The sequence below is a fragment of the Ruminococcus sp. AM26-12LB genome (genome assembly GCF_003480785.1).
Lineage (GTDB): Bacteria > Bacillota > Clostridia > Lachnospirales > Lachnospiraceae > Blautia_A > Blautia_A fusiformis.
In genome coordinates, this window is the sequence record NZ_QUJX01000013.1 from 4371 (window position 1) to 62041 (window position 57671).

At 45.9% G+C, this 57671-nt stretch carries 53 protein-coding genes and 1 pseudogene (1 of these 54 only partly in view); 9 read left to right on the top strand and 45 right to left on the bottom strand.

The features are described from left to right. The 11 genes and pseudogenes from DW694_RS17460 to tgt all read right to left on the bottom strand — a co-directional run. Positions 1 to 67: pseudogene (locus tag DW694_RS17460) on the bottom strand (pentapeptide repeat-containing protein); the annotation flags it as partial. Between the two features lie 517 nt (positions 68 to 584). After that, on the bottom strand, positions 585 to 1748 hold the full coding sequence (locus DW694_RS10735; RefSeq protein WP_021651414.1) for a phosphoglycerate dehydrogenase: 1164 nt from the start codon (positions 1746 to 1748) through the stop codon (positions 585 to 587). After that, positions 1748 to 2830, bottom strand: coding sequence for a 3-phosphoserine/phosphohydroxythreonine transaminase (gene serC, locus DW694_RS10740; RefSeq protein ID WP_015527147.1), 1083 nt, complete (start codon positions 2828 to 2830; stop codon positions 1748 to 1750). Before serC ends, DW694_RS10735 begins: the two co-directional genes overlap by 1 nt. Beyond that, positions 2823 to 4505 carry a biosynthetic-type acetolactate synthase large subunit gene (ilvB, locus tag DW694_RS10745; protein WP_015527148.1) on the bottom strand — a complete coding sequence of 561 codons (1683 nt, stop codon included), beginning with the start codon at positions 4503 to 4505 and terminating at the stop codon, positions 2823 to 2825. Before ilvB ends, serC begins: the two co-directional genes overlap by 8 nt. A gap of 15 nt (positions 4506 to 4520) precedes the next feature. Beyond that, complete coding sequence (gene ilvD / locus DW694_RS10750) at positions 4521 to 6194, bottom strand: dihydroxy-acid dehydratase (RefSeq protein WP_021651413.1); 1674 nt, start codon at positions 6192 to 6194, stop codon at positions 4521 to 4523. A gap of 119 nt (positions 6195 to 6313) precedes the next feature. Continuing rightward, positions 6314 to 7399, bottom strand: coding sequence for a 3-isopropylmalate dehydrogenase (gene leuB, locus DW694_RS10755; protein ID WP_022426085.1), 1086 nt, complete (start codon positions 7397 to 7399; stop codon positions 6314 to 6316). A 266-nt stretch (positions 7400 to 7665) separates the two neighbouring features. Beyond that, a complete protein-coding gene (locus tag DW694_RS10760) occupies positions 7666 to 8466 on the bottom strand; it encodes a TPM domain-containing protein (RefSeq protein ID WP_021651410.1) in 801 nt (266 codons plus the stop codon). A 13-nt stretch (positions 8467 to 8479) separates the two neighbouring features. Further along, positions 8480 to 9565 (bottom strand): hypothetical protein, encoded by a 1086-nt coding sequence (locus DW694_RS10765; RefSeq protein WP_022426084.1) that lies wholly within the window; start codon positions 9563 to 9565, stop codon positions 8480 to 8482. Positions 9566 to 9649: 84 nt separating this feature from the next. Continuing rightward, entirely contained in the window at positions 9650 to 11005 is a 1356-nt protein-coding gene (locus DW694_RS10770) for an SPFH domain-containing protein (protein WP_118752982.1), read from the bottom strand. Positions 11006 to 11756: 751 nt separating this feature from the next. Next, positions 11757 to 12071: a preprotein translocase subunit YajC gene (gene yajC, locus DW694_RS10780; protein WP_015527154.1), complete on the bottom strand. Its 315-nt coding sequence runs from the start codon at positions 12069 to 12071 to the stop codon at positions 11757 to 11759. Between the two features lie 157 nt (positions 12072 to 12228). Continuing rightward, positions 12229 to 13380: a tRNA guanosine(34) transglycosylase Tgt gene (gene tgt, locus DW694_RS10785; RefSeq protein ID WP_118752983.1), complete on the bottom strand. Its 1152-nt coding sequence runs from the start codon at positions 13378 to 13380 to the stop codon at positions 12229 to 12231. Positions 13381 to 13681: 301 nt separating this feature from the next. On the opposite strand from tgt, the gene DW694_RS10790 reads away from it, so the two are divergent. Then, positions 13682 to 17923 carry a 2-hydroxyacyl-CoA dehydratase gene (locus DW694_RS10790; protein WP_118752984.1) on the top strand — a complete coding sequence of 1414 codons (4242 nt, stop codon included), beginning with the start codon at positions 13682 to 13684 and terminating at the stop codon, positions 17921 to 17923. A gap of 135 nt (positions 17924 to 18058) precedes the next feature. Here DW694_RS10790 and DW694_RS10795 read toward each other — a convergent pair whose 3' ends face one another. Genes DW694_RS10795 through DW694_RS10805 form a run of 3 tightly spaced genes read right to left on the bottom strand, consistent with a single transcriptional unit; the run spans position 18059 to position 19209 of the window. Next, positions 18059 to 18682: a manganese catalase family protein gene (locus tag DW694_RS10795; protein ID WP_118752985.1), complete on the bottom strand. Its 624-nt coding sequence runs from the start codon at positions 18680 to 18682 to the stop codon at positions 18059 to 18061. A gap of 3 nt (positions 18683 to 18685) precedes the next feature. Beyond that, positions 18686 to 18967 (bottom strand): spore coat protein CotJB, encoded by a 282-nt coding sequence (locus DW694_RS10800; protein ID WP_330577175.1) that lies wholly within the window; start codon positions 18965 to 18967, stop codon positions 18686 to 18688. Further along, on the bottom strand, positions 18964 to 19209 hold the full coding sequence (locus DW694_RS10805) for a spore coat associated protein CotJA (RefSeq protein ID WP_015527159.1): 246 nt from the start codon (positions 19207 to 19209) through the stop codon (positions 18964 to 18966). The genes DW694_RS10800 and DW694_RS10805 overlap by 4 nt, the downstream gene beginning before the upstream one ends. Before the next feature lie 244 nt (positions 19210 to 19453). On the opposite strand from DW694_RS10805, the gene trkA reads away from it, so the two are divergent. Then, positions 19454 to 20812 (top strand): Trk system potassium transporter TrkA, encoded by a 1359-nt coding sequence (trkA, locus tag DW694_RS10810; protein ID WP_015527160.1) that lies wholly within the window; start codon positions 19454 to 19456, stop codon positions 20810 to 20812. A gap of 12 nt (positions 20813 to 20824) precedes the next feature. Next, positions 20825 to 22264, top strand: a complete 1440-nt coding sequence (locus DW694_RS10815) for a TrkH family potassium uptake protein (protein WP_021651380.1) — start codon at positions 20825 to 20827, stop codon at positions 22262 to 22264. 182 nt (positions 22265 to 22446) lie between these two features. Here DW694_RS10815 and DW694_RS10820 read toward each other — a convergent pair whose 3' ends face one another. After that, positions 22447 to 23382 carry a radical SAM protein gene (locus tag DW694_RS10820; RefSeq protein WP_044961497.1) on the bottom strand — a complete coding sequence of 312 codons (936 nt, stop codon included), beginning with the start codon at positions 23380 to 23382 and terminating at the stop codon, positions 22447 to 22449. A 236-nt stretch (positions 23383 to 23618) separates the two neighbouring features. Between DW694_RS10820 and DW694_RS10825 the strand changes: the two genes are divergently transcribed. Together DW694_RS10825 and DW694_RS10830 are read left to right on the top strand one after the other, a co-directional pair. After that, complete coding sequence (locus DW694_RS10825) at positions 23619 to 24320, top strand: response regulator transcription factor (protein WP_118369013.1); 702 nt, start codon at positions 23619 to 23621, stop codon at positions 24318 to 24320. Positions 24321 to 24362: 42 nt separating this feature from the next. Beyond that, entirely contained in the window at positions 24363 to 27047 is a 2685-nt protein-coding gene (locus DW694_RS10830) for a sensor histidine kinase (RefSeq protein ID WP_118752987.1), read from the top strand. A gap of 86 nt (positions 27048 to 27133) precedes the next feature. Here the strand turns inward: DW694_RS10830 and DW694_RS10835 are convergent, their stop codons facing one another. The 10 genes from DW694_RS10835 to DW694_RS10880 all read right to left on the bottom strand — a co-directional run bounded on the left by DW694_RS10835 (position 27134) and on the right by DW694_RS10880 (position 37842). Further along, positions 27134 to 27628 (bottom strand): dCMP deaminase family protein, encoded by a 495-nt coding sequence (locus DW694_RS10835; RefSeq protein ID WP_015527165.1) that lies wholly within the window; start codon positions 27626 to 27628, stop codon positions 27134 to 27136. 38 nt (positions 27629 to 27666) lie between these two features. After that, a complete protein-coding gene (rpiB, locus tag DW694_RS10840; protein WP_015527166.1) occupies positions 27667 to 28095 on the bottom strand; it encodes a ribose 5-phosphate isomerase B in 429 nt (142 codons plus the stop codon). Beyond that, positions 28076 to 29158 carry an L-threonylcarbamoyladenylate synthase gene (locus DW694_RS10845; RefSeq protein ID WP_118753028.1) on the bottom strand — a complete coding sequence of 361 codons (1083 nt, stop codon included), beginning with the start codon at positions 29156 to 29158 and terminating at the stop codon, positions 28076 to 28078. The genes rpiB and DW694_RS10845 overlap by 20 nt, the downstream gene beginning before the upstream one ends. Before the next feature lie 12 nt (positions 29159 to 29170). Continuing rightward, positions 29171 to 29752, bottom strand: coding sequence for an HD domain-containing protein (locus DW694_RS10850; protein WP_092068707.1), 582 nt, complete (start codon positions 29750 to 29752; stop codon positions 29171 to 29173). 136 nt (positions 29753 to 29888) lie between these two features. Next, positions 29889 to 32147 carry a DUF2298 domain-containing protein gene (locus DW694_RS10855; RefSeq protein WP_022426061.1) on the bottom strand — a complete coding sequence of 753 codons (2259 nt, stop codon included), beginning with the start codon at positions 32145 to 32147 and terminating at the stop codon, positions 29889 to 29891. Between the two features lie 18 nt (positions 32148 to 32165). After that, the gene (locus tag DW694_RS10860; RefSeq protein ID WP_118752988.1) at positions 32166 to 32876 is read right to left on the bottom strand and encodes a glycosyltransferase family 2 protein; all 711 of its coding nucleotides are present in this window, start codon (positions 32874 to 32876) and stop codon (positions 32166 to 32168) included. Then, positions 32866 to 34863 (bottom strand): hypothetical protein, encoded by a 1998-nt coding sequence (locus tag DW694_RS10865; protein WP_118752989.1) that lies wholly within the window; start codon positions 34861 to 34863, stop codon positions 32866 to 32868. The genes DW694_RS10860 and DW694_RS10865 overlap by 11 nt, the downstream gene beginning before the upstream one ends. 69 nt (positions 34864 to 34932) lie before the next feature. Then, on the bottom strand, positions 34933 to 35655 hold the full coding sequence (locus DW694_RS10870) for an N-acetylmuramoyl-L-alanine amidase (RefSeq protein WP_243121575.1): 723 nt from the start codon (positions 35653 to 35655) through the stop codon (positions 34933 to 34935). Positions 35656 to 35737: 82 nt separating this feature from the next. Further along, a complete protein-coding gene (locus DW694_RS10875) occupies positions 35738 to 37387 on the bottom strand; it encodes a glycosyl hydrolase family 18 protein (protein ID WP_118752990.1) in 1650 nt (549 codons plus the stop codon). A 185-nt stretch (positions 37388 to 37572) separates the two neighbouring features. Further along, positions 37573 to 37842 (bottom strand): hypothetical protein, encoded by a 270-nt coding sequence (locus DW694_RS10880; RefSeq protein WP_021651392.1) that lies wholly within the window; start codon positions 37840 to 37842, stop codon positions 37573 to 37575. A 360-nt stretch (positions 37843 to 38202) separates the two neighbouring features. Between DW694_RS10880 and DW694_RS10890 the strand changes: the two genes are divergently transcribed. After that, the gene (locus tag DW694_RS10890) at positions 38203 to 38970 is read left to right on the top strand and encodes an adaptor protein MecA (protein ID WP_021651393.1); all 768 of its coding nucleotides are present in this window, start codon (positions 38203 to 38205) and stop codon (positions 38968 to 38970) included. Positions 38971 to 39076: 106 nt separating this feature from the next. On the opposite strand, the gene DW694_RS10895 is transcribed toward DW694_RS10890, so the two are convergent. Beyond that, positions 39077 to 39277 carry a DUF1858 domain-containing protein gene (locus DW694_RS10895; RefSeq protein WP_015527179.1) on the bottom strand — a complete coding sequence of 67 codons (201 nt, stop codon included), beginning with the start codon at positions 39275 to 39277 and terminating at the stop codon, positions 39077 to 39079. Between the two features lie 208 nt (positions 39278 to 39485). Here DW694_RS10895 and DW694_RS10900 point away from each other — a divergent pair, with 208 nt between their 5' ends. Beyond that, positions 39486 to 39656, top strand: a complete 171-nt coding sequence (locus DW694_RS10900) for a 4Fe-4S binding protein (protein ID WP_015527180.1) — start codon at positions 39486 to 39488, stop codon at positions 39654 to 39656. Between the two features lie 46 nt (positions 39657 to 39702). Here the strand turns inward: DW694_RS10900 and DW694_RS10905 are convergent, their stop codons facing one another. The 13 genes from DW694_RS10905 to DW694_RS10965 form a co-directional block, all read right to left on the bottom strand. Beyond that, on the bottom strand, positions 39703 to 40272 hold the full coding sequence (locus tag DW694_RS10905; RefSeq protein ID WP_022426424.1) for a MerR family transcriptional regulator: 570 nt from the start codon (positions 40270 to 40272) through the stop codon (positions 39703 to 39705). 226 nt (positions 40273 to 40498) lie between these two features. After that, positions 40499 to 41827, bottom strand: coding sequence for a replicative DNA helicase (gene dnaB, locus DW694_RS10910; protein ID WP_015527183.1), 1329 nt, complete (start codon positions 41825 to 41827; stop codon positions 40499 to 40501). Between the two features lie 3 nt (positions 41828 to 41830). Then, on the bottom strand, positions 41831 to 42277 hold the full coding sequence (gene rplI / locus DW694_RS10915; protein WP_015527184.1) for a 50S ribosomal protein L9: 447 nt from the start codon (positions 42275 to 42277) through the stop codon (positions 41831 to 41833). Between the two features lie 2 nt (positions 42278 to 42279). Continuing rightward, on the bottom strand, positions 42280 to 44328 hold the full coding sequence (locus tag DW694_RS10920; RefSeq protein ID WP_022426425.1) for a DHH family phosphoesterase: 2049 nt from the start codon (positions 44326 to 44328) through the stop codon (positions 42280 to 42282). Between the two features lie 172 nt (positions 44329 to 44500). Next, positions 44501 to 44764 carry a 30S ribosomal protein S18 gene (gene rpsR, locus DW694_RS10925; RefSeq protein WP_021651398.1) on the bottom strand — a complete coding sequence of 88 codons (264 nt, stop codon included), beginning with the start codon at positions 44762 to 44764 and terminating at the stop codon, positions 44501 to 44503. A 48-nt stretch (positions 44765 to 44812) separates the two neighbouring features. Next, positions 44813 to 45271: a single-stranded DNA-binding protein gene (locus tag DW694_RS10930; RefSeq protein ID WP_015527188.1), complete on the bottom strand. Its 459-nt coding sequence runs from the start codon at positions 45269 to 45271 to the stop codon at positions 44813 to 44815. Between the two features lie 74 nt (positions 45272 to 45345). Continuing rightward, positions 45346 to 45633: a 30S ribosomal protein S6 gene (gene rpsF, locus DW694_RS10935; protein ID WP_015527189.1), complete on the bottom strand. Its 288-nt coding sequence runs from the start codon at positions 45631 to 45633 to the stop codon at positions 45346 to 45348. A gap of 115 nt (positions 45634 to 45748) precedes the next feature. Further along, entirely contained in the window at positions 45749 to 45943 is a 195-nt protein-coding gene (locus DW694_RS10940) for a DUF951 domain-containing protein (RefSeq protein ID WP_022426426.1), read from the bottom strand. A gap of 50 nt (positions 45944 to 45993) precedes the next feature. Further along, the gene (locus DW694_RS10945) at positions 45994 to 46716 is read right to left on the bottom strand and encodes an NAD-dependent protein deacylase (RefSeq protein ID WP_118752992.1); all 723 of its coding nucleotides are present in this window, start codon (positions 46714 to 46716) and stop codon (positions 45994 to 45996) included. Between the two features lie 32 nt (positions 46717 to 46748). Beyond that, positions 46749 to 47567: a class B sortase gene (gene srtB / locus DW694_RS10950; RefSeq protein WP_021651401.1), complete on the bottom strand. Its 819-nt coding sequence runs from the start codon at positions 47565 to 47567 to the stop codon at positions 46749 to 46751. Between the two features lie 177 nt (positions 47568 to 47744). After that, on the bottom strand, positions 47745 to 48617 hold the full coding sequence (locus DW694_RS10955) for a phosphoribosylaminoimidazolesuccinocarboxamide synthase (RefSeq protein WP_015527192.1): 873 nt from the start codon (positions 48615 to 48617) through the stop codon (positions 47745 to 47747). A gap of 124 nt (positions 48618 to 48741) precedes the next feature. Continuing rightward, entirely contained in the window at positions 48742 to 50262 is a 1521-nt protein-coding gene (locus DW694_RS10960) for an AAA family ATPase (RefSeq protein WP_118752993.1), read from the bottom strand. Continuing rightward, entirely contained in the window at positions 50259 to 51545 is a 1287-nt protein-coding gene (locus DW694_RS10965) for a VWA-like domain-containing protein (RefSeq protein WP_021651404.1), read from the bottom strand. The genes DW694_RS10960 and DW694_RS10965 overlap by 4 nt, the downstream gene beginning before the upstream one ends. Before the next feature lie 496 nt (positions 51546 to 52041). Between DW694_RS10965 and DW694_RS10970 the strand changes: the two genes are divergently transcribed. After that, complete coding sequence (locus DW694_RS10970; protein ID WP_084449127.1) at positions 52042 to 52572, top strand: IS630 family transposase; 531 nt, start codon at positions 52042 to 52044, stop codon at positions 52570 to 52572. A gap of 35 nt (positions 52573 to 52607) precedes the next feature. Here DW694_RS10970 and DW694_RS10975 read toward each other — a convergent pair whose 3' ends face one another. The 4 genes from DW694_RS10975 to DW694_RS10990 all read right to left on the bottom strand — a co-directional run bounded on the left by DW694_RS10975 (position 52608) and on the right by DW694_RS10990 (position 54568). Further along, entirely contained in the window at positions 52608 to 53039 is a 432-nt protein-coding gene (locus DW694_RS10975; RefSeq protein ID WP_015527195.1) for a hypothetical protein, read from the bottom strand. 157 nt (positions 53040 to 53196) lie between these two features. Next, complete coding sequence (locus DW694_RS10980) at positions 53197 to 53856, bottom strand: SdpI family protein (protein ID WP_326929022.1); 660 nt, start codon at positions 53854 to 53856, stop codon at positions 53197 to 53199. After that, entirely contained in the window at positions 53843 to 54121 is a 279-nt protein-coding gene (locus DW694_RS10985) for an autorepressor SdpR family transcription factor (protein WP_015527197.1), read from the bottom strand. The genes DW694_RS10980 and DW694_RS10985 overlap by 14 nt, the downstream gene beginning before the upstream one ends. 216 nt (positions 54122 to 54337) lie before the next feature. Next, the gene (locus DW694_RS10990; protein WP_118752995.1) at positions 54338 to 54568 is read right to left on the bottom strand and encodes an HPr family phosphocarrier protein; all 231 of its coding nucleotides are present in this window, start codon (positions 54566 to 54568) and stop codon (positions 54338 to 54340) included. Between the two features lie 157 nt (positions 54569 to 54725). Between DW694_RS10990 and DW694_RS10995 the strand changes: the two genes are divergently transcribed. Next, positions 54726 to 55952: a 6-phosphofructokinase gene (locus DW694_RS10995; protein ID WP_015527199.1), complete on the top strand. Its 1227-nt coding sequence runs from the start codon at positions 54726 to 54728 to the stop codon at positions 55950 to 55952. A gap of 147 nt (positions 55953 to 56099) precedes the next feature. Here the strand turns inward: DW694_RS10995 and DW694_RS11000 are convergent, their stop codons facing one another. Both DW694_RS11000 and DW694_RS11005 read right to left on the bottom strand, forming a co-directional pair. After that, positions 56100 to 57188 carry a class II aldolase/adducin family protein gene (locus tag DW694_RS11000; protein WP_118752996.1) on the bottom strand — a complete coding sequence of 363 codons (1089 nt, stop codon included), beginning with the start codon at positions 57186 to 57188 and terminating at the stop codon, positions 56100 to 56102. Between the two features lie 220 nt (positions 57189 to 57408). Next, on the bottom strand, positions 57409 to 57671 hold the final stretch of the coding sequence (locus DW694_RS11005; RefSeq protein ID WP_118752997.1) for a S8 family peptidase. 1549 nt of this gene lie beyond the right edge of the window; 263 of the gene's 1812 nt are visible here — the last part of the coding sequence; its start codon lies beyond the right edge, outside the window; it ends in the stop codon at positions 57409 to 57411.

Below are 57671 nucleotides of genomic sequence, written 5' to 3' on the forward strand. Positions count from 1 at the left end.
ATATATTTGCATTTGATATATTTGCATTTGATATATTTGCATTTGATATATTTGCATTTGATATATTTACATTTGATCATTTGATATATTTGAATTTGATATATTTACATTTGATCATTTGATATATTTGAATTTGATCATTTGATATATCTGCATTTGATATATTTACCGCTCAAATTCACTTCTATATTATTCCAAAAAATCCGCAGATGTGCCCCGCACATCGAGACCTACCAACGCCCTCCCACCCTCACTCTCGGCTCAACCTTCCACATCCAATACCGTCACATACCTATAACGGCCTCAAGACTTTTTCACTCTCAACAACCCCGTCAGGCCGTTCTCCTCCATCGGCTCAACCTTTCGTTCCCAGCACCGTCGCATACAGACACAAGTCAACCAAACTCCCGTCCTCCACAACCAAGCACTCCTAAAAAAAGCCCGAGGGGTGTGCAGAGGGGCCGCGGCTTTGCGGCCCCTTTGCGGTTTTCCTTTTTTCCTCAAAAAAAATACTGTGCGCCATTCGCCAAAAAAGCAAACGCCACACAGTATTTAAAAAAAAGTATTTCTAACCTCTTGTTACTTTACTTAACAACACGCACCCTGTACATTCCCTCAATCTCCTTGAGTTCATCTAACGCCTTAGCAGACGCCGCACTCTCAAGATCTATAAGAGTATAAGCAAACTCCCCTTTACTCTTATTCGTCATATCCGCAATATTCAATCCCTCAGATCCAAGGATCTTGGTAACCTGACTGATCATATTCGGTGTGTTGCTGTGCGCAAGAGAGATTCTTCCAACAGCCACACAGGTACCCATATCACAGTTCGGATAATTAACTGAATTTTTGATATTACCATTCTCAAGGTAATCGCGGATCTCCTTTACAGCCATCTCTGCACAGTTTTCTTCAGATTCCTCTGTAGACGCACCAAGATGCGGAGTTACCAGAATACCCTCACGTCCTGCAACTGTCTCATTTGCAAAGTCAGTTACATACTTCTTAACCTTGCCACTCTCAACAGCCTCGATCAGCGCATCCTCATCAACAAGAAGATCTCTTGCAAAATTCAGAAGAACTACGCCGTCCTTCATCTTATCGAAAGCTTCTTTGTTGATCATCTTCTTAGTGCTGTCAAGAAGCGGCACATGAATGGTGATATAATCGCACTGGCTGTAGATCTCATCCAGGCTCTTGCTGTGCTTGATGGTTCTGGACAGGTTCCATGCTGCATCAATAGAAAGATATGGGTCATAGCCATATACCTCCATGCCAAGACCGCATGCTGCGTTTGCCACCATGGCTCCAATGGCTCCAAGACCGATGATACCAAGCTTTTTGCCGCTGATCTCGCATCCTGCGAACTGTTTTTTCTGCTTCTCGGCAAGCTTGCCGATGTGCTCTTTATCTTTCTCCTGTGCAACCCACTCGATACCTCCTACGATATCTCTGGATGCAAGGAGCATACCTGCAAGTACCAGCTCTTTTACGCCGTTTGCGTTAGCTCCAGGCGTGTTGAATACAACAACACCCTTCTCTGCATACTCCTTAACCGGAATATTATTGACGCCTGCACCTGCACGTGCAACTGCACAAACGCTCTTCGGCAGCTCCATGTCGTGCATTTTTGCACTTCTTACAAGGATTGCGTCACACTGGTCAGCGGTCTCTGTTTTTTTATAATTATCGCCAAAAAGTTTCAGACCTTTTTCAGCGATCGGATTCAGGCAATGATACTGGAACATTATGCATTCTCCTCCTCGAATTTTTTCATGAATGCAACCAGTGCCTCTACGCCGGCCTTTGGCATGGCATTGTAGATGCTGGCACGCATTCCGCCAACAGTACGGTGTCCTTTCAGGTTTACAAGTCCTGCTTCAGTTGCCTCTTTAACAAACTTGGCATCCATTTCCTTGTCACCGGTTACGAACGGTACATTCATAAGGGATCTGTCTTCCGGAACTACAGTTCCTTTGAACAGCTTGCTGGAATCCAGGTAATCATAAAGGATTTTTGCTTTTTCCTCATTGCGCTGCTTCATCACTTCCAGACCGCCCATCTTCTTCAGCCATTTGAATACTTTTCCGCATACATAGATGCAGTAAGCATTCGGCGTATTGTAAAGAGAGCCTGCGTCTGCATGTGTCTTATAAGTAAGCATGGTTGGGGTTCCCGGAAGAACATCCTCTGTGATCAGGTCCTCACGGATGATCACGATAACCATGCCTGCCGGTCCGATGTTCTTCTGAACACCGCCATAGATAATACCATATTTGCTTACATCCACCGGCTCAGACAGGAAGCAGGAGGATACATCTGCTACCAGAGTCTTACCTTTTGTGTTTGGAAGTTTTTTGAATTTTGTGCCGTAAATGGTGTTGTTCTCACAGATGTATACGTAGTCTGCATCCGGGCTGATCGGCAGATCACTGCAGTCCGGGATATAGCTGAAGGTTTTATCTTCAGAAGAGGCGATCTTGTTTGCTTTTCCGTATTTCTGAGCTTCCTGATAAGCTTTTTTTGCCCACTGTCCTGTTACGATATAATCTGCGACCTTGTTTTTCATAAGGTTCATCGGGATCATGGCAAACTGCTGGGATGCTCCTCCCTGAAGGAAAAGTACCTTGTAGTTATCCGGAATGTTCATAAGCTCGCGAAGATCTTTCTCTGCAGTATCAATGATCTCCTGAAAAGCTGCACTTCTGTGGCTCATTTCCATAACAGACATTCCTGTGCCGTTATAATCCATCATCTCATCCGCTACTTCTTTGAGTACTTCCTCTGGAAGCACTGCCGGTCCGGCAGAAAAATTATACACTCTACTCATGTTTCTTCATATCCTCCTCGTCAAATACATCATCAAGGTTCGCACCAGCCGGTACCATCGGGAACACACTCAGATCCTGATCGATCCAGCAATCCAGAACGACAGGTCCCTCTGCTGCCAGTGCCATCTTAAGTGCAGGCTCCACATCCTCCATCTTTGTCACACGAATGGCTTTTGCACCCAGCGCCTCTGATAATTTCACAAAATCAACGGCGTCATCCAGTACTGTGGAAGAGTATCTCTTTCCATAGAAGAGCGTCTGCCACTGACGCACCATTCCCAGTACATGATTGTTCATAACAATCTGGATCAGCTGTCTGCCACAGCGTGCAGCTGTTGCCAGCTCATTCATATTCATACGGAAGCATCCGTCACCTGCTATATTTACAACTGTTTTTTCCGGTCTGCCCATCTTCGCGCCAATTGCAGCGCCAAGGCCGTAGCCCATGGTTCCAAGGCCACCGGAAGTAAGAAGAGTTCTCGGCTCTTTGTATTTATAATACTGCGCCGCCCACATCTGATGCTGTCCAACATCTGTGGAGATGATCGCATCACCGTTGGTCAACTCATAAAGCTTCTCTATAATATACGGACCTGTAAGCTGTGTGTGATCATAATTCAGCGGATATTTTGATTTCAATTCCTGGATATGTGCGATCCACTCCGGATGTTCTTTCTTCGGAATTTCCTCCAGAAGGCGTTTCAGCACTTCCTTCACATCACCGATCACACTGGCATCCACTTTGATATTTTTATTGATCTCCGCAGCATCCACATCAATCTGAAGGATTTTTGCATTATGCGCAAAAGTTTTGGTATTTCCTGTTACACGGTCACTAAAGCGTGCACCGAGAACAATAAGAAGATCGCACTCTGTTACGCCAAGATCGGAAGTCTTGGTTCCGTGCATACCTACCATACCTGTATAGAGAGGATCTTCTCCCGGGAAGGTACCCTTGCCCATCAGAGTATCGCAGACAGGAGCCTGGATCCTGCGAGCCAGCTCACGTACTTCCTGGTCAGCACCGGAGATCACACATCCGCCGCCAACAAAAATAAACGGTTTCTCTGCCTCTCTGATCATTTCCAGTGCCTGATCAATATCTTCTTTACGGATACTTTTGATCTCACGGTTAACCGTAGCCGGATGGCATGGCTCATATTCATATTTCATTCCTGTGATATCCTTCGGGACATCCACAAGCACCGGGCCGGGTCTTCCGCTTTTTGCAATATAAAATGCTCTTCTTAACGTATCTGCAAGATCTTCGATATTCTTTACGATGAAACTGTATTTTGTTACAGGCATTACGATACCTGCGATATCAACCTCCTGGAAAGAATCTCTTCCCAGGAGTGGTCTTCCTACGTTTGCAGTAATGGCTACCATCGGTACGGAATCCATGTATGCAGTCGCGATCCCTGTTACCAGGTTAGTTGCTCCTGGACCGGAGGTTGCCAGGCAGACACCCACCTTTCCAGTCGCTCTTGCATAACCGTCAGCAGCATGGGATGCACCCTGCTCGTGGGAGGTCAGTACATGTGTGATCTCATCTTTGTATTCATATAAGGCATCGTAAACATTCAGGATCGCGCCGCCCGGATATCCAAATACGGTATCAACGCCCTGTTCCTTCAGACATTCTACGATGATCTCTGCACCTGTAAGCTGCATATCTTTCGTTCCTCCTTATTTTGCTTTCGGTACTTCCAGGATCGCACCACGGTTTCCGGATGTTACCATGGAAGCGTATCTTGCCAGATATCCGGTTGTCACCTTCGGCTCTCTTGGCTGCCATTTTTCTCTTCTAGCCTGCATCTCTTCATCTGAAACCTTGATCTCCAGTTTCAGCTCCGGAATATTGATGCTGATGATATCGCCTTCCTCAACCAGTGCGATCGGGCCGCCTACTGCTGCCTCCGGTGATACGTGTCCGATAGCGGCTCCTCTGGATGCACCGCTGAAACGTCCGTCGGTGATCAGGGCTACGGAAGAACCAAGTCCCATTCCCACGATGGCAGATGTAGGGTTCAGCATCTCTCTCATTCCAGGGCCACCCTTTGGTCCCTCATAGCGGATGACCACAACATCTCCCTCTACGATCTTACCGCTCTTGATGGCAACAATTGCGTCATCCTCGCTGTCAAATACACGTGCAGGACCTTCATGTACCAGCATCTCCGGTACAACTGCAGAACGTTTTACAACACCACCATCCGGTGCAAGGTTTCCTTTCAGTACGGCAAGTCCGCCTGTCTTTGTATACGGATTGTCGATAGGGCGGATAACATCCGGATTCAGGTTTACACAGTTTTTGATATTCTCACCTACTGTTTTTCCGGTTACTGTCATACACTCTGTATGGAGAAGTCCCAGCTTGTTCAGCTCATTCATGACCGCATAGACACCACCGGCCTCATTAAGATCTTCCATGTAGGTCGGGCCTGCCGGTGCAAGGTGGCAAAGGTTCGGGGTCTTCTCACTGATCTCATTTGCAAAGCTGATATCAAAGTCCATTCCGATCTCATGTGCGATAGCCGGAAGATGAAGCATACTGTTTGTGGAGCATCCAAGTGCCATATCTACTGTAAGTGCATTTAAAACTGCCTCTTTTGTCATAATGTCTCTTGGGCGGATGTTCCTTCTGTACATTTCCATTACCTGCATTCCTGCATGCTTTGCAAGACGGATACGTTCAGAGTATACTGCCGGGATGGTACCGTTTCCTTTCAGTCCCATACCGAGAACCTCTGTCAGGCAGTTCATGCTGTTTGCAGTGTACATACCGGAACATGATCCGCAGGTCGGGCAGGTTTTGTTCTCGAATTCTTCCAGATCATCTGCTGTGATGGTTCCTGCTGCATAGGAGCCTACTGCCTCAAACATACTGGAAAGACTGGTTTTGTGTCCTTTTACATGGCCGGCAAGCATCGGGCCGCCGCTTACGAATACAGTAGGAACGTTGATCCTTGCCGCTGCCATCAGAAGGCCAGGTACGTTTTTGTCACAGTTGGGAACCATGACCAGAGCATCGAACTGATGAGCCAGTGCCATGGCCTCTGTGGAATCTGCGATCAGGTCACGTGTTACAAGGGAATATTTCATTCCAACGTGTCCCATTGCGATTCCGTCACATACTGCGATCGCCGGAAATACAACCGGTGTGCCGCCAGCCATTGCAACGCCGAGCTTTACAGCATTTACAATTTTGTCAAGGTTCATATGTCCCGGTACGATCTCGTTATAAGAACTTACGATTCCTACCAGTGGTTTGTCCATTTCTTCCTTTGTCATTCCAAGGGCATTGAACAGGGAACGATGTGGTGCCTGCTGTGTGCCTTTTCTTACGGTATCACTTTTCATTTTTAAGGTCTCTCCTTTTTATTCTTTACGATAGGATCCGGTATCTGTTTATAGACTTCCTCTTCCAGGTACCGGTTTTTTCTGTTCTGTTTCGTTTTCTTCTCTCTGTCCCGCTTTATTTATGCAATGGCATCTGCGATCAGATCGCCCATCTCTTTGGTTCCGACAAGCTTGCATCCGTCAGACATGATATCTCCTGTTCTGTAACCCTCTGTAAGAACGTTCTGTACTGCTGTTTCCACAGCATCTGCTTCTTTATCAAGATCCAGAGAATATCTCAGCATCATAGCAGCGGAAAGAATGGTTGCGATGGGGTTTGCCTTGTTCTGTCCTGCGATATCCGGTGCTGAACCGTGGCTCGGCTCATAGAGACCAAGCTTTGTCTCATTTAAGCTTGCGGAGGAAAGCATTCCGATAGAACCGGTCACCATACTTGCCTCATCAGAGAGGATATCTCCAAACATGTTTTCTGTAAGGATAACATCAAACTGCTTCGGATCACGTACCAGCTGCATTGCACAGTTATCAACCAGCATATGCTCCAGTGTTACATCCGGATAATCCTTTGCCACATCCTCCACTACACTTCTCCAGAGTCTGGAAGAATCAAGAACATTGGCTTTATCTACACTCGTAACCTTATTTCTTCTCTTACGTGCGATCTCAAATGCTTTAATGGCAATACGGCGGATCTCATTCTCATTATAAGAAAGAGTATCTACCGCTGTGCGGACTCCGTTCTCCTCAGTAGTCTTTCTTGCTCCGAAATAAAGACCTCCTGTAAGCTCTCTTACGATGATCATGTCAAAACCATCTCCGATGATCTCATCACGGAGCGGGCATGCATCACGAAGCTCATTGTAAAGATAAGCCGGACGAAGATTTGCAAACAGGTTCAGCGCCTTACGGATTGCAAGAAGACCTGCCTCCGGACGTTTGGACGGCTCCAGCTTATACCACGGGGATGTCTTGGCATCACCGCCAATGGAACCCATCAGTACTGCATCAGAAGCTTTTGCCTGGGCAATGGCTTCCTCTGTAAGAGGTACTCCGTGAGCATCAATGGATGCCCCTCCTAAAAGAACCTCTGTGTATGAAAATTTATGACTGTATTTCTCACATACTCTGTCTAAAACTTTTTTGGCCTCGGCAACAATCTCCGGACCGATTCCGTCTCCCGGAATCAGGGCAATCTTGTACTCCATTTTATTCACTCCTCCGATTTCCCCTGTGCTGTAAAATTTTAACGCACTGGTGTGGATAATTGTTATTATCATAACGCACTTTTCGACGGATTTCAACCTATTAAATAGATAAAGTTATTTCCGGAATGCAAAAAATAAACAGTAATTCCCTGTTTCTGCCGCCACAGAGACATACTTTCGCACACAGAAAAAAGAAAAACTGCCCTACCATTCCGGTACAGCAGTCTTTCTTTTTTTATCATATTCTGTTTTTCCTGATGATCTTCTCAGAATTTCCCGCTGGAACCACCGAAGGTATCACCGGAAGATGAGGTATGGGTGCTGGAACCACCGTTATTATCCTCATTTTTCGGTTTTGCGGATTTTGATACCGTACTGTAGAGGTAAAAATCATTACTTCTGGTCACATTCATACTGCCCTGCCGCACATAAGAAGCCGCCCGATCCTGTTTTCGCACAGTTTTCAGCTTTCTTCTCATATTTCCGGTCACCAGTAATCCTGCCACAAGCCCCACAGCAAGAGCGATCAGCAGGTTTATCCCAACCGCAAAAGGCTCATCCGGAAGGTTTTCCACATCGTATGGCTCTGCCTCATCTGCCTGCGTGATAAAATCATCGCATTCCGTGGCAAACTTATGAAACGCTTCGTTATAATCACCGTCACTTAAATAAGGCTTCACCTGATCCATGATGTAGGACTGTCCGGCATCCGTAAACACTTCTATCGCATATCCGTGTGTTGCAATGGCCCAGTTACGGTCTCCCATATCCAACAGGAATAAAATACCGTCACCATTTTCCCCCTGTCCATATCCATGGTCAATAAAATAATCCTCCGCATACGCCTGGGCTGTTTTTCCCTCAAGACTGTTAACGGTAACGACCACAACATCTACCTGATCCCGCTCACTGATCTCATCCAGAGTACTGCTCAGGCTCTCCTGCTGCTCTGCATCCAGAAGTCCCGCCTGGTCATCCAAACGGCTTACGGTGCCTGCCCATACTGGAAAAGCACATGCCAGACACAAAAGGATCGATATCAAAAATACAGATATTCTTTTTTTCATGGCATCCACCTCCCTACAAAGCCCAGATCAGATACAGGATAATATAAGTGATCACACCCACGACCCCCGTTGTTCCCAGGAACCATCGTGCAAAAGCGTTCTTGTCTGTAGGCAGATTTCCCACAAATTTCCCTGTCTGACCATTCATGGCAAATATGTAATTATCACCCTTCCACTTCGTCTGCAGGATCCATACGGGATATAACGCATATTTCGTTGTCCCGTTATGAAGCCGGATACTGGTATTCTCCGGTACCACACTGGCGTATCCTCTCACCGTATCCCGGAATGCAGCCTCTGTGCTGCGGCGGATACGCTCATTGGCACGTTCCTCACACTCGCTGGCTGTCACATCATATTTATCTGCAAAATATCCAGCCAGATACGCAGTCTGAAAATCCACCGCTTCTTTGAAATCAAAAGGCTCTATAGACTCCATCAGATCATTTTCCATGCTGGCAGAGCCATCCACCGGTACATGATCAAAACCAAGAGAACCACTTCTGTGTACTGCATAATAGCTGGTCTCCGTATAATCATAATCACTATCGCTCCAGAACCGGGTCTTTGTTGCACGGTAACGGATATCTGCGTCTGCGTCTGTGTCATACAGCCAGAACGGAACGTAAATGCCCTTAACCTCGCTGATATGATTCTCTGACTTAAATGCTTTCGGCAAAAGTCTCTTACCGGTAAGATGCTTTTTCAGCCTCTCCTTTGCCGCTTTCTTGTCCAGCTTAAACGGGATCACATAATCCGGCTTCAGTGCACCGGACAGCTGCCCGGTCATTACCACCGGACTTCCGCAAAACGGGCAGGCCGTTGCTGCCGTGTTGGCATCTCCCACGATCTCACCGCCACAGGACTTGCACACATAGGTACGCAGCCCCTCACTCTCCCCGTCCTGCCACTCACTGCCGGCCTCATCCGACCAGCTCATATCCTCAGGCTGCTCTTCCTCCACAGTCTGGGCATATTCCGATAACGTCCCGACATCAAACTCCGTATCACAAAACGGACACTTCATCTTCTGCACAGAACTGTCAAACTCTATGGAGCCACCACAGCACGGACACTTAAACTCCTGCATCTTCGCCATATATTCACCTCACTTCATCATTCTGTATCCAACAACCGGCAGGAGTTACCCTGCATTTTGCTCCTGACCATCTCTCTTTCTGATCTATACTGCATCCTCCGGTCCGAACGGATCACCGCACTCCGGGCAGAATTTCGGTGGATTCTCCGGATCTGCCGGTTCCCATCCGCACCTGCTGCAGCGATACTGCATCTTCTTCTCCGGTTTCTTCGCTCCGCAGTTCATACAAAACTTGCCTTTATTCACCGTACCGCAGGAACAGGTCCAGCTGTCCTCCACCGGACGCGATGCACCACACTCCGGACAGAATTTTCCCGAAGAAACCGCACCACAGCTGCAGGTCCAGGAACCAGCCGCAGCCCCTGCTCCGTTCCCTGCCGGCGAAACCGGCTGCGCTGCCTGCTGCTGTACACTCTGCTGCTGCGCCTGCTGTTTCTGGCCCATCTCAAACAACTGCTGCGCATTCAGACCACCTGCATTAGCAGCCATACCCATGCCCATAAAGCCAGTCATAGCCCCTGCTGAATTAGAAGCCGCAGCCTTCATAGCATCCGCCTGGGCCCCGGTCAGAGTAGCCGCAGCCATAGCAGGATCACGCATCATAGCCGTACGCTGAGCCTGCTTGATCATCTCGGCATCCTCATCCGGCAATGTCACAGAACCAAGTGCCACACTGACCACCTTAAGCCCACGAAGCTCCTCCCACTTGGCAGAAAGCACCTCATTCATGGCATTCTCCAGCTCCGTATTATGAGTCACGATCTGATTCGGACGCATCTCCAGCTCCGAAAGTCTTCCGAAAGCAGGCTGCAGCGCACTGATAAACTCCGCCTTCAGCTGTCCGTCCAGCTCCTCTCTGGTATATTCCCGCTCCACATTTCCACACACATTCGTATAAAAAAGAAGGGGATCCGCGATCCTGTAGGAATAAACACCATGACATCTCACAGCCACATCCACATCCAGCCCGATCCTGGAATCCACAACCCGGAACGGGATCGGATTAGCAGTACCAAACTTATTATCCACAAGCTCCTTGGTATTAAAATAATACACCCTCTGATCCTTACCCGTATCACCGCCAAAAGCAAACCTCTTCCCGATCGTATCAAAGGTCTTCCTGATTCCGTCACCCAGACTACCTGAAAAAATACTCGGCTCCGTAGAAGCATCATACGTATACTCTCCCGGATCCGCACAAACCTCAACAACCTTTCCCTGCTCCACGATCATCATACACTGACCATCCGCCACAGCGATCCCGCTGCCGCTGGAAATAATATTATCACTCCCATGCTTATTGGAAGACCTGGAAGAAGACCTCTTCATCCCCTTCACAACCATCACTTCTTTATCCATAGCCTCACAGTAAAAAAACTCCTTCCACTGATCCGCCAACGTACCACCCGCTGCACCCACAGCCGCTCTGATAAGACCCATAAATCCAACCCCTTTCTGAAAATTCATTCTTATTTACAATTTTACGATATTCCAAAGCCATCGTCACTCTCATTTCTGATAGTAACATCATTATTACACGAATTTTACCAAAAATCCACTTATTTCTATACAATATTACAATTGTCATATTCCCATCACATCCACAATTGTAGGCATATCCACACAGTCCATCCGCGCTGGCATCAAAGGCTATTCTAGGCACATCCACACAGTCCATCTGCGCTGGCATCAAAGGCTATTCTCCCATCACATCCGCAATTCTAGGCACATCCGCAATCCAGGCTGACAGCGCAGCGCCTCAGCCGTCCCCCCAACCAAACACAAACTCAGCCATTGCAGTCGTCCAGCGCAGCGCTGACGACCCACAACCAACCGTCAAACGACACTATTTCTCACCGGAAGCACCAGCCGGGGAAGGGGATGCTGGATGGCTCTGCTTCTGCAGGAGGGGAGCTGATTCTTGGACGGCGGGAATCTGCGTTGTTTTTCAAAAGTCCGCTGTCTGAGCGGCAGCAGGCCGCGAGTTCGGACTTTTGAAAAACGCTTTTAGCAGATTTCCGGCGTCCTAGAAGCCAGCCCCCGACGAAGCCGCAGACCAGCCAGCATCCCCTTCCCCGGCGTCCCTTCATCGTTCGTTCGTCCGTTCATCCACATACAAATACAAAAAAAGACACCACGTCACAAAAAAACGCAGTGCCTCTCTCATATTCAAGTTATTGCGAAAAAAGCATCAAGCAGAAGCCTGATCAGCCTTCTCAACCTCAGCAATCGCCTGCTTCCTCATAGGAATACGGCAATTCTTATTATTACCAAACTCAACAATAACATCTTCCTCAGTCATATCAATAACAACACCATAAAAACCACTGGTAGTAACAACACTGTCACCAACCTCCATGCTGTTCAACATAGTCTGAGTTCTCTTCTGCTCCTTCTTCTGCGGACGGATCATCATAAAATACATAATTCCAAACAGAACTACGATCCAGACAATACCAAGACCCGCGCTAAGTCCGCCAGCTGCCGCTGTAGATGATGCGATCATTTCAAATTCCTCCTGCTAAAAACAAATAATCTGCGGTACCCCCGCCGTTACTGACCTCTAAAAGTGTCACTTCGTACTATCATACACAAAAACCAAAAAACCTTCAAGAGTTTTCTTATAAAATCAAAGTAATTTACACAAATTTTATAAATAAAACTTACCGGTTCCCGTTGATCCTGCCTTCCTCAAAGCCTTCCAGACGCATCTTCTTATAAGCCGCAAAATTCCCTGCATCCAGCGCATCCCGGATCTCTTCCATCATATGATTATAGAAATACAGATTATGCAGAACACAAAGCCTCATGCCAAGCATCTCCTTCGCCTTCAGAAGATGACGGATATACGCTCTGCTGTAATGACGGCAGGCCGGGCACTGGCACTCCTCATCGATCGGTTTGGAATCCAGCTCATACTTTGCATTAAAAAGATTCATCTTGCCATGGTTGGTATACACGTGACCATGACGGCCGTTACGGCTAGGATATACACAGTCAAAAAAGTCAATACCACGCTCAACCCCCTCCAGGATATTGGCCGGGGTACCAACCCCCATAAGATACGTCGGCTTGTTCTGCGGCAAATGCGGAACCACCTCATCCAGGATCCGGTACATCTCCTCATGACTTTCACCAACTGCAAGGCCGCCCACTGCATAGCCGTCCAGATCCATCTCCGCGATAGCCTGGGCATGCTCAATACGGATATCTTCATAAACAGCTCCCTGGTTAATGCCAAAAAGAAGCTGGTTCTTGTTAATGGTATCCGGCAGACTGTTCAGACGAGCCATCTCATCCTTGCATCTTTTAAGCCAGCGTGTTGTACGCGCTACCGATTTCTGTACATAATCCCTGTCTGCCACACTGCTTGGGCACTCATCAAAAGCCATTGCAATGGTAGAAGCCAGATTTGACTGGATCTGCATGCTCTGCTCCGGTCCCATAAAAATCTTATGACCATCGATATGAGAGTTAAAATACACGCCCTCTTCCTTGATCTTACGAAGCTTCGCCAGCGAAAACACCTGGAATCCGCCGGAATCGGTAAGGATCGGTCTGTCCCAGTTCATAAATTCATGAAGACCTCCCAGCTGCTTTACCACCTTGTCGCCAGGGCGCACATGAAGATGATAGGTATTGGACAGCTCTACCTGTGTACCGATCTCATGAAGATCCACAGTGGAAACTGCACCTTTAATTGCTGCAATTGTTCCTACATTCATAAAAACAGGAGTCTGGATCGTTCCGTGGACCGTCTTAAACTCGCCCCTTTTCGCTCTTCCTTCTGTTGTGATCAGTTTATATTCTGCCATTTCATTTCCCTTCTAAAAACATTTTAAAGTTGTCTCTGCCCGGCATCTGCGTTACAGGTACGCCATAACCAGCTGTCGATGCAAATATCTTTCAAAACTTTTAGTCAATATCATAACACATTTTTTTCTTTACGGCTACTGATTGTTAAACTTTTACATTGCCATTTTTTAAACGATATCGTATAATATAGAATATTCGCTTAAAAATCCTTTATAATAAGAAGAAACAACTCCCATCTGACAGAAATGTCAGAGTCGGGCAACCCCTATATAGATACAACGAGGAGGAAATCAATTTTTTATGAAGAAACACACACTTGGAATTGACATTGGTTCCACCACTGTTAAGATTGCGATCTTAGACGAAAACGATACGCTTGTCTTCTCCGACTATGAGAGACATTTTGCAAATATCCAGGAAACCCTTGCAGATCTTCTTCAGAAAGCTGAGGATCAGCTTGGTGAACTGACACTCTGTCCGGTCATTACAGGTTCCGGCGGACTGACACTTGCCAATCATCTGGAAGTACCTTTTGTACAGGAGGTTATCGCCGTATCCACTTCCCTGCAGAAGCTGGCACCAAAGACAGATGTTGCTATCGAGCTTGGAGGCGAGGATGCCAAAATCATCTATTTCGAAAACGGAAATGTAGAGCAGCGTATGAATGGCATCTGTGCCGGCGGTACCGGTTCCTTCATTGACCAGATGGCATCTCTGCTCCAGACCGATGCACCAGGTCTTAATGAATACGCCAAACATTACAAGGCACTTTATCCCATTGCGGCACGCTGCGGTGTTTTCGCAAAAACAGATATCCAGCCACTGATCAACGACGGAGCAACTAAGGAAGACCTTTCTGCCTCCATTTTCCAGGCAGTTGTCAACCAGACCATTTCCGGTCTTGCCTGCGGTAAACCGATCCGCGGACACGTTGCCTTCCTTGGCGGGCCTCTTCACTTCCTTTCTGAGCTGAAGACTGCTTTTATCCGAACCCTGAAGCTGGATGATGAACATATTATCACACCAGACAACTCTCATCTGTTCGCAGCCATCGGCTCCGCCCTGAATGCAAAGCAGGATGTTACCGTTTCCCTGACCGAACTGAAGGAACGCATGCGGACCACCATCAAGCTGGATTTTGAGGTAGAACGTATGGAGCCGCTTTTTGCCACAGAGGACGACTACCAGGCTTTCCATGACCGTCAGAGTGCCTACAGGGTAAAAACCGGAGATCTTTCCACCTATAAGGGAAAATGCTTCCTGGGGATCGACGCCGGCTCTACCACAACAAAAACCGCGCTGGTAAGCGAAGACGGAACTCTTCTTTATTCTTTCTACAGCAGTAACAACGGAAACCCGCTGAAAACCACCATCAACTCCATCAAGGAGATTTACAGCCTTCTTCCGGAAGATGCAGAAATTGCTTTTTCCTGCTCCACCGGTTACGGCGAAGCCCTGATCAAAGCGGCACTTCTTCTTGACGAAGGTGAAGTCGAAACCGTTTCCCATTATTACGCAGCTGCTTTCTTTGATCCTGAAGTAGACTGCATCCTGGATATCGGCGGTCAGGATATGAAATGTATCAAGATCCGTAACCAGACTGTTGACAGTGTACAGCTCAACGAGGCATGTTCCTCAGGCTGCGGTTCCTTTATCGAAACCTTTGCAAAATCTCTGAACTACACAGTACAGGACTTTGCAAAAGCAGCTCTTTTTGCAAAACATCCCATTGATCTTGGAACACGCTGTACTGTATTTATGAATTCCAAAGTTAAGCAGGCCCAGAAGGAAGGCGCTGAGGTTTCCGATATCTCCGCTGGTCTTGCCTACTCCGTTATCAAAAACGCCCTCTACAAGGTTATCAAGGTTTCCGATGCTTCCGAGCTTGGCAAGCATATCGTTGTACAGGGTGGTACCTTCTATAATGACGCAGTTCTCCGCAGCTTTGAGAAGATTGCCAACTGCCAGGCCATCCGCCCGGATATCGCCGGGATCATGGGTGCCTTCGGTGCTGCTCTGATCGCAAGGGAGCGCTATCAGGAGGGTGAAAAAACCTCCATGCTTTCCATCGATCAGATCAACAGCCTCCAGTACACCACCTCCATGGCAAACTGCCGCGGATGTACCAACAACTGTCGTCTGACCATCAACAAATTCTCCGGCGGCCGTAAATACATCAGTGGAAACCGCTGTGAGCGCGGACTTGGAAAGGAAAAGAACAAGGATCATATCCCGAACCTTTTCGATTACAAATATAAAAGGATTTTTTCCTATGAACCTCTTTCCGCAGATAAGGCTACCCGTGGACAGGTTGGTATCCCACGTGTTCTGAACATGTTTGAGAATTACCCGTTCTGGTATACCTTCTTTACAGAGCTGAAATACCAGGTGGTACTTTCTCCTACTTCCACACGTAAGATCTACGAGCTGGGTATCGAATCCATCCCAAGTGAATCCGAATGCTACCCGGCCAAGCTTGCTCACGGACATGTCACATGGCTGATCCGTAACGGTGTGAAATTTATCTTCTACCCATGCATCCCTTACGAACGCAACGAATTCCCGGATGCGGTCAACCATTATAACTGCCCGATCGTTACTTCCTATGCGGAAAATATCAAGAACAATGTGGACGAGCTCAGTGATCCATCCATCACCTTCCGCAACCCGTTCCTGGCATTTACTTCCGAGGATATCCTGACAAACCGCCTTGTGGAAGAATTCCAGGATATTCCTGCTGCCGAGGTCAAAGCTGCTGCCCATAAGGCCTGGGAAGAACTTGCAGCCGTACATATGGATATCCAGAAAAAGGGTGAAGAAACCCTGCAGTACCTGAAAGAAACCGGCCGCCGCGGAATCGTTCTTGCAGGCCGTCCATACCATATTGATCCGGAAATCCACCACGGTATCCCGGATATGATCAACAGCTACGGAATCGCCGTATTTACCGAAGACTCCGTTGCACACCTTGGACATCTGGAGCGTCCCATCCGTGTCAACGACCAGTGGATGTATCACTCCCGTCTCTACTCTGCCGCAAATTTTGTAAAAACAAGAGAAGATCTGGATCTGATCCAGCTGAATTCCTTCGGATGCGGACTTGATGCCGTTACCACCGATGAGGTTTATGAGATCCTGGATGGAAGTGACAAGATCTACACCTGCCTGAAGATCGATGAGGTCAACAACCTGGGTGCGGCAAGGATCCGTATCCGTTCCCTGATCGCTGCTATCCGTGCAAAACAGGCACAGAATAAAAAAAGGAACATCAATCCGGCTTCCATCGAGAAGATATCCTTTACCAAGCAGATGCGTAAGGAGTACACCATTCTCTGCCCGCAGATGTCTCCATTCCACTTCGGAATCTTTGAGGCTGCTTTTAAGGCATCCGGCTATAACCTGGAAGTCCTCCCCAACGACAACAAGCATGCTGTTGATGTGGGCCTTAAATATGTAAACAACGATGCCTGCTATCCGTCCCTGATGGTTGTGGGACAGATCATGGATGCTCTTCTTTCCGGCAAATATGACCTGAACAAAACTGCAGTCATCATGTCTCAGACAGGCGGCGGCTGCCGTGCCTCCAACTATATCGCATTCATCCGCCGTGCTCTGAAAAAAGCCGGCATGGAACAGATTCCGGTTATCTCCCTCAACTTAAGCGGACTGGAGAGCAACCCTGGCTTTAAGCTGACACTGCCGCTGATCAGGCGTATCGTTTACGGTGCCGTATTCGGTGATATCCTGATGAAATGCGTATATCGCATGCGTCCTTACGAGCTGGAAAAGGGTATCGTAAACCGCAAGCACAAGATCTGGGAGCAGCGCGTCATTGCCTTCGTAACAGGCAGCAGCGTCAGCCATGGTACCTTCAAAAAAATGTGCCGTGAGATGGTCCATGATTTTGATACGATCCCGATCTCCGATGAGAAAAAGCCTCGCGTTGGTATCGTAGGTGAGATCCTTGTCAAGTTCCTGCCTGCTGCCAACAACCACCTGGCAGATCTTCTGGAGGCAGAAGGGGCAGAACCGGTTGTTCCGGATCTTATTGACTTTATCTGCTACTGCTTCTACAACCAGAATTTCAAGGTTGAAAAGCTTGGATTCAAGAAATCCAAGGCAACCATCGCAAATCTTGGCCTCAGAGCCATCGACTGGCTGAGAAAAACAGCAAATGAGGCCCTGGAGCAGAGCCGCCACTTTACACCGGCCGCAAATATCCGTGATCTTGCAAAAATGGCTGCGCCCATCGTTTCTGCCGGAAATCAGACCGGTGAAGGATGGTTCCTGACCGGAGAGATGATGGAACTCATCCACGGCGGTATCCCGAACATCGTCTGCATCCAGCCTTTTGGATGCCTGCCGAACCACATCGTAGGAAAAGGTGTCATCAAGGAAGTTCGCCGTGAGCATCCGGAAGCCAACATTGTTGCCATCGACTACGATCCAGGTGCCAGCGAAGTAAATCAGCTGAACAGGATCAAGCTTATGCTTTCCACAGCACAGAAGAATCTGCATAAAGACGATAAAAAAGACGCATAACAATAAATGCAGGTTACAAACATCTTTTTCCAAAAAAACAAATTCAAAGCTGCACAGCCGCAGGATTTCTGCCGGCTGTGCAGCTCTTTTTATTTCAGATATGATTCCTGTCAGACAGATTTTTTCTCTGATCCATCACTCTTCACAGAAGGCTTTGCACGGAGCATCAAAGCTCGGGTTAAAGGCATAGAAATTTTTGGCATCCAGCTGCTCCTGCACGGATCTCAGTGCTTCACCGAAACGCTGGAAATGGACTACCTCTCTTGCCCGAAGGAAACGGATGGGATCTGCAACCTCCGGGATATTTTTCACCACCCGGAGGATATTATCGTAGGTGGAGCGTGCCTTCTGTTCTGCTGCCAGATCTTCAAACAGATCCGTAATCGGATCACCCTTACTCTGGAATTCGCAGGCATTAAACGGCACTCCACCTGCAGCCTGCGGCCAGATTCCCACCGTGTGGTCAATATAATACGGTCCAAGTCCGCTGTTCTCGATTTCTTCCATAGAAAGATCCTTTGTCAGCTGATGGACAATGGTGGATACAATTTCCAAATGTGCCAGTTCTTCTGTTCCCACATCATTGAGCACTGCCGCGACCATCCGGTTCGGTGCGGTAAAACGCTGGGAAAGATACCGCATGGAAGCTCCTATTTCTCCGTCCGGCCCGCCATACTGGCTGGATATAAACTGTGCCAGCTTTGCGTTGGGCGTCTTGATATTTACAGGATACTGAAGTCTTTTTTCATAATTCCACATACCTTATCTGCACCCTCCTTCCTGTTCCCATGGAAACGGCTGTTCCATCCACTGCCATGACTTAAGATCGCTGTCGTTTCCGGTATCAATGGTCAGCGGTCCATAAAATTTTGCATATTTTTCCAGGAGCTCATTTCTTCTGGCTGAAAGCTCACTGTAATATTCAAGAGCTCTTTTTTCTTTTGGATGCGTATCCAGAAAAAGGAGAAGATCGTCAATGGCAAAGCTTACCTGGTCAATAAACTGCAGCAGTTCTTTTTTGGAAGTACAATTTCCGGACATCATCGACTTCCTCCTCTCCTGCCACAGAACGGCTTGCAAAGCTCAGGGAAAATAGTTCCGACCTGAAGAGCTTTTTTCAGCTCAAAGGTAGGCGCAAATTCCTGGTATGGCACATACGCCATTGCAGGAACCTGTTTTGCCATATCAGAAAATGATCGATCCGTCCGGCCTGCCATCCCGCTATTCATCCCACAGGTATACTGATATGGCCGGCAGCCCGAACGATTCATCTGAAATCGGTCCATAATCGAAATCCTTTCATTCATGATCACGCTATATTTTATGACCGTTTTTTAAACTTGTGAAAACAGGAATGTTCACTTTCCTTCATATATATCTATCTTTCTGCCATTTTTTTCTATATATACAGGAAAATATTACTGTTTAAAAATCAGATATACAGTGCTATAATATCCTTGCCTATCTTTACACGGATGGGCGCTTTTACTTATGATTTGTAGCCCTGACCGGCTATTGAAGGAGGAAATTATGCAGGTAATTATTGTAGGCTGCGGAAAAGTCGGTAGAAATCTTGCAGAGCAGCTTCAGGCAGAGGATATTGATATCACTCTTGTCGACGTTATTGCCGACAAGATCAATGATCTCTGCGAAAATATCGACGCTATGGGAATCGTCGGTAATGGTGCCAGCATCAATACTTTAATGGAGGCAGGTGTTGATACTGCAGATATTCTGATCGCAGTTACCGCTTCTGACGAGTTGAACCTTCTCTGCTGTCTGATCGCGCAGAAGGCCAACCACTGTCAGACCATCGCCCGCGTCCGTAACCCCATTTATGAAAAAGAAATCGGATTCATCAAAGAACGTCTTGGTGTTACCATGATCATTAACCCGGAGTTTGCCGCTGCCCAGGAAATTTCACGGCTTCTCCGTTTTCCATCTGCGATCAAGATTGACACCTTTGCACGTGGTCGTGTAGAACTTCTCAAGTTTAAAGTTCTCCCGGAATTCAAGCTGGACGGAATGAGCGTTTCCCAGATCTCAGATGCTTTCCGAAGTGATATTCTGGTCTGCGCGATCGAGAGCCGTGACAATGTATCCATTCCTGGTGGTGATCACATTATACACGACGGAGATATGGTTTCCATTCTGGCCTCTCCGCTTAATGCAGCGGCATTTTTCCGTAAGATCGGTCTCAAGACCAATCAGGTCAAAAACTGTATCATCGTAGGTGGCGGAACCATTTCCTATTATCTTGCCCATGCACTTCTGGGTATGAAGATCAGTGTCAAGATCATCGAGCAGAACAAAAACCGCTGTGAGCACTTAAGCGAACTGCTTCCAGATGCGACTATCATCAATGGTGACGGAACGAACCGTTCTCTTCTGCTAGAAGAAGGACTTTCCGAGTCCGAATCCTTTGTCACTCTGACAAATCTGGATGAGGAGAATGTATTTCTTGCTCTCTTTGCCAAAAGCATCTCCGATGCCAAGCTGGTTGCCAAGGTCAACCGTCTGGAATTTGATGATGTCATCGACTCCCTGGATATCGGAAGTGTCATCTACCCGAAAAATATCACTGCTGATTATATCCTGCAGTATGTCCGTGCCACTCAGAACAGCATCGGCAGCAATGTAGAAACCCTTTATCATATTCTGGATGGCAATGCAGAAGCACTGGAATTTGCGATCCGTGAGGAATCTGCCGTAACTTATATCCCTCTTGCAGAGCTGAATCTCCGCAAGAATCTTCTGGTGGGATGCCTGAACCGCAACGGCCGCATCCGCATTCCCCGTGGTCAGGATATGATCCAGGTGGGAGATACCGTGATCATCGTAACCACTCACAAGGGGCTTCGCGACATCACAGATATACTTGAAAAATAGAGGTACTGCCAAATGAATTATTCGATTATTATTTATATCCTGGGATGGATCATGAATGTGGAGGCTGTCTGTATGCTGGTTCCCGGCATCACTGCCCTTATCTACCGCGAAAAATCCGGTATTGCCTTCCTGATCACGATTCTGGCATGTCTGGCCATCGGTGTTCCACTGGTCAGCCGCAAACCGTCCAAGAAAGCGTTTTACGCCCGTGAAGGCCTTGTGACTACTGCTTTAAGCTGGATCGTCCTCAGTATTGTCGGTGCTGTGCCGTTTGTGCTCAGCGGGGCTATCCCGAATCCCATTGATGCTTTTTTTGAGATTGTTTCCGGTTTCACTACAACCGGTTCCAGTATTCTCTCCGATCCATCACAGATGCCTTACAGCATCAATATCTGGAGATGCTTTTCCCACTGGATCGGTGGTATGGGTGTTCTGGTATTTATCCTGACACTGCTTCCGCTTGCAGGTGGCTATCATATGAACCTTATGAAGGCAGAAAGCCCCGGTCCTTCCGTAGGAAAGCTTCTTCCAAAAGTCCAGTCAACTGCCAAGATCCTGTACAAGATCTACATTGCACTCACTGTTGCACTGATCATCCTCCTGCTTCTTGGGGGGATGCCTCTTTACGACAGTCTCTGTGCAGCATTTGGAACTGCCGGAACCGGTGGGTTCGGAATCAAATCCGACAGTATGGGAAGCTACAGCTTATATATTCAGATCGTCATCACCATCTTTATGATCCTGTTTGGCGTAAACTTCAATGTCTATTTTCTTCTTCTCACCAGGAAGTTTTCTCAAGCATTGAAATCTGAAGAGGTCCGCTGCTACTTCTTTGTGATCATCGCTTCTGCCCTGATGATCACATTCAATGTCCGACATCTGTTTGACAATGTGTGGGAAGCACTTCAACAGGCATTTTTCCAGGTTGGTTCTATTATCACCACCACCGGTTATGCCACTACGGATTTTAACCAGTGGCCTGCGGTATCCAGAACGATCCTGGTACTGCTTACCTTCTGTGGTGCCTGTGCCGGCAGTACAGGCGGCGGAATCAAGATTTCCCGTCTTCTGCTTCTTGCAAAATCCGTCCGCAAGGAACTGCATCTTTATCTGCATCCCAATGCAGTAAAAAAGATCAAAATGGACGGAAAAGCGGTGTCTCACGAAGTTATGCGTGCCACCAATATTTATATGATCGTTTATCTGATGATCGTGGCTACATCTATCTTTATCATCAGTTTTGATGAATTTGATCTTGTAACAAATTTCACAGCCGTAGTCACCACTTTAAACAATGTGGGTCCCGGTCTTTCCCTGATCGGTCCTACCGGAAACTTCGGGATCTTTTCTCCGCTGTCCAAGCTGGTCCTTTCTTTCGATATGCTGGCCGGCCGACTGGAGCTATTTCCGATCCTGATCCTTTTCCTTCGTGAAACCTGGAAGAAATTCTGATAAATATTCGTCATATTTTGCTATGTTTGTGGCATAAATTGTTCTTTTCACATTTATTTCAAATGTTAGACACACTTTCTTCACATTTTTACTGTATATTATAAACCATAGAAGGTGATGAACTTTCTATAATATTTTTCTTTTTCATACGCGCCGGTACGAAAGTACCGGCCTCCTTCCATTTATGGAGTATTTTTTTCCACTCCCTCATAATCGAAATCCGGAATAAAGCTTTCTGAAGCAGTTTCTCCTTCCTGTATAAATCCATTCTGAATCCCCATATCCACAGCAGCATCCAGAACTTTTTCATACTCTCTTTTTGTAACTTTCCGGTTTAATTCCTTAAATTCCACAAATTTTCTCACCGGCGTATACTGATTCATAATACTGATATAAATATCTTCCCCATAGGTTTCATGAAGATACCTCAGAGCCTTTATGGAATTTCCTGTATGTCCCGGCAGGATCAGATGACGGACAATAGTTCCTTTCCGGATGTATCCATCCTCTCCAAACTCACATTTCCCGGTCTGACGCACCATCTCTCCAATTGCAGCCTTTGCAGCCTGCACATAATCCGGCGCATAAGAAAATTTCTGTGCAAGCTCCGGATCCAGATATTTCAGATCCGGAAGATAAATGTCCACATATCCTTCCAGAAGCTTCAGGGTTTCTGTTTTTTCATACCCGCTGGAATTATACACCACCGGAATATCCAGACCATTCCTTCGGGCCATATCCAGTGCCTCTATGATCTGTGGTACATAGTGTGCACCTGTTACCAGATTGATGTTTGCAGCTCCTTTTTCCTTCAGTTCCAGAAAAATCTCTCCAAGCCGTTCCACACTTACAGCCCGTCCCCTGCTCCCGATGGCAATATCATGATTCTGGCAGAAACAGCAGCGCAGCCCGCACCCGGAAAAGAACACTGCCCCGGAGCCTTTTGTTCCGGAGATACAGGGTTCCTCCCACATATGAAGTGCAGCCCTTGCCAGATAAATTCTCTCATCCATGCCACAGAAGCCTTTTTTCCCTGCACTCCGGTCTGCCAGGCATTCTCTTGGACAAAGAGCACAAGCTGACATAATTTCTTCCGTACAGTGCGCGCTCCCTGCCATACTGCTGATTTTATTTTCATTCTCCACTTTCACTTTTCTCCTGATCTTTCTTCCAATATCGTTATTTTCTGTTATCTAGTACTAGTTTAGCACATCACGTCTGCTGCCAACAAGGCTTTCTCTGTTTACACTATATACTTAATATAGTACAATGGATTTCATGGAATCTTAAGAATTTACCCCTTTCGTCTTAATTTCCGGCTGCTATTCTAATAACATCAGGGAGGTACAAAAAAGTGGCTAACATACTTGTTTGCGATGACGACAAAGACATCGTGGAAGCTATCGAAATCTATCTTACGCAGGAAGGCTATCACATTCTGAAAGCCTATGACGGACAGGAAGCACTGGATATCCTGAACAGCGAAACTGTAGATCTGCTGATCATCGATGTGATGATGCCCCGTCTCGACGGGATCCGGGCAACAGTCAAGATCCGGGAAAGCAATCCTCTGCCCATCATCATCCTGTCCGCAAAATCTGAAGACACGGACAAAATCCTGGGCCTTAACATCGGTGCAGATGACTATATCACCAAACCTTTCAATCCTCTGGAGCTGATCGCCAGGGTAAAATCCCAGCTGCGCCGGTACACACAGCTTGGCTCCGCTGCACCGGCAGCATCGGAACACATCTACACAACCGGAGGTCTTACGGTAAACGATGACAAAAAAGAGGTGCTGGTAGATGGAGAAGCGGTACGGATGACGCCCATCGAATATAATATCCTGCTTCTTCTCATGAAAAATCCCGGACGTGTTTTTTCCACCACACAGATCTACGAGAGCATCTGGAATGAAGATGCTCTGGCCGCGGATAACACGGTAGCCGTCCACGTCCGTCACATTCGCGAAAAGATTGAGATCAACCCCAGGGATCCCCGCTATCTGAAAGTTGTCTGGGGCCTGGGTTATAAAATCGAAAAACTGAGCCGGTGAGCCAGCCGGCCATGAAGTATCTGTACTTCAGAAAGGGGTATTATGAATAAAAATAAACATACGGAAAAAAACCGTTCATTTATGCGCATTCCTGCTCTTGTCCTTGCCCTTATCCTGCCTCTGATCATGGTCTTTTCAGCGGCACTGGTGATCCAGGCAGGTATCCGGATGGACTCTGCAGAAGATCTTAAAACAAAGGATTATTTCCAGACCTCTGCTTTTGCTGACAGCTTTTACTCAAAAGCTTCCACAATCCTGTCCGGAATCTCAGCCAGAGAAATCCTGGATAAAACAAACGAAGCTGCATACATTGATCTCGGAGAGCTTTATAACGGAGATTCTCTCTCCTTCAAAAACACCTCCGGACTAGCCTATTCCTTCAATGATCTTAAGGAATGGAGCTCACAGACGATCCATTCCAATGATAGCTGGATCGTCCTGGGCCTTACCACCCCGGAGGGTGAAACAAAATATATGTACTATTCCGATTTCAAAAAATCTCTGGAAGACGGAACCCTGCAACTAAATGCCAACTCCGGTGCCCTGAAATACGAGGGAATTTCCCAAAACGACTGGACTGAGCGTATTCTTTCCTCTCTGAGCGCCGAATATGCAGACGGCGGCATCCAGTCACAGGAACCTTTGAAAAACATCACAGACAAAAACGGAAATGTGGTTTACACAGATGTGGCAAATATGCTCACTCCAATTCTTGAAATCCCCTGTGCACCGGAAGGTTACGACAGCCTCCTGGATTACATGAATTCCACCTCATCCAAAACCAGGAATTTCAAAGGGAACCTGAACGATGCCTTTGAGCAGCTGGATAATGCCCGGGATCTTTTTTCCAGCTGGACAGAAGCTGCTCAGACACTGGATGAGTACAGCAGTGATAATTCCAATATCCATTATGTCTATACGGATAACACCTCACAGAAAATCTTCACAAATACAGATGCAGCCTATACTTCCGACCTGACTGATATTTCCGGTTTTTCAGACAAAAATCCTTACGTGTTCCTAAGTGTCAACGAAGCTTCCACAGATGAGAAAAATGCCCGGAATGGTCTTATGAATCTGAACCTTTCCGCTGCTGCAAACTCTTCTGTAGGAAGCTGGATCGATCTCCTTCGAAACTCCACATACGATGAAAACTGCAGTTTTCTTGCCTGGATCGATGATACCAGCCTTCCTGTACAGGATTCCATTAAAACTGACAGACAGCATTTCCTGACTTATCGTACTTTATTTATCCCGGCTGCTGTGATCACCATGATCAGTTTTCTGCTCTTTATCATAGATTTTATCTGGCTTACTGTCCACACCGGAAGAAGAAATTCCGATAGCGGTAATGCAGACACGGCTCAGCCAGAACTGAACTTTTTTGACAGGATCTATACGGAAGTAGCAGCTGGACTCGTATGTATCCCGGCACTTGGTGTATTGACCGCAGGACTGAGCATGCAAGCTTGCACCTATAACCTTGTCTCCTCCCTGATCATCCTGGGTATCACGATTTTCCTGATCACGTGCCTGTTCTGGATCGGCTATTTAAGCCTGATCCGCAGGATCAAAGCTCGCACCCTGTGGAAAAACAGCCTGCTTCGCAAATGCCTGAAGCTTCCCCGTCTGTGTCTTTGTAAAGCCGGTAAGCTGATCGATTTTTTCTCCAGGAATACCATCAGCAGAATACGTATGGTAGTGGGACTTGGCGTATTTCTATTCCTTGAATTTTTCTTCAGTGCCCTGCTCGCGGCATCTGATGGATGGTTCCTGATGTTTTTGCTTCTATTCCTTCTGGATCTGGGTGCGCTTTTCTGCGTCTACAAAATTGCTCTTGGACGGGAACTCCTCCTTAATGGCCTGAAACGGATCACCGATGGAGAGCTCACTTACAAGATCCCGGAAAAGGAACTCCGTGGTGATCAGAAAGCAATGGCACAGTATATCAACCGCATTGGTGACGGGCTGGACGCTGCCGTGGAAAAAAGCCTCAAAGATGAGCGTATGAAAACCGAATTGATCACCAATGTCTCCCATGATCTGAAAACGCCGCTGACTTCCATCATCAATTACATTGATCTGCTGAAAAGGCTGAACCTCAAAGATCCGGAAGCACTGAAATATCTTGAGATCCTGGACTCAAAGGCACATCGTCTGAAAAGTCTGACCGAAGATGTAGTGGAAGCTTCCAAAGCCAGTACCGGAAATCTTTCTCTGGAAATGACGGAACTGAACTTTGTGGAAATGCTTTACCAGGTGATGGGTGAATTCGAAGAACGGATGGAAAACAGACATCTGACCCTGATGACACATCTGCCTGATTCTCCTGCCATAATCTATGCCGATGGCAGGCGGATGTGGCGTATCCTTGAAAATCTTTTCGGCAATATCCTGAAATATGCCATGGAGAACACAAGGGTCTATGCAGAAGTTCTTCTGGAAAAAGATCAAGTCATCTTTACCCTGAAAAATATTTCCGCACAGCCTCTGAACATTCCGGCTGAAGAACTGACCGAACGTTTCATCCGCGGCGATGTTGCCAGAAATACAGAAGGCAGCGGACTTGGATTATCCATCGCACAGAGCCTTACCCAGCTTCAAGGTGGCACCTTTAAACTTTATCTGGACGGTGACCTTTTCAAAGTCTGCTTAAGTTTTCCACAAAAGATCTCTCCCACAGCCTTATCCGCACCGGAAGATTCTCATTCCGAAGCACATTCTTAACCATTCATAAAAAACAGCAGCGGAAGCCCTGATGATATGATGGATCAGGAGCCAGGCTGCTGTTTTTCTCTTATTTTTGTTCTCTTTTACACTTTAATGGTGATCTCACGGTCTGTCCGGTTATATTTATAATACCGGACTCCGGCTGCATCCAGCATTTTTTTGGATGCGATCACCGACGGAGTATCTGCATATTTATCACAGTCGTATACGATAGTCCTGATCCCTGCCTGGATAATAGCCTTGGCACATTCGTTGCAGGGAAACAGGGACACATAAAGCTTGGCACCTTCCAGACTTCCTCCCCGGTAGTTCAGGATGGCATTGAGCTCACTGTGTGTCACATAAAGATATTTGGTATCCAGCGGATCTCCTTCTCTTCCCCAGGGAAACTCATCATCGGAGCATCCCTTTGGAAATCCATTGTACCCCATTGACAGGATCTTGTTATCTTCACTTACGATACAGGCACCAACCTGTGAATGCGGATCCTTGGAACGCATGCCGGAAAGCATGGCAACACCCATAAAATACTCATCCCAGGAAAGATATCCCTGTCGTTTCTGTCCTTTTTTATCCATACAGAATCCTCTTTTTCTATTAGTTTCTTACTGATCGATCAATCCTCGATCATGTTGATTCTTCTGATATGACGCTCATCCCCGGAAAATGGTGTATCCAGGAATGTATCCACGATCTTCAGAGCAAGTCCCGGTCCTACTACACGACCGCCCATGGCCAGAATGTTGGCATCGTTATGAAGTCTTGTTGCCTCTGCAGTAAAGCAATCTGTACAAAGTGCAGCACGGATTCCCTTGAATTTATTAGCAGTGATAGAAATTCCGATACCTGTTCCGCAGATCAGGATTCCTTTCTCACACTCACCGTCCACGATCGCCTGTGCTACTTTCTTTCCATAAACAGGATAGTCTACAGATTCCGGACCATTGCATCCAAAATCTTTGTACTCCAGCCCTCTCTCTTCCAGATGCTTCTTTACCTCCTGCATCAGCTCATAGCCGCCATGATCACATCCCAGTGCTATCATTTTCTTTCTCCTCCTCAACGTTGATAATTTTATGACCAGCCGCTTTCAGTAAGCGGTTCATGATCGCCTGTCCCATTCTTGGTGTAAAAAATGCCTCTGAATAAATGGCACTTACATTACAGCTGTCAAAATCACGCAGGACCTCGTACAGATGATGCGCGATGGTTTCTTCCTGCTCCCGGCTTCCGATACTCTTTACGATTCCATGTGAATATCGGCCTTTTGTTTCATCTGTTGCGATGATCCCCACAGTCAGTCCCTTCTCCTCAGCCTCTCCGGCTCTTTTTTCGATCTCCGCGATCACACCCTCTGTGGCCCCCTCCACAATGGCAAGATCTGCCTTTGGTGCATAATGACGGTATTTCATTCCCGGTGCTTTTGGATGGACCTTGCTGTCCGGTTTGATCAGCCCCTTATCCATCCTTACATCTCCAAGTGTTTCCCGGAGCATTTCCAGGGAAATATATCCCGGCCGCAGGACTACCGGTATGTCTTCTGTAAAATCTACGATCGTAGATTCCAGACCGATATTTACCTGTCCTCCATCAATGATCATATCAATGGCTTCTCCCAGATCCTCTGCCACATGTCCCGCTGTCGTAGGACTTGGTCTTCCGGAAGTATTGGCACTTGGCGCTGCCACATATCCGCCAGCCGCAAGGATCAGCTCCTGTGCGATACGATCACTTGGAAAACGTACTGCCACACTGTCCAGTCCTCCGGTTGTTTCCTTTGGCACGATATCTGCCTTGGGAAGGATCATTGTCAGCGGACCCGGCCAGTATTTCTCAGCCAGTACTCTGGCTTTTTCAGGAACCTCCGTAACGATCTTATCCAGGTCACGGATATCTGCGATATGTACGATCAGCGGATTGTCCGAAGGTCTTCCCTTGGCTGCATAGATCTTCATCGATGCTTTCGGATCCAGGGCATTTCCTCCAAGGCCGTATACAGTCTCTGTGGGAAATGCCACAAGCCCGCCGTTTTTCAGAATCTCGCCACCTTTGGCAATTGCCTTTCTGTCTATATTCTCCGCTGTCATAACTGCTATTTCTGCTTTCATTTTACGCTCCATTTACTGTCTGATATAAATCCCCTGCTCTTCAATAAAATCTTCCAGATCCTGAAGGGCATCCTGTGCCCAGGTTTCGGATTTCTGAAAAGTCTCCGGGAAAAACATGTCTTTTACTATTTTTTTACCTGTTTCTGTTTTAAAGATCTTCTCTGCACTTTTCTTTATATGTTCTTTATCCAGTCCATCTTCAAAATAATTAACCAGAAAATCAGCTTCCACAAGGATCTGATAATCCAGCCCGTCAATATCCTTATAGGTATGATGATGTCCTACCAGATATTCCACTCTGCGGATCACCCTCTCCTGAAAGCCCAGTGCGGTAAGCATCTCTCTGGCAGCTGCCGGACCTTCTGCTTCCTGCGTCTTTCCATCAGAGCGTCCGTATTTTTCCATACCGACTTTGATCCCGATATCATGAACGAGAGCCGCAGCTTCCAGAACATACATCGTATCTTCATCCAGACCCTCACTCTGGCCGATCAGCCTTGAAAGATCATGCACCTTCACAAAATGCTGGATATGCTTCGGATCCCCCTGATAATAATGGATCATTTCCATATAAAGTCTGTCGATTCTGTTCATAATATCCTCCTCTCTGCTGCCATCCTGCAACTGTCACTTTTTTCTGTATACTGCTCAGCAGAAATCTCCTGCTGAGCATATCCGTTAACAGATAGCTACATAATAGTTACATTATAGCGTTATTATGGAAAAAATGTCAATCCTGCTCCACTTTCACAATGTAGGTTCCTGACATATCATCTTCAAAGACAATGCTTCCCAGACTCTGAAGAACACGGTCATTAAGCTCTGTTCCGTATTTTTCTTTTTCCTGTCCTCCTACAAAGATATAGGAAATATCATAACGGCTGATCAGTTTTTTTACCGTCTCTGCATCTGTAGATGTATAAATAGTCTGGATGTCCGCACTTTTTTCATTGAGGTCAGGTACATTATTTCTCCAGAGCCATTCATGCACATACCATCCCAGTACGGTCGGAAGCCCCGTAGATGCAGAAACTCTCTCATATCCGGTATAGCTGTCCCCGTTAGCCTCGAGCACCACAGGAGAGCCCTTGATATTCTGCTTCAGCCAGCGGATCGCCGACGCATCCTGAGGAAAATCCTGCTCAAGAAATGTAGTTGCATCCAGTCCCTGATACTCCGAAACCTTCCAGACATCCCCAAACCAGGAATGCACGGCATTTCCGAAATAGCCCACGGTCCAGAGCAGTACAAAAAGCCCCACACCTGAAAGGATCCGGATAATCTTCTGTCTGGATATCACCAGCATACGATAAATCCCATATCCCATTGTCATTCCGAAAAGGATATATGCCTGATACGTCAGCTTGAACATAGTATTGGCTCTGGCATTTCCATTTTCATAAATATCCCGCACATATACAAGCTCCGGGATCAAAACCAGTCCGATAGCACATAAGCCCATGATCACTGCAAAAAGATCCGGAACTGTAATCGCCTCCAGCAGCCTGTAAAGACTTTTATGCTTCAGTCCCTTCATTTTTTCTGTGATGACAGACAGGATCAGCAAAACAGTAAGGAGCACCGGAAGTCCCCAGAGGATCAGAAGCTGATACCACAGTGAATGATGCTGTGCCAGTGCCACCCCCTGTACCATCGTATCAAATTTCAATGTAAAGGGCAGGATCACCAGATAAGAGAGACCTATGATCTCCACTGCCTGTACGATCGTCACTGCAAGGATCCTGATTATCTTTCCCTCAAATCGTATGATATTTGCGATCAGGACAACTCCACCGGTCACTACAAAATAGATCACAAAATCCCAGTAATTGGTCCACTGGAACATGCCAAGAAAAACGGACGCCAGAAGGATATGCGGCATCAGAAGCTGTCTCAGCCAGAAAACACTGCGTTCCTGTTTTTCAGGCTCAGGCCCTCTTTTTCGGATCATTTTCAGCCATGCATAGAGCATTCCCACCAGAAATGTCACAAACATCACATTTACCACATGGGCATGAAGATCTCCCAGAACAAAGGAATAGCATGGGAATTCATGTATGGTCTTATCACTGTCATTCACCGGATTATACCCTATGTAACGAGTTGCATCCGGGAACCAGTAGCTGGCTGTTTCTGCCACTCCCTGTATCTTCCGGATCAGCGGCAGTACACAACGGTAGACGATATAATGTACATTTCCCGCGATAGATACTGCAATGCCTGCAGTAACTCCTGCCAGTGAAGGAAGATATTTCTTCTTTCCATCCAGCCGTCCATACAGCCTGTCCTTCGTCATCTGACGGACCAGGGAAAACGGATACACAAAGGCAAACGCTGCCACAAAGGTACGCATCAGATTATAAGTCACTTCCACTCTGCTTCCTGTAAGCTTCGTAAGAAACACTGCAAAATACTGCCCGCCATAGTAATAATTGATGGTTCCCTGTGAATACCAGAGATCACGTGCAGGAAGAGTTTTGCTCCGCATCATGGCCTCCATGAAGCCATAATCCATAAATTTCTCTGTTCCGTATGCCTGCGGCCGGAATCCTGCCAGATAAGTCCACAGCAGAAAGATTCCAAAAAACAGAAGCTCCTCCCGAAAGATCAGCTGCATCTTTCCTGACGGATAACATTCAATGCCATGCTTCAGCTGAACATGAAAAAGTACAGCACATAAAATGCCAACAGCCACAGATACTCCTACACACACTGCTGCTGTAAAAGGAAGGATTTCCACCGCTACCAGAAGCCAGGTGAGAAATCCGGTAACCGCAATGGCAAGTACCTTTGAAAAAAGCCAGCCCCGGTCTTCAAAACCACCAAAAAGCCTTCCTGTGACCGGCATTGCCACCATTCCCATAAACAGCGCAAGCAGCCACCAGGTCCAGAATGTCCATACATCTCCTCCCAGGAGATACGCAGAAAGTACTGTCAGGAGCACTGCTGCAGTCAGCTCCGGAAATAATTCTCTGATCTTTTTTTTCATCCTTCTGTCCCTCCTGTATCAGATTCTGCCCCGCAGACGGATAAAGTCCGCAAATGCCTGTCTTCCGATCTTTATGATCCGTTTCATGTTGATAGAATTTTTTCCGGCCTGTCTCGGTCGGAATGTGATGGGGATATATTCCACATAAAGATGATGTTTTTCATAGATCACGGTCATCAGCACATTGGAAAGGAAAAATCCGCCTGGGATACGCTTCAGTACTTTGGCGAGCTGTTTTCCCTCCATCAGCCGATATGGCGTATTTGCATCTTTTACCCAGGTTCCAAAAATAAGGAAAAGCACAAGCCGCAGTATTCTTGTCACAAAAATCCTGGAAAGCCCATCCTCTCTCTTCTGACGGTAACCGATAAGAAGCCCGCACTTTTGACGTTTTTCCCAGAACTGCCAGAATTCCTCCGGAAGTGTCTGGCCGTCTGAATCCGTCTGAAAAATATAATCGGCACCTTTTTCTACTGCGTAACGATATCCCCTGAGTATTGTTCCTCCATGTCCTTCATTCGGTTTATCGATTCCTATAAGACGGTCATAATTTTTCTGATAGTTCTGTATTTTTTTGTAGGTAGCATCTTTGCTGCCATCATTCAGGATCACCAGGCGGCTGTCCCCGCCGATCCTCTCCACTACCGGATACCATTGCTCGATCACGGTCCCGATATTTTTTTCTTCATTATATGCCGGCATAATGATATATAAGCTGTCATGTTTCATAGATTCTTATTCTCCCATCCTCTGAGGTATACACCAGTGGATATGTCTCCCTGATGATATCCTCACGACATTCCTGCTGTTCAAATTCCATATCCTCCTCAAACAGGATATATGTGATCTTTTCCTGTTTTACGGTAGCTTTCAGTAGCTCCGGATCATCCGTGGTATACATGAGCACTGCCTGGCCGGCACGATAGCCCGTATCGTACCCTGCAGACCATGCATAATAAGGCCATCCGCAATACAGCATGGCACCGGACATGGTGACCTCGTTCATGGTATATTCCGGTGTCAGCAGAAGATCATTTTTCTTAAGATTTGTACTGAGCCAGTCCGTCAGGCTGCTTTCCATATTTACAGTCATCCTGTGTGCGGAATCGTTGTCTCTTAAGATGATCACGTAATCATAGATCCCCGTTGCACTAAGGCAGATACAAAGGAATGCTGCCGCTGCGCGACCGGCCCATTTCTTCCAGCTGTTTTTCCCTGCAAGGAAAACACATCTTACGATCCATCCCCAAAAAACTGTCACAAAGGCATAGGAAATCATCACATATTTATGATTGACATTGATGTCCGGAGTCAGAGATACCAGAAATGCAAATGCCATTGGAAGCAAACAGCCCATCAGCACCGCCCGCTGACCTCTCTTCAGAAATACTGCTGCCACGATCATTCCCACAAAGAAAAATCCACTGATCTCCACCAGATACCAGAGTACACCGGAAATGCTTTTATTGTCTGCCAGAAAGCCCCAGTAAAAGGATGGACTCATAACACTTCCCGACACAAAGATCTTCGACTGCAGTTCCGAAAAAAGCACCGCCAGTCCGGCACAGATCACATAATCCAGCTTACCGTCAGAAAACACTGCCAGTCCGGCAAGGATCAGAAGTCCGCCGATCAGCGCAGCTCCGTTCCAGAAGGCAGTTAATCCCAGAAACAGTCCCAGAAGTATCGCCGTATCCACATTTCTGCAGATCCAGGCTTTTTTTGTAAAAAAACGGTTACGGACCCACAAAAATCCCTGCTCCTTGTGACTGCATCCGGCTTCCACCCAATCCATAAAGGTCCATACCGCTACAGCTGCCATCAGAAGGCCGAAAGCCAGATGACGCTGGTTCAGATATACATTGAAATTCCATAATCCCCAGTTTTCATTGGTAGTATAACCGATAAACGCCGTATTTTCTTCCAGAGTCCGTACAAGGTCCCCCGCCTGAAGATGTTCCCACAGATAACGCCAGAACGCTGTTCCGCTGCGGAAAAAAAAGAAAACAATGGCAGCTGCCCCGGCCCAGAAGCTTTTGAACATCCGGTAGCTGATCCCGTAAAGCACCATAAGAAATCCCGCCAGAGACAGGATGCTTACCAGATTATATCCCAGATCAAGACGAAGGCCCAGATACTCCAGATTTCCCACAAGGAACTGGAACATAAAATGATATTTCACATCCTGCCCGCCATAATGCGGATACTGGGTAGGAAAATTATTTCCCCGTGAAAAAGATCGCATCATTGCCGTGTGGGGTGCATAATCTCCGTATACCGAAAAGCCGGAGTACAGAATGCCGTCTTTCATATGAAAAACGTAAAACATCATCCAAGTCACAAAAACCGTCAAAATGCCAAAAAGCAGAAGCTCTTTTTTCAGGATCCATTTTCTGCTGATCATCCGTTCGGATATCACAAACATTTTTTGCTGTTTTTTCTTTTTCCACCGGAAGATTCCCGAAAGCAGCAGGATATCTACCAGAAATACGATCAGATTTCCATAAAAAAGAGGATGCTCTGCCCCCGCGCATATGCTGAACATCCAGGAAAGAATATAGACTGCCCAGGTCAGCATCAGGATTCCCATCCCAAACGCTGCCGGCAGGACCACCCATATCCTGTTTCCTCTTTCAGTTGTTTGACGCGGAAACAGACATCCTGCCATTTCCATTCCTGTTAACATACATAATATAAGATAAATGATTCCAAGCATAGGATTCTCCTTAATTCACGTAAAGTATAGCAGAATCACCTTCCTATGAAAAGGCTATTCACATTTTTTTCAATTATTTTCGTTTTCCTTCTGTTTTTTCAGATATGTAACGATTCCATCAGCCACAGCCTCTGCTACCTTTCTCTGATACTTCTCTGTCTGCAGCAGGGCGGCTTCCTCCGGATTTGTAAGAAATCCACATTCTACGATATTGATCACACCCGGACTTCTCTTCAGAAGATAATAGGTTCTGTTTTCTTTTGCCACCCGCGGCCGTGCAATGGAAAGCTTCCGGTTCATGTTTTCCTGGATCGCAAGTGCCAGTTCTTTTCCGCCTTCCGAATCCTCATAATAAAATACCTGCGGACCTTTTACTCCGGGATCACTGTAGCTGTTCTGGTGGATACTCACAGAAAGCACCGGTTCATATTTCCGGATCTGTTCAATACGATTCTGCAGATCCTGTGCTTTCATATTTTTTGTACCATTTTCATAAAGACCTTTATCTTCTTCCCGGGTCATTACTACGGCAAGGCCTTTTTTTTCCAGGATCGTTTTTAGCTTCATGGCAATATCCAGATTGATTCCTTTTTCCTTCAGTCCACCGATTCCCACCATTCCGGAATCCACACCGCCATGACCGGCATCCACCAGGATCACCTGATCTGCTTTTATATTTCCGGATACATCTATAAGTCTGCCTGCAGTTTCTGCCGCTTCCCATGACAGAATATAAAAACAGACCAGCATAAGAACTGCCATTGCCAATTCTATGAAATGTTTTTTCAACACAAAACACCCCCGGCATATTTATTTTAATATATGTTGCCGGGAGTGTTTTTAGCATTGTGAAGATCACAATGTTTTCTTCTGTTTATGACAGGTTTTCTGTGATTACGCTCCAGATCCCGCTGTTCTCGAATCCAAGCTTCCACTCTGCCACACCTGCCAGTTTGTATTTTTTGATCAGTTTAACCTTTTCCGCAATAGACTTAGAGTCCTCCAACCAGATCTGGTATGTGGCACCGTCCCCTTCATAGGTTCCGTAATTCTGACTTGTCTTCTTGTCCCAGTATGTTTCTGCTCCGTTATCACTGATCGTCTGCTGTGCCTGATCCATACCGATGGCCTCACTTGTCAGTGCACCGCCATCTGTAGTCTTCCAGAGCCTTGTGTAGAACGGAATCGCAAGAATCGTCCGTTGAGCCGCTACTTCTGAAAGCGTATCCTTAACCCCCTGTTCTACCCATGGCAGAGATGCCACAGAACCGGCATCGGAGCCTACGTAATGCTCATCATAGCCCATAATGATCACATAATCCACAACCTTGCCCTGCTCCGCACGGTCATAATGACTGGTAAAATCTTCCGGAACCGGATTATCTACAGACAGTACCAAATTATTGGCGTGACACTGGATAGAAAGCTCTCTTAAAAACTGAAGGAAATGGATTCCTACTCCTTCGCTCAAAGATTCAAAATCAACATTGATTCCATCCATTCCTACTTTCAGTGCATAAGTGATCAGCCGATTCTCCAGATTCTGCCTTGAACTGGTTTTTGAAAGAACTTCTTTGGTATTCATGTTCTCATTAAAATTATCCACCAATCCCCATACCTTCAGTCCTTTTTCATGTGCCTGCATCACATACTCCCCAGATGCAAGACTTGAAATATTTCCGGAGTTATCTGTTACAGAAAACCAGGTTGGAGAGATCACATTCACGCCTGTCATATTCTGTACCGCATCTGCGAAATAGCTGTTTGCATCTGTGCTGGTAACCTGGTGCCATGCCAGGTTCACCGGTTCATCCATGGTAAGATATGTATAGGACTCTGTTTTAAAATCCCTTTCATAATCCGTTGTATCCACAGCACTTACTTTTTTCTTCTGAATATAACCGATGTAACCGTCATCGGTTGCCACCTGATCCCAGTCCTCTCCTTCATTCATCAGCCGGAGAACTGTATTCTTCGCCAGTTTGGAAAGGATCGGCGCCTTGATCCCGCCCCGGTAACGGATCACGGTATCTTTCTTCGTGGTCACGGTCTCCACATTGGTAAATTTGTATTGTATCGCAATCCTTGCAGGATCCTGCTCTATATAAGAATCGATATCTGTATACTTTTTTACATAATCCAGTTTCAGATAAACCGTGTCATCCTTCAGCCACACGTTTCCGTCTGCCTTATCTGAAGCCGGTTCCTCTGTGAGACTGGATGGTGTTGCATACAGTATCTTCTTGTTTTCGCTATCCCAGTAATATCTCTGATTCAAATATCCGTTCACTACATCCAGCGGAAGATATACATCTTCTCCTGAGATAAGTGCCTTCTCTTCCAGTTTCTCAGTTCCAAGTATCAACGCAGCCTCACCGTCTGCATTCTGGCCGTAGTATTCTGTCAGATCCATTTGTTTCCTGCTTGGTATAAGCTTATTGATCCCGTAAACAGTCCCTCCGGCAAGAGCGACCAGAACGATCAGCAGACCTACCACAAGGACCGGTATGTGTTTTTTTATCATGTTTTTTTCCTTTCGGTATAAAATGTCATAATTTGCTTTATTATAACATATCTTGTCTACATTTCGTTATAAAAATCGACTTTTAATAATTTTTCACAATTTCTTTAGAATTTCGGTTCCCCGCATGGTATGCATGAGTGCAGGGGATGATCGTTATCCGGGGAACCGTTTTTTCTTATGTACGGTCATTCTTTGCGAATAAGATCAAAGCTTACACAGGCGATATGGCCGTCTTCATCTTCCGTATAATCCCGCATATAGACCCCGTTTTCCGCAATCTGACAGGCTTTTGCGATTTTTTTCGGAGTGCTTGGTGCTCCATTGAGATAAAGAGAAACTCCGTTCTCACGATAAAGCTCCAGTTCCCTTCGAAGGGGTTTTGCGGATTTCTTTTTTTCCTGTGATATATTTGGCGTATCCCGACCTCCTTTCCTGGTTAGATTTTCAGAAAACACCAGCAATGGTTCTCGAAAAGCTGCACCTTCCCTGTTAGGATGATACTTGTAATAAAATATAAATAATAAAATGGGGGGAAATTTCTCTGTGTACCGACAGACTCGCCGATGAATTTCACACAGAATCCTTATCTTCAGAAAAATATGACTTTAAGTTATCGTTACTGTCTTCTTACTTCCGGGAGGAGACAGCTTTTCTGCTTTTCATTATACCTGATTTCTCTTCAGATGCAAGTCTTTTATAAAAGAATCAGAAATTTTCTTTTTTCTCCGGTTTCTACATCTTTACATCTTGTGTATAACTGTTATATAATACAGTATGTAAAAGATTAAATTTATTTACCTATAGGATGTGATCATATGAAAATAGAAAAAATCAATGAAAATCAGATCCGCTGTACCCTGACGAAAGAAGATCTGGACAGTCATCAGATCCGTATCAGCGAACTTGCATACGGTACCGAAAAAGCCAAACGTCTCTTTCGTGATATGATGCAGCAGGCACAGATACAATTTGGTTTTGAAGCAGATAATATTCCTCTGATGATCGAGGCTATTCCTGTCAATGCCGAAAGTATTATCCTCATTATCACTAAAGTGGAAGATCCTGAAGAACTGGATACACGTTTTTCCAAATTTGCACCCTTCAAGGGCAACAAACCTTCCGATACCGTAGAGATCGATGGCGCTGACAATATCATCGATATCTTCCAGAAGCTCTGTGAATCCAAGCTTAAGGATCTTTCACAGAAACCGGAAGAAAAAAGGGCGGAAACTTCCGCCTCTCAGGCAACAGAAACTCCGGATGCATCACAGCAGCCGGCTGAGAGTTCTGTAAAGCTTATACGCCTGTACTCTTTCCCGGGGCTGGATGATGTTATTGCCGCATCTCATGGTATGAATGGTTTCTTTACCGGTGATAATACTCTCTATCGTGAAGGAGAAGACGGTGTCTATCAGCTGGTACTTCATCAGTCAGACTGTACACCAGAAGAATTTAACAAGGTCTGCAATATCCTTTCCGAGTATGGCATCGGCCGTGCATTCACACCAGCCGGTGAAGCCTACCTCAGAGAGCACTGTGCACTGATCGCTGATCATGCACTTCAGAAGCTTCTGAATATCTGACAAACCAAATATCCTACAGACAAACAAACCGCTGTCGGAATGCGATCCATATGATCTGCATTTCCCGACAGCGGTCCTTTTGTTTCAGCAAAAAAACTTCTGTTTATTACTCACCAAGAAAATCATTGATCTGAGCTACGAGGACATCTGCGTCCAAGCCATGGACCATTGCTGCTTCTTCCAGAGATTCCATCTGTGAAGACGGGCAGCCAAGACAATGCATTCCTGCTCTCATCAGGATCGGTGCGATATTCGGGTCTACAGTGAGCAGTTCTCCGATCAGCATGCTCTTTGTAACTTTTGCCATGATTGTATTCTCCTTTACTGTTTTATCGAAATATTTTCATTCCGTTCTGCTATTATAATACGAATCCGGAATGGAATCAACGGGTTACGAATTTTCAGTTTTGTTTATAAATTTATACTTGTATTCTTTATGCAGATATATTAGAATGGGAATAGAATCCCTGGTAGGGGATACATATAATACACAATTTAAAAGGAGGATATCAATTATGGCATATGTAATTTCTGACGAGTGCGTTAGCTGTGGAACATGTGAGGGTGAGTGCCCGAACGAGGCTATTTCTCAGGGAGACGAGCATTATGTAATCGACGCAGACGCTTGTGTTGACTGCGGAACATGCGCTGAGGCCTGTCCAGTTGGTGCTATCTCTGCTGAGTAATGCATCATTAGCTTGATAAGCTGCTATAATGAATGAGGCTGCCGGTTTACCGGCAGCCTTTTCTGTTTTTTTTATTCTTTTTTCCCTCACAGGAAGCTGCCGCTTCTCTTCTTGCCTGCTGCTGCCTGCGGATCGCTTCATCCAGAGAACGACACCGGTACTCTCCTTCTTTCTTTCTCTGCATTTCCTCACGGATCAGGCGTTCCATGATTTCCTGAAACTCCAGTATCTTATCGTTATCTGCTCCACACTTCTCTGTATTCCCGGATTCCGTTTTTTCCATGAACTCCTTTTCAGATCCCGTTTTTTTCATTGGAATATCTTCAAGCTCAACAGCTTCTCCATCCAGGATCCTGATACCAGATTCTGAAAAATCCGGTGTATCTGCCTTTCTTGCCTCCGGTGGGATCAGTGTACGGATTGCTTTCAACTGAAGTCCTTTACTTTTCAGCTCATTTATTTTAAGAAAAAGCTGGATATCAAACGGTGTATAATAGCGATGTCCCAGTTCATTGCGTCCGATCCGAAGCTCCAGTTCTTCCTCCCAGTAACGCAGGACATAAGATTTCACTCCGGTCAGTGTTACGGCCTGTCTGACTGTATATCTTTTTTCCATTGTGAACGCCCCCTTATATAGAGATTCACTGCTGCTGTCTACAGTATAACCCCTGAGATCAGGAAATAGCAAGAATAATCGGTTGACATAATTTTACCAAATATGACTCTTTGCCTATATCCATAGCATCCCGAACTCCACGATCACACAGACAAAAATACAAAAGGCCATCAGGATAACTATAAGCTTTCATCCTGACAGCCTTTCATTTACCGTCTGCACGGCTCTATTTTTTCATATTTACAAACTGGGTATATCTCGGCAGCCATACCAGCTCCACAGTTCCGATCGGGCCGTTTCTCTGCTTGGCTATGATAATTTCCGCAATGTCTTTCTTCTCGGTATCTTTGTGATAATAATCATCTCGATAGATAAACATGACCACATCCGCATCCTGCTCAATAGCTCCGGACTCTCGAAGATCCGAGAGCATCGGCCTGTGATCCGGTCTCTGTTCCACTGCACGGCTAAGCTGTGATAACGCAATTACCGGTACATCGATCTCTCTTGCCAACGCTTTCAGCGATCGTGAAATATCTGAAATTTCCTGCTGTCTGGAATCCGATTTTCCACTTCCGCTCATCAGCTGAAGATAATCGATCATGATGATCCCCAGATTATGCTCAAGCTTATATTTTCTGCATTTGGAACGAAGCTCCGCAATGGAAATTCCAGGTGTATCATCAATAATAAGATTGGAGCCACCGATAATATCCGCTCCTTCTACCAGCTTCGTCCAGTCCTCATCTTTCAGATTTCCGGTACGGAGATTCTGGGAATCCACGTGAGATTCCATAGCAAGAAGACGGTTTACCAGCTGCTCCTTGGACATCTCCAGACTGAAAATAGCCACGGTCACATCTTTACGAAACGCCATATACTGGGCAATATTCAATACAAAGGCAGTTTTTCCCATGGAAGGTCGAGCTGCGATCAGTACAAGATCGGATGCGTGCATACCGGAAGTCTTATAATCCAGATCCACAAATCCGGTCGGGATCCCGGTAACGGAGCCCTTCAGCTTGGAAGCCTTCTCAATATTGCTGACTGCATTCAACACAACCTGCTGGATCGGCACATAATCGCTGCCATTTGTTCTCTGCAAAATATTAAACAGCTTTTTCTCGGATTCCTCAAGTATGGTTTCCGTACTGTCCTTTTCCAGATAACAGGCATTGGCAACTTCTTCCGTAGTCCGTATCAGCCGACGGAGAACTGCCTTTTCGCTTACGATATTGGCATAGTATTTCACATTGGCTGATGTAGGAACTGCTGCGATCAGATCACGGACATATTCCATACTGCTGATGTCCGGCGGAAGCTCTTTCTCCTTGAGACGATTCTGCAGAGTGATCAGATCTACCGGCTGTCCTTCATTACAGAGCTCCACCATGGCATCAAAAATGATGCCGTATTGTTTTTGATAAAAATCATCACTGGTCAGGATCTCGGAAGCCACCAGGATCGCATCACGATCCAGGATCATGGATCCGATCACTGACTGCTCTGCCTCAATACTGTGAGGCAGAATCCTCTTGATCAGTGCTTCTTCCATTGATTACGCCTCTTTTACCCAGACTTTGAGACTTCCGGTTACCTTCGGATGAAGTCGTACCGGAACATTGGTAACACCCAGGTTACGGATCGGATTCTCCAGCTGGAGCTTTTTCTTATCGATATCAAGATTCAGCTGTTTTTTGGCTGCCTCTGAGATTTCTTTTGAGGATACAGAACCGAATGTTCTTCCGCCTTCACCTACCTTCAGAGTAAGGATAACCTCCTTTGTGGAAAGCTCCTCTGCAAATGCCTTGGCAGCGTCCAGGTTTTCCTGTGCAACCTTTTCTTCATTTGCCTTACGGAGTTTCAGGTCATTGAGATTCTTGGATGTAGCTTCAACACCAAGCTTTTTTGGCAGGATCATGTTTCTTGCATATCCGTCACTTACATTTACGATCTGTCCCTTTTTACCCAGGGATTTAACATCTTCCAGAAGAATTACTTTCATTTCTATTTGTCCCCTTCCTGATATAACTGGTCTATAATTTCTTTCAGCATTCTTTCGGTCTCATCCATGGTGTCTTTCACCTGTGCACCGGCAATATTCAGATGTCCGCCGCCGCCCATCCGTTCCATCATGACCTGTACATTCACTTCATCAATGGCTCTGGCACTGATGTAAACCTCATTATTATAGCTGGTAAGAACAAAAGATGCCTTGACTCCTGCGATATTGAGCAGCTCATTGGCCGCCTGTGCTCCTACAACGGTAGGACTTTCCAGACCTTCACTCGGACATCTTGCAATGGCAAAATAATCTCTGTAGATCTCCGCAGTACGAACTGCCTCCGCTCTCGCCTTATAGGAATCAATATTATCCCGGAGCATCTTACGTACACGTGTCACATCTGCTCCGCATCTGCGCAGGAATGCTGCTGCCTCAAAGGTACGCACACCCGCTCTTGTTGTAAAGTTGTTGGTATCGATCATGATACCCGCATAAATACAGTCCGCCTCAATACTGCGAAGCTTCAGCCCGTCTGCAAAATACTGCAGGATCTCTGCGATCATCTCGCAGCTTGAAGATGCATATGGCTCCACATAGGACAGAACTGCATTCTGGATCACCTCGCTGCCGCGGCGGTGATGATCCAATACCACAATGGTCTTTGTCATATAGAGAAGATCCTGGCATTCGGTATAGCTTGGCTTGTTGGTATCCACCACAATTACTACCGTATTGTTATCCACCAGTTCTTTGGCCTGATTACTGTCCACAAACATGGACGGCTCATAATCTGGATTCTCCATAAATCCACTCATCAGCGGCCGAATGGATGTGGTCGGATCATTGATCACAATATGCACCGGCTTACCAAGAGTCTTACCGGCACGGTAAATACCGATCCCAGCTCCCAGAGCATCCACATCTGTGATCTTGTGTCCCATAACCACCACTCGATCCTTGGTGCTCATAAATTCCTTCAGAGCCTGAGCCTTCACTCGTGCCTTCACTCGGGTTGATTTCTCCATCTGCTGTGCCTTGCCGCCAATGTAGGTAATATTATTTTCATTTTTGATCACTACCTGATCACCGCCACGGCCCAGTGCCATCTCAATGGCAATTCTGGCATATTCGTAATTCTGGATATACGTAGAAGCATTCAGACCGATTCCGATACTTAATGTCACAGCCATTTCATTTCCGATGTTAACTGTCTTAACCTCATCCAGGATATGAAAACGCTGTTCCTTCAGTGTTTCCAGTGAACTCTGGCGCATGATCAGAAGATATTTATCTTTCTCCAGTTTCTTCACAAGGCCGTCAAAGTTGGAAAAATACTTGGTGATCTTTCGGTCGATCAGTGCGATAAGCAGAGATCTTCTCACATCCTCCACGCTCTCCAGTGCTTCTTCATAATTATCCAGATAAGCCAGTGCTACAACAAGCTTGTTATCCTCATTTTTCTGGATGTATTCCTTAAGCTCTGTTTCATCATAAAGATACATGGCGATCAGACTGACATTCTGGGACATATTCTCCAAAATATCCGCATGGCTGACTACTTCACCCATAGTCACCCGCTGCATGGAAACCCGATAGATCCGATCCCCGAAATGTATACTCATCTCGGAAATTTCCGGTTCATCGGCTACAGGAAGCTTGTCCGGAGTAATATCCGGGAAAACTGTGCTGATATTTTTTTTATAAAACTGATCTCTCCCCGTGATCTCTGAAAAAATACGGTTGGACCAGATCATGCGGCCTTCCATATCCATAATGGCATAAGGAAGCGCCAGTTCTTCCAGCATCCGCTTTTCTACCACATCATACTGATTGGCAAATGCGATCATATCATTGATGATCAGCGGTTTGTGATATCGAAAAAGCTGTACTGCGATAAAAATATAGATCACAGTACCTACAGACACCAGAATTCCGGCCTTTACACTTACAATAAACACCAGCAGGTCCAGCAGCACGACCAGGACCGAAAGGTACAGCGGCCAGCGCATGAAGTGTTTCATAGGCCCCTTGAATTTAACTTTGTTGTTCATTGCTTTTTCCTGTTCTTAATGTAATTTAACCCACAAGTTATTTAACATTATACCAGATTCCTTATTATAATTCCATAGCAATGATAAAATCTGTTTTGCTCATAAAAAAACAGGGCCGCTGCCTCCAGATGACTGCTCATCTGTTTCGCAACGACCCCGTATAAGATCAGAATTAGTCCTGAACGTATGGCATCAGGGACATATGACGTGCTCTCTTAACAGCAACTGTCAGTGCTCTCTGATGTTTCGCACAGTTACCTGTAATTCTTCTCGGGAGAATTTTACCTCTCTCGGAAACATACTTTCTTAACTTTGCTACATCCTTGTAATCGATCTCGTTATTCTCTTTACCGCAGAATACACAAACTTTTTTTCTTCTGCGTCCGCCTCTTCTCTTCATCGGAGAATCTGGTCTCTCGCCTCTATTGTAAGCCATGATTGTTTCCTCCTATCTTATTCGTCTCATCTGTCTTGATCAGATGTTCTAATTGAACGGCAGCTCCTCATCAATTCCATCTGGAATGTTCATGAAGCCGTCGGCGCTTGCTGCGCTCGGACTCGGCATAGACGTTGCAGGTGCTGCCTCTGTTCTCGGATGAGCTGCTGCATAGCTGTCGCTTGATGCTTTGCTCTCAGCAAATTCCTGATCCTCAACAACAACCTCTGTCGTATAAACCTTCTGTCCCTCACGGTTCGTATAGCTTCCTGTCTGGATACGTCCCGTAACTGCAATTTTCAGTCCCTGTCTGAAATACTTTTCCGCAAATTCTGCTGTACGTCCGAAAGAAACACAGCTGATAAAATCAGCACTTGCCTCTCCGTCACGACGGAATCTGCGATCAACTGCCAGTGTATATCTGGCGATTGCCAGGGCATTTTCTCCTGCGGAATATCTTACCTCAGGATCTCTTGTCAAGCGTCCCATTAATATTACTTTGTTCATCGTTCTACCTCTCTTATGATTTCACTTAACTGAACAGGTTCTTAATGGTGTTTTCGAAAAATCCGCTGCAAAAATTATGCCTCTTTCTTGACAACCAGGTATCTTAATACATTGTCCATGATGCGGACATGTCTCTCGATCTCCGCCGGGCACTGAGAATCTGCTTCAAACTGAATAAAATAGTAGAAGCCTTCATGCATTTTCTGAATCTCGTAAGCTAATTTCTTCTTACCCCATTCTTCAACTTCTGTGATCACGCCGTTGTAACGTGTGATGTAGCCTTTTGCTTTCTCAACTACAGCGTCACGTGCTTCGTCCTCAAGCTTAGCGCTCACAACTAATGCTAACTCGTACTTGTTCATGCTTGTCTTAACCTCCTTATGGTCTTTTGGCCCTTTGCCTGTCAAAGAGCAAGGATATGAAATATATCACGATTGTTGATTCTAGCACATCTCTCCCGTGATGTAAAGCATAAATTTAATTTTTTTCAATTTTTTTCAAATCTCGTGTATTTTTCTCAACCAGCTTACGTGCCACCATGATCTGATGTCCGCAGCCCTTGCATTTCAGGCGGAAATCCGCTCCTACGCGAAGGATCTCCCATTCTTTACTGCCACAGGGATGAGCCTTCTTCAGTGTGACAATATCTCCAACTTCATAATTTAATCCCATTTGATACTCCTCATTTTTATTTTTGCAGATCATCCCAGGTTCCCATATTTTCAAACTCTTATCTGAGAAAACACCTGCCCGATCGGTTCTTTAATAAGAAGATCCGCATATTTATCCCTCGGTGTCGGTGCCTTGTTGATCACCACCAGATGATTTCCCCGGAAATAATCGATCAGACCTGCTGCCGGATATACCGCCAGAGAAGTTCCCCCGATGATCAGCACCTCCGCCTCTGAGATCACTCTTACTGATTCCTGGATCGTATAGTCATCCAGCCCTTCCTCATAAAGGACCACATCCGGCTTGATCATGCCGCCGCAGCTACACCGCGGAACACCTTTCGATTCCTTCATATATTTAAAATCATAAGATTTCCCGCATTTCATACAATGATTTCGGTAAACGCTTCCGTGAAGCTCCAGGACCTTTTTACTTCCTGCCATCTGGTGAAGATTATCGATATTCTGAGTGATCACAGCCTTCAGCTTTCCTGTTTGCTCCATCTCCGCCAGCTTAAGATGTGCCGCATTCGGTTTTGCAGTATCACAAAGCATCTTATCTCTGTAAAATTTAAAAAATTCCTCAGGTTTTCGCATAAAAAATGTATGGCTTAAGATCGTCTCCGGCGGGTAATCATATTTCTGGTTATACAGTCCGTCCTGGCTTCGAAAATCCGGGATCCCGCTTTCTGTTGAAACACCTGCGCCGCCGAAAAATACAATATTTCTGCTCTCATCAATAATCTTTTGTAATTTTTCTATCTCATTTCCCATATCATTTCCTCCCAAACTTATCCGCAAAAGCTCTACTGTGGGTTCACCGCATTCACTCTTTTTCCCTGTACCACAAAACGTGTTGCCTGATTGCCGGTACAGGTTGATAATGTAACGATCTTATCCTTCACATTGGCTTCACTTGCAGTGGCATCTGTTCTGATCTCCGAATTCTGGAACATTTTTTTCTCATATTCCAGAAACTCTTTGCCAGGTCCTTTAAATAAGGTATACGTATCGCTGTTTACAGAAGTCGTATACGCTGCAATGATCTCATACCGGTAATCTTTTTCCGGTGTGAGGATCCAGAAATATTTGCTGGTATTATAAAGCGTCTCATCCGCTCTGTACTTTTTCAGCATTCCAAACATGGAACCATTCTTCATGTTGTGTCCGTACACCAGGGTATTACAATCGCTGAAATCTCTTTTGTTCTCATAATCAATAAAGATCGTTCCCGCAAAATTATAATTTTTCTCATATGTCTGGTGCAGATAAAAATTATTATCCTCTCCCTGTACCACCGGATAACTGATCTCAGGCAATGCTTCCATATAGATCCAGCCGATCACATCCTCATTGATACTCCTGAGAGAATCAAAATCAATGCTCACAGGTGCTACAGGCTGTTCATCCGGCTGATCTATCTCTTCCACCTGGTCCGGATCACGTTCTGTCACTGCCATTTCGGAAATGCTGTTATATTCATCGGTTCCTTTTTTATATTCTGTATAAATATGATAAAGGTTAAAAGCTGCATAACAGAAAATACAGATTGCCACGATCAGAACGATCGTCAGAATATGATCTCCAACTGTTTTTTTCTTTTTCACCTTGTTTTTCCTGCTCATAATCACACTCCTTTAAATCTGTCAGGATCATCTGGTTTCTGTATTTATTATAAATATCCCTCCGTTTTCTTGCAACCGTTTTGTTTTTGTCCTGTTTTATACAGAAAGAAGCCGCCTCGGAATGGGCATCCGAAGCGGCTTGTAAGGTATATTCTATTTCAGAGCTGCTGTTATTTTTCAGGCCAGTTCTTTTCCTGTAAGCATTTTGTATGCCTGGAGATATTTCTCAATAGTCTTGTCAACGATCTCCTGCGGAAGTGTCCAGTCGTTGTCCGGATTGGCTTTCAGCCAGTCACGTGCAAACTGTTTGTCAAAGGATGGCTGACCATGTCCTGGTTCATAGCCTTCTGCCGGCCAGAAACGGGAGCTGTCCGGTGTCAGCATCTCATCACCGATAACCATGTTTCCGTCCTCATCAAGACCAAACTCGAATTTTGTATCTGCAATGATGATTCCCTTGCTGAGTGCATACTCTGCACATTTTTTGTAAAGAGCAATGGTGTTGTCACGAAGCTTTTCTGCATACTCGCGTCCTTTTCCTGGGAAGTATTTCTCAAGATGATCGATACTCTGCTCAAAGGAAATATTCTCATCGTGATCACCGATCTCAGCCTTGGTAGATGGTGTGTAGATCGGCTCAGGCAGCTTGTCGGATTCCTTCAGTCCCTCCGGAAGCTTGATGCCGCATACAGTGCCGTTCTCCTTATAGCTTGCCCAGCCGCTTCCTGTGATATATCCACGTACGATACACTCGATCGGAAGCATGTTCAGTTTACGGCACATCATGGATTTTCCTTCGAATTTCTCCTGCTGGAAAAACTCCGGCATATCCTTGGTATCTACAGAGATCATGTGGTTCGGAAGAATGTCCTCAGTCATGTCAAACCAGAATTTGGACATCTGGGTCAGTACAGCACCTTTCTTTGTAACTTCGTTATTCAGAATTACGTCAAAGCAGCTGATACGGTCTGTTGCAACCATGATCAGACTGTCTCCATTGTCATAGATCTCACGTACTTTACCTTCTTTGATTGGTTTTAATTCCTGCATGTTCTCACACCTCATCATTCGGTTATTTGATTTTTGTTTTCGACACCGTTACCGTATCACCTCACAAGCCCTCCTGTCAAGATGTCAGGCCCCTTTCAGTCATAAGTATTCGTTAAGGGATCATTCATATTTCTAATAGTGATGCACATTCCTCCTGAAGCTTTTTCTCCTGTTTCCGGTAAAGAAGCTTCTCACTGCAGGCAAAATAAGGATCACAGCCATACTCTCGGATAAAGGCCGCCGCATGGCTGTTCCGGGTCAGTCCGGTGACAAAAAGCACCGTTTCCTGTCCGTCCCCGAAGCATTCCTTCATAAATGCAAATGCCTGTTCCAGCTCCCCGCTGATCTTTTTCGCACAGGCTTTTCTCTTCTCCGCCATTTCCGTAAACAGCTGCCGGATCCGTTCAAAGCCAGCCTCTGTTTCTGTGATATGCTCCTTTCGGATAGTAAGGCTGAATTCCTCCAGAGTGCGGATCACAAGCTCTTCTGTAGTCTGCTGATCTGCGGTAAGAAGCTCCGCCTCCAGACGGACAGCCAGACTTTTCTTCTTCATATCTGTAAATTCATCCAGCGCTGTCATGTCCTTTTTATCCTGAAGAAAAGCTTTCAGATGCAGAAGTTCCTGATAAACAGCACCTGTCTCACCATCCATCTTCTCATAGGTCAGAAAACCTCCGTTCAGACCGTCAAGCAGAAGCCCTGTCACAAGGAAGCGTTCCTCAAAGGAAGCTTCCTTCGCCATTTTTACCTTTTTCTGCTGTTCCTCCTCCGGCATCTCTCCGGAAAGCAGACGTTCCAGGCCATAGTCCTCTCCGTACTTCCGGTACAGCTGATAGCTGGCAAAAAAGCTTCTTGCGATCTCCTCTCTGCATAAATACTCCCCGACCAGATTCTCTGTGATCTCCACGCCCAGCTCCTCATAAGCCTTCAGGATCTCAGACAGGTCTTCCCAGCCTCTTGCTGTCACGAAGAATTTCCCGTCCACTGTATTTTCCACAGAATAAAAATGATCCTTTTTCATGCCGAGATAAGCCAGGATCGATCCGTGGATCTCCTTTTTCCAGGCATACTCCATCCACACCTCAAGATCTGCCTCGATATCCATCCTCCGCACACGGTCCAGTGTTACAATATCAAACTCCCGGACCGATTTATTATATTCCGGAGGATTTCCTGCTGCCGCGATCAGCCATCCTTCCGGCACACTGTGGCTTCCGAAGGTCTTGTTCTGAAGGAACTGCAGCATGGTAGGCGCAAGTGTCTCGGAGACACAGTTGATTTCATCGATAAACAGGATTCCCTCCTTCTTTCCGGTACGTTCCATACAATCATACACAGAAGCAATGATCTCGCTTAAGGTATACTCTGTGATGCTGACCTCTTTTCCGTTGTAGCACCGGGTCACGATCCTTGGCAGTCCTACCGCACTCTGTCTTGTATGATGGGTAATGGTATAGGCTACCAGACCTACATTACATTCCTCTGCCACCTGCTCCATGATCGCTGTTTTCCCGATTCCGGGAGGCCCCATAAGCAGGACGGGACGCTGCCGGAGTTTGGGAAATGTGTAGCGTCCGGCTGCATCCTTCCGGTTGTAAGCCAGTAAGGTATGTTTGATCTCTTCTTTTGCCTCTTTTATGTTCATGTTCTGTAACGCACTCCTTCCTGTTCTGCCACAAGCCGGATCGCCCAGGGTGGAACAAGCTCCATTTTTTCTGTTTTATGTAAAAATACAAAGGCCGTTTCATAATCCGGTTTGCTTCCGGGATATATCCCATCCCCGTCTGTAAAATAGATCAGAGCCTTAAGACTGCGGATTTCTTTTTTCTCCTGCTGCTCCTTCACATACCGGAACACCGGCCGGAAATCTGTTCCGCCCCGGCCCTGTATGGTGATATTTTTGCTGTATTCCTTCCATTCTTCCTCGGAATGGATCACCTTAACATCCTGGATACAGCAGTCACACTGGATCAGGTACACCTTCATTTTATGGAAAAAATTCTCTTTTTCACTGAGAATGGAATACGTTTCTCCAAGGAATCTCCGCACAGTCTCTCCATCACAGGAGCCGGAAGTATCAATGGCGATCACCAGCTCCTCCAGACGGTTCACTTCCTTATATTCCAGCGGCTCGATCAGCGGAAGATTTCCATAATGCTCCATCCCGTAATTATAAAAAATATAATCAAAGCTTTCCGTATCCAGCTCCACCTCTTCCCGCAGCACAGAAAACTGACGGAGAAATTTTTTGTAATCGTATCTTCCGGATCTTACCGTTCCTGCCTCTTCCTTCTGGTCCCCTTTCTGACTTCCCCGCCGTTTCCGGTGATCCTGACGGTTTGCGGCAGTATAGGAAAGAAGCTTGTTCCATTTTTCCTTTGTTCTTTTTCCTTTTTCTCCTGTGCAGGCATCCCATAGTGAGTGATCATCAAAATGGAACGCTTCTTCCATCTCTTCCAATCGAAATGGAAATACCTGATCTTTCAGTTTCTGGCAGATCTTTTCTGCGGAATCCGCGCCGTTTCCAAGCATATGGAAAACTTTTTTCCGGATTTTTTTTTCATTTCCACCTGTCTCCAGAACCGGGATCTTTTCTCTGGAAATGATCTGTTCCACCGCAATATCACAGGCTAGGTTCCATAAACGTCTGTCTTCCTGATTTTCCCGAAAAAGATGCAGATACAGGCAGTGCAGCAACATATGCAAATACCCTCGTCGCACTGCCTCCGGCTTTTTCACATAAAGTTCCAGCAGATATTCCGGAGAAAAAAGGAAGAACTCTCCGTCTGTTCCAATGGTTCTGGTCTCTTCCGAACCCTTCCCGGAAATGCAGGCAAAAGCACCGTCCAGATATGGAAAATAGTAGTACAGTTCGTTCCTCACATTTTCCAGGATATGTATTCCCAGTTCTTCCTGATTCCGGTCCACCGAATCCGCCTCCTGTCCTTCTGATCAAACTATAGCACTCCAAAAAAATACTGCACACTCTTGACAACAGGACTATGATAGAGTCAAGAGGTGATTATTATATTACATGATGAAACACGTAAACTACTTATTGAAGCTTGGAATAAAACGCACAATGCAAAAGAAATCCCAGAGTGTTTTTCTGTGAATACCAGTACTGTTTACCGCCTGGAAAAACAAATGCGTGAAACAGGTTCTGTAAAAACAAGAACATCACAGAGAGGACGTAAACATGCCCTGACACCGTAAGATATCCAAAATATTGACCGGGTGGTTCAGCAGGAACCAGATATCACAATTGATGAAATCATTGATAAACTTGGTCTGCATGTTTGTAATGAAACAGTCCGCAAGGCAGTTATTAAACTCGGGTATTCTTACAAGAAAAAATCTCTTCATACCTCAGAGCAGGAGCGTCCCCGATGTCAGGGAAAAACGCAGAAACTGGAAAAAACATATGTCGGAGAGAGACATAAATCATCTGGTCTTTCTGGACGAAAGCGGAGTAAACATCAATATGACGCGACATTATGCCAGAGCATGGAAAAACCGGAGAGCAGTAGATAAAACTCCACTCAACACGCCCTGCAATACAACCGTTCTTTCTTCCATACGTCTGAATGGAGACTGTGCCTATACAGTCTATCAGGGAGGAACTACTGCAGAGCGGTTTGCAGAATACCTGAAAACAAAGTTGCTGCCGACGCTTTCAGAAGCAGACATTATCGTTATGGATAATATGCGTTCCCATCATGCAAAAGTGGTGAAACAGCTACTGGACAGCTCAAAAGTAACCTATCTGTATTTACCCCCGTATAGTCCGGATCTGAATCCGATTGAAAAGATGTGGTCAAAACTCAAAGCATTTTTAAGGAAAGAAAAGATACGGATTGCATCGGAATTACCATCAGCTATTTCAAAAGGATTTTTAACAATTCGTCCAAAGGACTGCATAGGGTGGTTTCATTCGTGTAATTATGTGCAATAATTTATTGGATTGCTATAGTTTTTCACCAGATTTATTTACAATTCAAATTCCTTCTCTTTAAATCCATAATTTGCTTTTTTCAAATGGAGAAGTCCCATCAGCGCTGCAGGTCTCCTCCACTCTTCAGCCAGTTTCAGGAACACCTCCAGCTCCTGTTCCCCAAACCATTCGTTCTCATAAAGCTTCTCGATCTTTTCCCAGTCATCTTCCAGGATCAGGCGTTCCACAGCCGGACGGATCCTTTTCTTAAGATATGCTCCATAATGCGCGCGTTCCTCTTCCTCCACACCTTCCTCCAGAAAATATCCCCGCAGGGCAACTGCCAGCCGCAGCGGCTCCTGCTTGGTACTTCCGAATTTCCGGTAAAGATGAATGGCCTCTTCTTTGGCATCCTCGTTCTCCGCCCGCATTTCAAGAGCAGTGGCAGCAACTTCCACATCTTTTTGAAAACGGCTTAATTCTGTCATAATGATCCCTCCTGTCTGCTGTCTGTTTATAGTGTTCGAGAAAATGCTTTTGTATGACATTATCATATCACGTACCGCTTTGTTTGAACATTATTTTTTGATAAAAAAGAAGCCGCCACTGCCTTTTTTCTGACAGTGACGGTCCGAAATTATTTTCTCAGATTCCCTTTTTATAAAGAATAAATGAATAGATCATTGGCACAAGGATGACCAGCAAAATTACCGCAAAAACAATTTCCGTTTTCAGGAGCAGCGAATTCATAAGAAAAAGCAGCCCTGACAGGATCAGTATCCAGCCTGTCATACGGTTGGTACGGTTCCAGTTCTCCTCGCTGTTCAAGGTCCAGGGAAGCTTCATTCCCACTGTATAATTCTGTTTCACCTTATGAACGTAATTTCCGAGAATGATAAACATGATCCCCACCATGATATTCACGATCACACCTATATCAATGTCCATACCCAGAGCAAGACCATAGATTGACATGCAGGTGATCACAGACACCACCGGAACCAGCCACAGGACCATGGTAAAAATACGCCTGTTGATATTTTTTCTCTTTGGATCATTGGCTGTAAAAAACACGCAAAACAAATGGATCAGCAAAAGCAGAAATGGAATTCCAAAAACTGCCATCGGCTTGCTGCTCCAGCCGTTGGCCACATTGTGCTGATCAAAATGTGTTGCGATCTTCTCCGGCAGACGGTTCCACAGCAGGATCCCTGCCAGTGACGGTGAGATCGTAAGGATACTCCCGGAGATCAGGGACATTTTATATTCCTTCAGAAACTCTTTTCTTTCTTCACCTTTCATCATTCTTTCCCCCTTTCAGATCACTGAGCCACAGAAGCAGCTCCTCTACAACTGTGGTATTCAGTTCATAATACACGAAATTCTTCACCTTCGTTTCCCACACAAGATCTGCTTTCTTCAAAATTTTCAGATGATAGGATATGGTTGCACCCGTCATGTCAAAATGTCCTCCGATCTCACCGGCTGACATTTTCCCGTTTTTCAGAAGCTGCAGGATTTCTCTCCGCACAGGATCCGAAAGTGCCTTGAAGGTTTCCGCAAACGCCATCGTGTATGTCTTCCTCCTTTCAGATAGTATTTAGAAATATTTCTAAATAGAATATAGCATTTTCGAATTTCCCAGTCAATAAGTATTTAGATTTTTTTCTAAATACTTACATTTGTCATCTATAAAAAAATGAGGATACCGATCATCGCCTCTGCGACCTTACGATATCCTCATTCACCATCGATCAACCATTATTTATTTTTTCCCCTCTTAAACCTACCTCATGCAAAAAACAAGACTGGATGTGATCTCCGGCGCAAGCTCCGGCACATGTGCACAAAAGTCCATCTCTCTGCCAAGGCCAATGGATGCAACTCCAAGAATGGATTTGCCATTTACTGTTCTGCTTCCCCTTTTCAGATCCACTGCAAACGGAAAATGCTCTGTCACATCAAGAAAACGGTTCACTTCATCCATGCTCTCAAACTGTACTTTTTTTACTGTCATCGTTTTTTTCACCTCTTTTCTCTATCTATACTACTATTTTACTATGATATAATTATTTGTATAGAGTAATTTTTTTATAAAAAAGGTGATTTTTTTAGATGTTATCTTCTCCTATTTCTGTTACAATATAAAAAAACAACACCCAGGAGGTATCAGAATGTCAAAAAAGAACCTTATCGCAGGACAGTCCGGCGGACCGACCGCAGCTATCAACAGCAGTCTTTACGGTGTGGTATCTGAAGCACTTAAACATACAGAGGAGATTGACCATGTTTATGGTATGGTCAACGGCATTGAGGGATTTTTAAACGGAACAGTCCTTGATTTCCAGGAAGCACTTCCGGGAGAGCAGCTTCTCGCTCTTACCTGGACACCCGGCGCCTATCTCGGCTCCTGCCGTTACAAGCTTCCGGAATCCCTGGAGGATCCGGTTTATCCGAAGCTTTTTCAGAAATTCGAGGAGATGAACATCGGCTGGTTCTTTTATATCGGCGGCAACGATTCCATGGATACCGTCAGCAAGCTTTCCCGCTATGCTGAAAAGATCGGCAGCGACATCCGTATCCTCGGTGAGCCGAAGACCATTGATAACGATCTTGTAAACACCGACCATACTCCCGGATTCGGAAGTGCTGCCCGCTACGTAGCCTCCACCGTCCGTGAGATCACCCTGGACGCCTGTGTCTATGAGAAAAAATCCGTCACTATCATCGAGATCATGGGACGTCACGCAGGCTGGCTCACCGGAGCTGCTGCCCTTGCCCGGAAATACGTTGGAGACAATCCGCTTCTCATTTATCTTCCGGAAACCGATTTCGATGTAGAAGAATTTCTCCAGAAAGTTCATGCTGCCTTCGAGAAAAACTGTAACGTCGTAGTCTGTGTATCTGAGGGAATCCATGATAAAGACGGCACTTTCATCTGCGAATACGACAGCGCTGCCGGAACCGACGCCTTCGGTCACAAGATGCTTGCTGGCTGCGGTAAATATCTTGAGAATCTTGTACGCAGCCGTCTTGGTGTCAAAGCCCGCTCCGTAGAGCTCAATGTAAGCCAGCGCTGCTCTGCAGCTATGCTCGCCGGAACAGACCAGCAAGAAGGCATCCTCGCCGGTGAATTTGGTGTACAAGCTGCCCTGAACGGCGAAACCGGAAAGATGATCGCATTTAAACGTCAGAGTGATTCTCCGTACTCCATGAAATGTACACTGGAGGATGTCAACGTTATCTGCAACGAAGAAAAGACTGTTCCTGTGGAATGGATCACAGAAGACGGCTCCGATGTCACCGAAGACTTTATCCGCTATGCCCGCCCGCTGATCCAGGGAACTGTAAATGTTCCGGTTGGTGAGGATGGACTGCCGGCGTTCGTGTATCGGAAATAAGATTTGTGGTAATGCGGATAAAAATATCCACATTTGCTGCGTAACTCTGTCCTGAGTAACTGTTTATCCGTCATTCGATAAAAAATGCACCGGGAATTCCTGATAGTTCCCGATGCATTTTCTTTATTTCTCTATATATTTTCTTTTTTATTTCTTACTGCGGTATGCTTCTGCTTCCCAGTGTGTGATAAAATATGTGATCTCATCGGTCATCTGCAGCGGGCCGCCAAAGCTCTCTGCATACACTGCAAGCTTGATTGCATCCTTTACCAGAAGCTGTGCCTTTGCTGCCTTTCCTTTGTCATCTTCCATGATAAATGCGCCAACGCCCTGTACCAGGATCAGTCTTGGCTCTTTATCATGCTCTGTCATAAATGCATCCAGCGCATTTTTCGCCTCATCAATATTTTCTACAAATAACGGATAAGGTCCGCAATATACAATATGATCCGGAGTAAACGGCTTCAGAAGAGGTGCCGCAGCAGTTTTATCTTTTACAAAATGATCCGCCTCCGCAGCCGGTACGACTTCCACCGCATGTCCAAGCAGACTGGAAAGCTTCTGTGCTGCCTGCTCTTTTTCAGGTGTAACTGCATCACTTACATCCGCAGTTCTCTTTACCTGCTTTTCCAGCTTTCCGATCACACCATCGAATAAAACACCGATCTCCTCTACAGTATCAGCCGCAACAAAAATTCCGTGATTCTGAAGCAGAAGAACCTGCACGTCTTTTCCTGTTTCTTCTTTATAGGCATTCATTTTCTCGAAGCAGATACGGGCAAGTGTGTATCCCGGTTTGCAGATATCGATCCAGAGTACATCTTTTCCAAGAAGCTCTTCGCAAAGAGCCTTTGCGCCCTTTCCGCAGGTCAGTCCATTGATAAGTGTCGGATGAACATGCAGGACATACGTATAAGCAAACAGATTGTGGAGCAGTGCTTCCACGCTGGGACGTTTGGTTTTATCCTCATCGGTCACTGCCGCCATTACATCTGCAAGATATGCAGATTCACGCTTCACATCATCCGCCGGATATTCCGTTTTCATGATCTCATTCAGACGGGCTCTGTCCATTTTGACAAATTCCTCTGCCTTAATGGTAGCAAGCTGTGTACCGGATCCCTTTACATACAGTGTTGTATCGTCTTTTACAGAAGTATTACCGCCTCCTGCCAGAACATAGGCCGGATTGCTTCCGTAAGTGTTTGACATTTTTACCAAAGTTGAAAGCTCCATAAGTAAAATTCCTCCCTGTTGTGTCATTATATGATTTTTCCATATATTTATAGTACACGATACAAAGTGAATTATCTATATGAATATTTTTTCCAAAACTAGTACTTTCGTATCCTTTTTTTATTTTTCCAAATGTAATATCTATGCATCTTGTGCATCTACTCTTTCCAAAGGAAATGATCTGTTTCTGCTTTTCATATTTTTTCCAATTCTCATCATCTCACGTCAGCAGTTCAAAGGTATGATACAGATCCACCTTCCCATACCCCCACTCCGGGTTTGGGTACTGCATGTTTTCTTCTCTTCTTGCGCCTCTCTGCAGATAATATTTCACGCTGCTCCCGGTAAAAAACGGCTGGTTATCCCGTATGATCGCCCATTCAAACAGAAGTGCCGCGATACCGGCGGTCTGTGCGGCGGAGATACTGGTCCCGGAGCGGGTTCCAAAGCCGCCTCGTACCAGCGGCACTTTTACGTTAACGC

What these genes read in the sequence shown, in the direction of transcription:
- DW694_RS10760 (WP_021651410.1), bottom strand. Translation starts at nt 8,466, where the DNA reads ATGAAAAAAAGAATATCTGTATTTTTGATATCGATCCTTTTGTGTCTG.
- trkA (WP_015527160.1), top strand. Translation starts at nt 19,454, where the DNA reads ATGCAGGTAATTATTGTAGGCTGCGGAAAAGTCGGTAGAAATCTTGCA.
- ilvB (WP_015527148.1), bottom strand. Translation starts at nt 4,505, where the DNA reads ATGCAGCTTACAGGTGCAGAGATCATCGTAGAATGTCTGAAGGAACAG.
- rplI (WP_015527184.1), bottom strand. Translation starts at nt 42,277, where the DNA reads ATGAAAGTAATTCTTCTGGAAGATGTTAAATCCCTGGGTAAAAAGGGA.
- DW694_RS10800 (WP_330577175.1), bottom strand. Translation starts at nt 18,967, where the DNA reads ATGATGTCCGGAAATTGTACTTCCAAAAAAGAACTGCTGCAGTTTATT.
- DW694_RS10770 (WP_118752982.1), bottom strand. Translation starts at nt 11,005, where the DNA reads ATGGGTCTTATCAGAGCGGCTGTGGGTGCAGCGGGTGGTACGTTGGCG.
- rpsF (WP_015527189.1), bottom strand. Translation starts at nt 45,633, where the DNA reads ATGAACAAGTACGAGTTAGCATTAGTTGTGAGCGCTAAGCTTGAGGAC.
- DW694_RS10960 (WP_118752993.1), bottom strand. Translation starts at nt 50,262, where the DNA reads ATGAACATAAAAGAGGCAAAAGAAGAGATCAAACATACCTTACTGGCT.
- rpiB (WP_015527166.1), bottom strand. Translation starts at nt 28,095, where the DNA reads ATGATAGCACTGGGATGTGATCATGGCGGCTATGAGCTGATGCAGGAG.
- DW694_RS10855 (WP_022426061.1), bottom strand. Translation starts at nt 32,147, where the DNA reads ATGAAAAAAAAGATCAGAGAATTATTTCCGGAGCTGACTGCAGCAGTG.
- DW694_RS10945 (WP_118752992.1), bottom strand. Translation starts at nt 46,716, where the DNA reads ATGGGAAATGAGATAGAAAAATTACAAAAGATTATTGATGAGAGCAGA.
- DW694_RS10905 (WP_022426424.1), bottom strand. Translation starts at nt 40,272, where the DNA reads ATGGAAAAAAGATATACAGTCAGACAGGCCGTAACACTGACCGGAGTG.
- DW694_RS10815 (WP_021651380.1), top strand. Translation starts at nt 20,825, where the DNA reads ATGAATTATTCGATTATTATTTATATCCTGGGATGGATCATGAATGTG.
- DW694_RS10765 (WP_022426084.1), bottom strand. Translation starts at nt 9,565, where the DNA reads ATGGCGAAGATGCAGGAGTTTAAGTGTCCGTGCTGTGGTGGCTCCATA.
- yajC (WP_015527154.1), bottom strand. Translation starts at nt 12,071, where the DNA reads ATGATCGCATCATCTACAGCGGCAGCTGGCGGACTTAGCGCGGGTCTT.
- DW694_RS10795 (WP_118752985.1), bottom strand. Translation starts at nt 18,682, where the DNA reads ATGTGGAATTATGAAAAAAGACTTCAGTATCCTGTAAATATCAAGACG.
- DW694_RS10990 (WP_118752995.1), bottom strand. Translation starts at nt 54,568, where the DNA reads ATGACAGTAAAAAAAGTACAGTTTGAGAGCATGGATGAAGTGAACCGT.
- DW694_RS10975 (WP_015527195.1), bottom strand. Translation starts at nt 53,039, where the DNA reads ATGACAGAATTAAGCCGTTTTCAAAAAGATGTGGAAGTTGCTGCCACT.
- DW694_RS10985 (WP_015527197.1), bottom strand. Translation starts at nt 54,121, where the DNA reads ATGGCGTTTGCGGAAACCTTCAAGGCACTTTCGGATCCTGTGCGGAGA.
- DW694_RS10735 (WP_021651414.1), bottom strand. Translation starts at nt 1,748, where the DNA reads ATGTTCCAGTATCATTGCCTGAATCCGATCGCTGAAAAAGGTCTGAAA.
- rpsR (WP_021651398.1), bottom strand. Translation starts at nt 44,764, where the DNA reads ATGGCTTACAATAGAGGCGAGAGACCAGATTCTCCGATGAAGAGAAGA.
- dnaB (WP_015527183.1), bottom strand. Translation starts at nt 41,827, where the DNA reads ATGGAAGAAGCACTGATCAAGAGGATTCTGCCTCACAGTATTGAGGCA.
- DW694_RS10820 (WP_044961497.1), bottom strand. Translation starts at nt 23,382, where the DNA reads ATGGCAGGGAGCGCGCACTGTACGGAAGAAATTATGTCAGCTTGTGCT.
- DW694_RS10980 (WP_326929022.1), bottom strand. Translation starts at nt 53,856, where the DNA reads ATGATGAAAGGTGAAGAAAGAAAAGAGTTTCTGAAGGAATATAAAATG.
- ilvD (WP_021651413.1), bottom strand. Translation starts at nt 6,194, where the DNA reads ATGAAAAGTGATACCGTAAGAAAAGGCACACAGCAGGCACCACATCGT.
- DW694_RS10860 (WP_118752988.1), bottom strand. Translation starts at nt 32,876, where the DNA reads ATGAAACATGACAGCTTATATATCATTATGCCGGCATATAATGAAGAA.
- leuB (WP_022426085.1), bottom strand. Translation starts at nt 7,399, where the DNA reads ATGGAGTACAAGATTGCCCTGATTCCGGGAGACGGAATCGGTCCGGAG.
- DW694_RS10850 (WP_092068707.1), bottom strand. Translation starts at nt 29,752, where the DNA reads ATGAACAGAATCGACAGACTTTATATGGAAATGATCCATTATTATCAG.
- DW694_RS10955 (WP_015527192.1), bottom strand. Translation starts at nt 48,617, where the DNA reads ATGCAGGAATTAAAACCAATCAAAGAAGGTAAAGTACGTGAGATCTAT.
- DW694_RS10930 (WP_015527188.1), bottom strand. Translation starts at nt 45,271, where the DNA reads ATGAACAAAGTAATATTAATGGGACGCTTGACAAGAGATCCTGAGGTA.
- DW694_RS10875 (WP_118752990.1), bottom strand. Translation starts at nt 37,387, where the DNA reads ATGATAAAAAAACACATACCGGTCCTTGTGGTAGGTCTGCTGATCGTT.
- DW694_RS10790 (WP_118752984.1), top strand. Translation starts at nt 13,682, where the DNA reads ATGAAGAAACACACACTTGGAATTGACATTGGTTCCACCACTGTTAAG.
- DW694_RS10845 (WP_118753028.1), bottom strand. Translation starts at nt 29,158, where the DNA reads ATGAAAGCAGAAATAGCAGTTATGACAGCGGAGAATATAGACAGAAAG.
- srtB (WP_021651401.1), bottom strand. Translation starts at nt 47,567, where the DNA reads ATGAGCAGGAAAAACAAGGTGAAAAAGAAAAAAACAGTTGGAGATCAT.
- DW694_RS10895 (WP_015527179.1), bottom strand. Translation starts at nt 39,277, where the DNA reads ATGGCAAAAGTTACAAAGAGCATGCTGATCGGAGAACTGCTCACTGTA.
- DW694_RS10835 (WP_015527165.1), bottom strand. Translation starts at nt 27,628, where the DNA reads ATGGATAAAAAAGGACAGAAACGACAGGGATATCTTTCCTGGGATGAG.
- DW694_RS10920 (WP_022426425.1), bottom strand. Translation starts at nt 44,328, where the DNA reads ATGAACAACAAAGTTAAATTCAAGGGGCCTATGAAACACTTCATGCGC.
- DW694_RS10900 (WP_015527180.1), top strand. Translation starts at nt 39,486, where the DNA reads ATGGCATATGTAATTTCTGACGAGTGCGTTAGCTGTGGAACATGTGAG.
- DW694_RS10830 (WP_118752987.1), top strand. Translation starts at nt 24,363, where the DNA reads ATGAATAAAAATAAACATACGGAAAAAAACCGTTCATTTATGCGCATT.
- DW694_RS10940 (WP_022426426.1), bottom strand. Translation starts at nt 45,943, where the DNA reads ATGGGATTAAATTATGAAGTTGGAGATATTGTCACACTGAAGAAGGCT.
- tgt (WP_118752983.1), bottom strand. Translation starts at nt 13,380, where the DNA reads ATGGCAGAATATAAACTGATCACAACAGAAGGAAGAGCGAAAAGGGGC.
- serC (WP_015527147.1), bottom strand. Translation starts at nt 2,830, where the DNA reads ATGAGTAGAGTGTATAATTTTTCTGCCGGACCGGCAGTGCTTCCAGAG.
- DW694_RS10995 (WP_015527199.1), top strand. Translation starts at nt 54,726, where the DNA reads ATGTCAAAAAAGAACCTTATCGCAGGACAGTCCGGCGGACCGACCGCA.
- DW694_RS10970 (WP_084449127.1), top strand. Translation starts at nt 52,042, where the DNA reads ATGTCGGAGAGAGACATAAATCATCTGGTCTTTCTGGACGAAAGCGGA.
- DW694_RS11000 (WP_118752996.1), bottom strand. Translation starts at nt 57,188, where the DNA reads ATGGAGCTTTCAACTTTGGTAAAAATGTCAAACACTTACGGAAGCAAT.
- DW694_RS10890 (WP_021651393.1), top strand. Translation starts at nt 38,203, where the DNA reads ATGAAAATAGAAAAAATCAATGAAAATCAGATCCGCTGTACCCTGACG.
- DW694_RS10805 (WP_015527159.1), bottom strand. Translation starts at nt 19,209, where the DNA reads ATGGACCGATTTCAGATGAATCGTTCGGGCTGCCGGCCATATCAGTAT.
- DW694_RS10865 (WP_118752989.1), bottom strand. Translation starts at nt 34,863, where the DNA reads ATGCTTGGAATCATTTATCTTATATTATGTATGTTAACAGGAATGGAA.